Here is a 55,421-nt window from a genome sequence, read left to right as displayed (position 1 = left end):
GTGCGACGGCTTGATCAACAAGTTTATTGCTGCCGTGCAGAATATTGACGGCACGGCGTATGGGTCCCTGCGTTCGCAGGGACGACGCGAGAGCTAACTCGCCGCTTCCAGCCGCTCTTCGGTCAACAGCCGCATCGCGGCGTCGGCGTCCATCGGCTCGCCGAAGGCGAAGCCCTGCGCGTATTCGCAGCCCAATTGATAGAGCTCGACGGCATCGGAGTCGGTCTCGGCGCCTTCGGCGACCACGTCCATGCCGAGGTCGTGGGCCAGCGCGATGATCGATTTCAGGATCACCGGGCGGGTGCCGCGGCTGGTGGTGCGGACGAAGGACTGGTCGATCTTGATGGTGTCGAACGGGAAGCGCTGCAGATAGGCCAGCGAGGAATGACCGGTGCCGTAATCGTCCAGCGAAAGGCCGGTGCCGAGCTCGCGGATGCGGGTCAGCATCTGGGCCGCGTGCTCCGGGTTCTCCATGACAAGCGATTCCGTCAGTTCCAGCTTCAACGTGCCGCGCGCCACCGAGGAGCGTGACAGCACGGTGCGGATGTCGTGGATCAGATCGTGCCGCAACAACTGCCGCGAGGAGACGTTGACGCTGGCAAAGATCGGCTCGCGCGAACGCATCGCGCGCTGCCAGATCGCCAGCTGTTTTGCCGTTTCGTCCAGCACGAACATGCCGAGATCGACGATCAGGCCGATCTCCTCGGCGATCGAGATGAATTCCACCGGCGACATCCGCCCGAGTTTCGGGTGGTCCCAGCGCGCCAGCGCCTCGAAGCCGGCAATCGAACGATCTTCCAGCCGCACGATAGGCTGGTACAGGATGGTGATTTCCTTGCGCTCGATGGCGCGGCGCAATTCGCTTTCCAGCGTCAGCCGGTCGGTTTTGCGCGCGCGCATCGCCGGCTTGTAGACGTCGATGCGGTCGCCGCCGATCCGCTTGGAATGGTACATCGCCAGCTCGGCGTCCTTGATGATCTCTTCGGACAATTGCGTCTGCGGGTCGGAGAGCGCCAGACCAATCGAAGCGGTGAGGAAGATCTCGCGGTCGTTGAAGGCGATCGGGGCGCGGATGGTCTTGCGGATGGTCTCGGCGAAGGCGGTGATGCGCGCCGAATCCTGCTCCGACATCAGGATCAGGCCGAACTGGTCGCCGGAAAGCCGGGCCAGCGTGTCCTGCGGTTTCAGGATGCGGGTCAGCCGCCGCGCCAGCGTCAGCAGGATGGAATCGCCGACCGCGATGCCGACGGAATCATTGACCTGCTTGAAGCGGTCGAGATCGATCACCATCAGCGTCGGCCGCAGGTTCGGCATGGTTTTGGCGAAATTCGCCACGGCGCCGAGCCGGTCGATGAACAATTTGCGGTTCGGCAGACCGGTGAGATTGTCGTGCACGGAATCGTGCAGCATGCGCTCTTCGGCGTTCTTGGCCTCGGTCACGTCGGTGAGCGTTCCGACCACGCGGGAAACCTCACCGTCGGAGCCGACCACCGGGCGCGCTTTCAGCGCGAACCACATGAAGTGGCCGTCCGGCGTGCGCAGTCTGAAATCCTGCACCAGCCGGCCGCGGCGCTGGTCCAGCACGCTGTCCAGTGCCGCGCGGAATCGGTCCTGGTCGAGCGGGTGCAACACTTCCAGCCACTTTGCCGCCGGCCCTTCCAGCGTGCCGCGTTTGAGGCCGAGCAGTTGCTCGGTTTCGGGGCTGGTGAAAACCTTGTCGGCCGAGACGTCCCAGTCCCAGATCAGGTCGCCCGAGCCGGTCAGCGCCAGCGCCCGGCGCTCGACGTCGGAGACCACGCCGGTGGTCGCGCCGCCGCCCGCAAAAGCGTGCTGCATCACGGTAAATCCGATCAGCATCACGATCAGCACGAGGCCGCCGAGCAAGGCAGGGCCGACGATGTCGTTGGTGACGGAACCCGCCACCGTCATGCCGGCCGCGATCACCCAGACCACGAGGAGGAACCAGGTCGGGATCAGCAGCACCGCGCGATCGAATCCGTGGGTCGAGAGATAGACGATCAGCGCAAAGCCCGCGAAGGCGATCAGCACCAGCGACATCCGCGCGATGCCGGAGGCCACGGCCGGATCGAACAGCGCCAGCGCCACCAGCGAGCCGAGAAAGGTCAGCCAGCCCACGGTGATGTGGGAATAGCGCACATGCCAGCGGCTGAGGTTCAGATAGGCGAACAGGAACACCAGCAACGTCGCGGCCAGGATCGCTTCGCCCGCCGCGCGCCAGACGCGCTCGGCGTTGTTCGACATGTCGAGCACCTTGCCCCAGAAGCCGAAATCGACGCCGATATAGACCAGCACCGCCCATGCCAGCGCGGCGGCAGCCGGGAACATGATGCTGCCCTTGACCACGAACAGGATGGTCAGCACCAGCGCCAGCAGGCCGGAAATGCCGATCACGATGCCCTGGTACAGCGTGAACGAATTGACCTTGTCCTTGTAGGCGTCGGGTTCCCACAGATAGAGCTGCGGCAATTTATCGGTGCGCAATTCCGCGACGAAGGTGATGACGGCGCCGGGATCGAGCGTGATGCGGAAGATATCCGCGGTCGCGCTCTCCTGCTTCTCGGGACGGTCGCCGGTCGACGGCGTGATGGTGGCGATGCGCGACAGTCCGAGATCGGGCCACAGCAGCCCCGACGACACGATGCGGTAATGCGGCGCCACGATCAGGCGGTCGAGCTGGTCGTCGGTGTTGTTGGCGAGCGCGAACACCACCCAGTTCTGGCCGCCTTCGCGGGCGCGGACTTCGATGCGGCGGACGATGCCGTCGGTGCCCGGCGCGGTGGAAACCTGGATGCGGTCAGCTTCGCTGCGCTGATGATTGAGGATCGCGGTAAGATCGATCGCAGGCGCGTCACTGCGAACGCTGACCGCGTCGACAGCGCGCGCCGGTGGCGCGGCGGCAACAATCATGAGGCCCAGCGCGAGGGGCGCAAGGCACCTGATCAGACGCAATGTCAGTTCTCCGCAATCAGTCACATGTCCGGGCGAAGCTGGTCGACCGGCGTTGCGCGATAAATGACATGAAAGTGAGGGAAATCAAAGGGTTTCCGGCTGCGCATCGCGCAACAGCGTTAAACCGCCAACACAATTTTGCCAATATGTTCGCTGGTCTCCATGCGCCGGTGGGCGTCGGCGGCCTTTTCCAGCGGGAATGTGCTGTCCATGACCGGTTTGACGCGTCCGTCGCGCAACAGCGGCATCACTCTGGCCTCGATCGCGGCCACCATCGCCGCCTTGTCCGCATTGCTGCGGGGGCGCAGCGTCGAGCCGGTGTGAACGAGCCGCTTCACCATCACCTTGGAGAAGTTAACGGTGGCCTTGGGCGTTCCGCTCAGGAACGCGATCTGGACGATGCGGCCGTCGATCGCGGCGGCATCGTAGTTGCGGTCGATATAGTCGCCGCCGACCATGTCGAGAATGACATTGGCGCCGGCGCCATTGGTCGCCTTCTTGGTGGCTTCGACGAAATCCTCGGTCTTGTAGTTGATGGCGAGGTCGGCCCCGAGCTTGATGCAGGCGTCGGCCTTGTCCTTCGATCCGACGGTGACGATCACCCTGGAGCCCAGCGCTTTTGCCAGCTGGATCGCCATGGTGCCGATGCCGGACGAGCCGCCATGGATCAGCAAGGTCTCGCCGGGCTTCAGGGCGCCGCGCTCGAACACGTTGTGCCAGACCGTCATCAGGGTTTCCGGGATGGCGCCGGCTTCCTGCATCGACAGGGCAGGCGGCACCGCCATCGCCTGGGCATCCTGTGCGATGCAATATTGCGCGTAGCCGCCGCCGGCCACCAGTGACATCACCTTGTCGCCGAGCTTGTGCCTGACGGAGCCGGCGCCGAGCGCAACCACTTCGCCCGCAATTTCCAGGCCGGGCAGGTCGCTGGCGCCGGGCGGCGGCGGATAGGCGCCGGAGCGCTGCGCGACATCGGGGCGGTTGACGCCCGCGGCCAGCACCTTGACCAGGATTTCCCCCGGACCGGGCACCGGCAGCGCGCGGGTCTCGGGCACCAGAACCTCGGGACCGCCGGGCTTGCTGATGCCGACGACGGTCATTTGCGCGGGCAGCTTTTCCATGGTGTTTCCTTGGGCCAGGATGGGAAATTCGAAGAGGCACCTGATTAGCCAGCCGCGCTCCGGCTGGCAACAGCATCCCCCAGGGTTGAGCACGAGGTAGAGCGCATGGCCATCGAGGACGACGACAAGCCGAGAAAGAAAGTCACCCACGAGATCGGTCAGGACCTGTCGCTGTTATCGGTCGAGGAGTTGGCCGAGCGCATCGCGCTGATGAACTCCGAGATCGAGCGGCTGCAGGTGGCGGCGACAAAGAAGCGCGCGTCGAAGGATGCGGCGAACAGTTTTTTCAAGACGTAATTTCAAGACGTAATCAGGCGCGATCTCTCGTCGTCCCGGACAAGCGAGCGTAGCGAACGCCGATCCGGGACCCATACGCCGTGTCCTCTCATTGAGCCATTGCGCCAGAGACCTTCCTTCATCCTCGCCGCCGCGGAGTATGGGTCCCGGATCGGCGTTCGCTGGCGCTCACTTGTCCGGGACGACCCGTTGAGAGAGTTGATCCACTTTCTGCCACTCGGCCAATGGCCGACATGGCAAAGGAACCGTGAACAAAACCGTTCGTTTACGGTCCATTAAGCTTTCTCATCTATGACTCTAATCGTCCTTGTTTGGACACCGAGTGGCTCCTGTCCACTCTGTTTGACGCCTCCCTGTTATCAACTTCAAAGCCGCCAGAAATGGCGGCTCTTTTTTTGGCGTCCGCGGTACCTCACTGGAAACCATAAAAGCGCTTGCGGCTGGACTCTCGCCTGCCGGCGCGTAATGATTTATTCATCATAAGCCGGCGCCCATTCAAGCCGGCGGCGTAAACAGTTGCGTGAGGCGTTAACCATGTCCGACCGTTCGCAAAGCGAAACCGCTCTCGTCCAGTTCAGCGAGAGGCTCACCAACTCGGCGGCGTTTGGTACCCTGTTCCGCGAAGGCATGGATCTGGTCGAGGAGACCGCCGCCTATCTCGACGGCGCCGGCCGCGCCGAGGCGAAGGCGCTCGACCGCTCCGTCAGCCTGACCTACGCCACCGAAAGCATGCGGCTGACCACCCGCCTGATGCAGCTGGCGTCGTGGCTGCTGTTGCACCGCGCGGTCAAGGAAGGCGAGATGACGCTGGGCCAGGCCAACCGCGAAAAGACCAAGGTCAAGCTCTCGGCTGCCGACCCCGGCCCGGACGACATCATCGAAAAGCTGCCGCTGCAATTGCAGGAGCTGATCGCCCGCTCGATGGCGCTGCAGACCAAGGTCCGCCGCCTCGATACCACGATCCATGCGCCGGCGGCCGAACGCGCCTCGATCGGCAATCCCCTGGTGCCGCAGCTCAATCGCCTGAAGGCGGCGTTCGAACGCCAGAGCGGCTGACGCCGGGGATCGACTGACTCCGGGGATCAGGCCAGACCCATTCCCAACGAAAAACGCCCCGGCGCGAGCCGGGGCGTTTTGATGTCTGCATCAGGCCAGTGGCCTGAAAGCCCTCAATCCTTCTTGAGGAAGCCCGAAAACTTCTTCTGGAACCGGGACACGCGACCGCCGCGATCGAGCATCTGCTGGGCGCCGCCGATCCAGGCCGGGTGCGACTTGGAGTCGATATCGAGGTTCAGCTTGTCGCCTTCCTTGCCCCAGGTGGACCTTGTCTGGTACTCGGTGCCATCGGTCATGACGACCGTAATCATATGATATTCCGGGTGAATTTCGGCTTTCATGGCAGATCCTTCGGCGCGCCGGCGCCTGTCTATCGATGGCTGTGGGGACGGATTTGGGCCGCTCTATAACGCAGCAAGGCCCCCAAAACAAGCCAAGTTCGACCCCGCCCCCCGAGGGATCCCGCATTAGTATGTTACCGGATTTGCCAGCGTCGGCGGCTGGGCCTATCTGGGGGCTGGCAAAGCGATTGGTCCTGAAATCATGAGCGCAGTGGAACGGCTTGAAGAGCGGCGTGGCGAGACGCCGCCACGGCACGATCTGGCGCTCGCAGAGGCACCCTCCATCGAGGCCGAACTGACCGAGCTGCCGGCCAAGAGCAGCGCGCGGCTTCGCCCGCTGCTGGCGCTGATGCCCTATGTCGGGCGCTACCGCGGCCGCGCCATTCTGGCCTTCATCTCACTCACCATTGCGGCGATCACGACCCTGCTGGTGCCGATCGCGGTGCGGCGGATGATCGATTTCGGGCTCTCGCCCGAAGGCATCGCCATGATCAATTCCTATTTCAGCGTCATGATCGCGCTGGTCGCGGTGCTGGCCGGAGCCAGTGCGGCGCGCTTCTACCTGGTCATGACCATCGGCGAGCGCATCGTCGCCGATCTCAGGCGCGACGTGTTCGCGCATCTGATCTCGCTGTCGCCGGCCTTCTTCGATTCCGCGCGCTCGGGCGAACTGATCTCGCGGCTGACCGCCGACACCACGCAAATCAAGTCGGCAGTCGGCGCCTCGGTCTCGATCGCGCTGCGCAACCTGATGCTGTTCATCGGCGCCACCGCGATGATGGTGATCACCAGCCCCCGGCTGTCGGGCTTCGTGCTGCTGGCGATCCCGGTGATCGTGATTCCGCTGGTCGCGTTCGGGCGCTGGGTGCGGCGGCTGTCGCGCAACGCCCAGGATACGCTGGCGGAAGCCACATCCTATGCATCGGAACTGATCGGCGCGATCAGGACCGTGCAGGCCTACACCAGCGAGGGGCTGGCCAATGCGCGGTTCGGCGGCGAGGTCGAGCAGGCCTATGCCGCGGCGCGCAGTTCGACCCGGGCGCGGGCGGTGCTCACCGCCGTCATCATCTTCATCGTGTTTTCCAGCGTGGTGGCGATCCTATGGGTCGGATCGAACGACGTGCTGACCGGCTCGATCAGCCCCGGCCGGCTCGGCCAGTTCGTGCTGTATGCGGCGTTCGCCGCCGCCGGCCTCGGCCAGCTCAGCGAAGTCTGGGGCGAGCTGTCGGCGGCGTCAGGCGCCTCGGAGCGGCTGTTTGAAATCCTCCGCGTCAAGTCGCAGGTCGCAGCACCGGCGTCGCCGCGCGCGATGCCGGCGCCGGCGCGGGGCGACGTCGGTTTCGACAATGTCAGCTTCGCCTATCCGACGAGGCCGGATGCGCTGGCCGTCGACGGCGTTTCGCTCACGGTGCGCGCCGGCGAGAAGGTCGCGATCGTCGGCCCGTCGGGCGCCGGCAAGAGCACGCTGTTTCATCTGCTGCTGCGGTTCTACGATCCGGCTTCCGGCGCCATCTCGTTCGACGGCGTGCCGGTCAGGGCGGCCGATCCGAAGGCGCTGCGCGCCCGCATCGCGCTGGTGCCGCAGGATTCCGTGGTGTTCGCCGCCAGCGCGCGTGAAAATATCCGCTTCGGCCGGCCTGACGCGAGCGATGCCGAAGTCGAGCACGCCGCTGACCTGGCCCATGCCGGCGATTTCATTCGCCGGCTGCCCGGTGGCTTCGAGGCGCAGCTCGGCGAACGCGGCGTGACGCTGTCGGGCGGCCAGCGCCAGCGCATCGCGATCGCGCGCGCGATCCTGCGCGATGCGCCGCTGTTGCTGCTCGATGAGGCGACCTCGTCGCTCGATGCCGAGAGCGAGACCCTGGTGCAGACCGCGCTGGAAGAATTGATGCGCCACCGCACCACGCTGGTGATCGCCCATCGCCTCGCCACAGTGCTGTCCTGCGACCGCATCATGGTGATGGACCAGGGCCGCATCGTCGAACAGGGCACGCATGCAGAGCTGGTCGCGGCCGGCGGGCTTTATGCGAGATTGGCGAGGTTGCAGTTCGAGGGGGTGTGAGATTCTCCCTTACCTCTCCCGCTTGCGGGGGAGGTCGACGCGCTCGAAGAGCGCGGCGGGTGGGGGAAGCTCTATCCACTCGCGCCGGTGTATGCTGAGAGGCCCCCACCCCGGCCCTCCCCCGCAAGCGGGAGAGGGGGCGCCGGCCCCTCCACGTCATTGCGAGCGGAGCGAAGCAATCCATCTTTCTTTGCTCTGCAACATGGATTGCTTCGTCGCAAGGGCTCCTCGCAATGACGGGAATACTTACGGCTTCCACGCCATCTTCAGCACCAGCCGTTTCGAGCCCGGATTCACATCCTCTCCCGCATGCACAAATCCGCAGCGCTCGTAGAAGCGGATGGCGCGGGCATTGTCCGCATTGACCTTCAAGGTAACGCCATCGGGTGATCTGCGCTTGGCTTCATCGACCAGCATGGTAGCGAGTGGTGATCCCCAGTGATCGGGCGCGACCACCAGTTGGTCGAGATAGCCCGACGAGTCGATGGTGACGAAGCCGATCAGCTCACCAGAATGGTCGGCGACAATGATATCAGCCCCCGGCACCAGTTCATTGCGCCAGCGTTCCCGCCACCACGCCACCCGCGCGTCGAAATCGATCGAGGGATAGGCGAGCTTCCAGGTCACCAGCCACAGGGCGATGGCGGCGTCCTCATCCTCGGCGCGATACGGGCGAAGCTGAAAGGGGACGCCGCTCATCAGGCAAAGACCGTCATGCCCGGGCTTGTCCCGGGCATCCACGTCTTGCTTCTTGCGCGGCAAAGACGTGGATGGCCGGGCCAAGCCCGGCCATGACGACTTGATAAATCGCGCGACGACATCGCACCTACCGTTCCGTCAGCTTCAGCTCGATGCGGCGGTTGCGCTTGTAGGCCTCTTCGGTCGTGGCGGTGTCGAGCGGCTGGAATTCCGCAAAGCCCGCCGCGACCAGCCGTTGCGCCGGCACGCCGAGCGAGACCAGGTACTGCACCACCGAGATCGCGCGCGCCGACGACAATTCCCAGTTCGACTTGAATACCGGGCTGTTCAGGATCGGCCGCACGTCGGTATGGCCGTCGACCCGCAGCACCCAGGCGATCTCGGCGGGAATCTGTTTGTCCAGTTCGGTCAGCGCGCTCGCCAGCTTGTCCAGCTCGGCGCGGCCTTCAGGCAAGAGCAGCGCCTGGCCGGTGTCGAAGAATACTTCGGACTGGAACACGAAGCGGTCGCCGACGATGCGGATGTCCGGCCGGTTGCCGAGAATGGCGCGCAGGCGGCCGAAGAATTCCGAACGGTAGCGCGACAGTTCCTGCACCCTTTGCGCCAGCGCCACGTTCAGCCGCTGTCCGAGATCGGCGATCCGCCCCTGCGATTCCCTGTCGCGCTTCTCCGAAACCTCGAGCGCTTCCTCCAGCGCCGCCAGCTGGCGGCGCAGCGCGCTGATCTGCTGGTTCAGCACCTCGATCTGCGCCAGCGCCCGCGAGGTCACCTGTTTCTCGGAATCCAGCGCCTTGTTGAGTTCGCTGGCGCGGCCGGCGGCGTCGCTGCCGGCGCCGGCAAGTCCGTCATAGAGGCCCTTGACGCGGTCGCGCTCGGCTTCCGCCGAGGACAGCCCCGCGCGCAGCTGCGACAGCTGGTCGTCGAGATTGAGCTTGCCGAGCTTTTCCAGCGACAGCATTTCGCTGAGCTGCGCCAGCTTGGCGTTGAGCTGCTCCAGCGCCTTGTCCTTGCCCGTGACTTCCTGCGACAGGAAGAACTGCACCACCAGGAACACCGACAGCAGGAACACGATCGAGAGCACCAGCGTCGACAGCGCGTCGACGAAGCCCGGCCAGTAGTTGAATCCGGAATCGTTGCGGCGGGCACGGGCGAGGGCCATCAGAAGTCTCCAATCTCGTATCCCGGACGCGGTGCAGCGTTCTTTACGCTGCTCCGCAGAGCCGGGACCCATAGCAACGCGGAAAGTGTCGGCCCCGGCTCTGCGGCGCACCGCCAGGAGGCGTTGCACCGCGTCCGGGGCACGATACCTTCCCTAGTTCTTCTCGGGCTGGCGCGCGATCCGCTCGAGCAGTTTCTTGATCTCGCGGTTCTGCTCGCCCTGGCCATCGGCCCATTCGCGGATCATCTGCTGCTCGGTCCGCATATGCGTGACCAGGCCCTGGATGGCTTCGGCGAGGTTGGCCATCGCCGCGGTGGTGCCGCGGCTGGCGCCGCCCTCTTCGAGGGTCAGCCGCAACCGTTCGACCGCGGCCTGAAGTTCGCCGCCGGGGCCGCCGGTGCCTTCGCGGGTATATTCGCGCACCGTGGAGGCCAGCCAGTCCTCGAGATCGGTGTAGAAGCGGTTCTGCGCCTGGCTCGATTGCAGGTCGAGGAAGCCGAGGATCAGCGAGCCGGCGAGGCCGAACAGCGACGACGAAAACGAAATGCCCATGCCGCCGAGCGGCGCGGCCAGGCCCTCCTTGAGGGTGTCGAACAGCGAGCCGGCGTCGCCGCCGACCTTCAGCCCCTCGATCACCTTGCCGACCGAACCGACGGTCTCGATCAGGCCCCAGAAGGTGCCGAGCAGCCCGAGGAATACCAGCAGGCCGGTCATGTAGCGGGAAATGTCGCGGGCCTCGTCGAGCCGTGTGGCGATCGAATCCAAGAGATGCCGCATGGTCTGCTGCGAGATCGTCATCCGCCCGGTGCGTTCGCCGCCGAGGATCGCCGCCATCGGCGCCAGCAAGGTGGGATGCCGCTCGACCGCGAGGCCGGGATCGGAGATGCGGAAATTGTTGACCCAGGCGACCTCCGGATAGAGCCGGATCACCTGGCGGAACGACAGGATGATGCCGATCAGGAGCACCGCGCCGATCAGCGCGTTGAGGCCCGGATTGGCGAAAAACGCCGCCATGATCTGCTTGTAGAGCACCACCATCAGCAGGGTGCACAGCACCAGGAATACCAGCATTCGCACCAGGAAGATCCGGGGCGAGGACAGTTTGTTCAGTTCGGTCTCCATCGCGGAGCGGGAAGAGGGGCCTGCAGGCATTTTTCGGTGTCATCCGTTGCGAGGAACCGGTTTCGAGCCCGAATATGGCACAGCGGGGCCGGGAGAAAAGCTCAGATACGCCCCGGATCCGGGGTGGACTGTGGAACCCAGGGTGAAACCGGGGCTTGGTTAGGAGCGTAGTTCATGAATGTGCGGTGTCTAGCGCGGATATCAGGGATTTCGCATGACGGTTGGGTAGCTCGGAGCGCTCGCGCTGTCGCTCGCGACCCTCGGCAATGGCTGATCGCAGCCCTGGTGGCGACCGATCCGCTGCGGCTCGGTCGCCATATTGCAGTGCGACGGACGGGAATCGCCGACGACCTTCGCGATGCCTGCCACGCCACCAGGGAGCGGTCACATGAGCTTCGTTTCCAGAATGATAGGCACGGCCGAACGGGTGCCGCTGCCTGACGTCATCATTCGCGCCGCGATCCAGCGGCTGTGCTCGCGCACCGCAACGCGGCTCGCCGGCGCCGGCGCTTCGAGCGACGCGGCGTTCGCTGGCGCCATGGCAAATCGCGCCATCGCCGATCACACCGAAGCCGATGCCCGGCATCATCAAGTGCCGGCGACGTTCTTCGCGCAGGTGCTCGGCCCGAACCGCAAATACTCGTCATGTTTCTACAAGGAGCCGGCATCGACACTGCAGGAGGCCGAGGAAGAAGCGCTGCGCCAGACCATCGAGCACGCCGATCTCGCCGACGGGCAGGCGATCCTCGAACTCGGCTGCGGCTGGGGTTCGCTGGCGCTGTCGGTGGCGCGGCGGTTTCCAAATGCGGAGATCACCGCGGTGTCGAATTCGCCGTCGCAGCGCCAATATATCGAGCAGGCGGCGGCATCGCGCGGATTGAAGAATGTTCGCGTGGTTACCGCCGACATGAACGTATTCGATCCGGGACAGCCATTCGACCGCATCGTGTCGGTCGAACTGTTCGAGCACATCATGAACTGGCGCGAATTGATGACCAGGGTGCGGTCATGGCTGAAGCCCGACGGGCGCTTGTTCATGCACATCCCCACTCATCGCTCGGGCGCCTATTTGTTCGATCGTGCCGACGGCGAAGACTGGGTCGCGCCGCATTTTTTCTCCGGCGGGATGATGCCGAGCCATCATTTGATCCGGCAATATGCCGACCTGTTCGAGGTCGAGAAGGAATGGCGCTGGAGCGGCACGCATTATCAGCGCACCGCGCTCGACTGGCTTGCCAATTTCGATGGGCACCAAGATGAGATCGAGGGCATCCTGCGCGGCGTGTACGGCAACGATACGCCGCTGTGGATGCGGCGCTGGCGCTGGTTCTTCCTCGCCACATCCGGGCTGTTCGGCTACGCCGAAGGCAGCGAGTGGGGCGTCAGCCATTACCGCATGAAGGCCGCTGGTGGAACTCACGGTTCGAAGCGGGAATCGATTTGATTCACGATCGAGTGAGGACCGGAAAATCCCGTTCTTTCAAGGCTCTAAAGGACTGTGACATTGAGCCGCCGCGAAACGTATTGCATCGCAACAAAACTGATCTAACTTGATGCCAAGAGAGCGGTGTCGTTGAGGCCCGCACCGGACGGAAACGCAATCCGCGCCGAACTCAAACTTGGGGCGACCCCTTTCATGACTGGATTTCGCACGCAATCGGCGGGCATCGCCTTGATGTTGGCGGCGATGGCGCCGCTTCTCAGCGGTTGCAATGAACCTTCTTCCGCGGTCGCGGCAGCCCAGACCTCCGATCCCGACGTCAGCATCGTCTCCATCAGACCGCAGTCACGCGCGCTGGTGCGCGAATTGCCGGGGCGCGTCGCGCCGACCCGGGTTTCCGACGTGCGTCCGCGCGTTTCCGGCATCGTCATCGAGCGCCTGTTCAATCAGGGCAGCGAGGTCCATGCCGGCGATCCGCTCTACCGGATCGATCCGCGGCCGTTCGAGGTCGAAGTACAGTCCAGCGAGGCGGCGCTCTCCAAGGCCGTTGCGGCATTCGACCAGGCGTCGCAGCAGGCGCGGCGAATAGCGACGCTGACGAGTCAGAAAGCCACCTCCGAGGCGGAGAATGAAAAAGCCATCGGCAACCTGCGGCAGGCCGAAGCCGAGGTCGAGGGACGCAAGGCCGAAGTCGCGCGCGCCAAACTCAATCTGAGCTACGCCACCATCCGCGCCCCGATCCACGGGGTGGTCGGCGCCGCACTGGTCAGCGAAGGCGCCCTCGTGGTGCAGAACGAGACCAACCTCGCGACCATTCAGCAGCTCGATCCGATCTATGCCGACTTCACGCAATCGGTCACCGAACTCAATCAGCTGCGGCGCTCGCTCGAGAGCGGCGAACTCGATCGCATCGCGCCCGACATGGCCAGGGTTCGCCTGGTGCTGGATGACGGCACGGTGTACGCCTCGCCCGGAAAATTGCTGTTCTCGGACGCTAGGGTGGATGCCCATACCGGGCAGGTGACGTTGCGCGGCGAATTTCCCAATCCGAAGCGCGAGCTGTTGCCGGGCATGTATGTCCGCGTGCTGATCGAGCAGGGCATCGACACCGATGCGATCGCGTTGCCGCAGCAGGCGATCCAGCGCAACGGCGGCGGCGGCAGCGAAGTGTTCGTGGTCAAGGACGACAACCGCGTCGCGGTGCAGCCGGTGCGTACCGGGTCGATGCAGGACGGCCAGTGGTTCGTGACCGAAGGACTGAAGGCCGGTGACAAGGTCGTGGTCGAGGGCTTCCAGAAGTTCGCCGCCGGCGACAAGGTCAGGCCGCAGGTGTTTACCGAAGGCGACGCCTCGGCCGACACCGAAACGGCAAGGCAGACCAAGCAGGCGCACCGGTAACGGTCGATGCCCAGCTTCTTCATCGACAGGCCGATCTTCGCCTGGGTCGTCGCGCTTTTCATCTGTCTGATCGGCGCCATCTCGATTCCGCTGCTCGCGGTGGCGCAGTATCCGATCATCGCGCCGCCCTCGATCTCGATCTCGACCAGCTATCCCGGCGCCTCGCCGGAAAACCTCTACAACAGCGTGACGCGGCTGATCGAGGAAGAGCTGAACGGCGCCAACGGCATCCTGAACTTCGAATCCACCAGCGATTCGCTGGGGCAGGTCGAGATCATCGCCAACTTCGTGCCGGGCACCGATACCGGAACGGCGTCGGTCGAAGTGCAGAACCGAATCAAGCGGGTCGAGGCACGGCTTCCCCGCGCGGTGATCCAGCAGGGCATCCTGATCGAGGAAGCCTCCAGCGCGGTGCTGCAGATCATCACGCTGAAGTCGACCGACAAGAGCCTCGACGAAGTCGGGCTCGGCGATTTCATGATCCGCAGCGTGCTCGGTGAGATCAGGCGCATTCCCGGCGTCGGCCGCGCCACGCTGTATTCCACCGAGCGGTCCTTGAGAATCTGGATCGATCCGGCGAAACTGGTCGGCTACGGCCTCACGGTCGACGACGTCAACAAGGCGATCACGGCGCAGAATGCCCAGGTCGCATCGGGCAGCATCGGCGCCGAGCCGAGCACGGCGGACCAGAAGATTTCGGCGCTGGTGCTGGTCAAGGGCCAGCTCTCCTCGCCGGACGAATTCGGCGCCATCATTCTGCGGGCCAATGCCGATGGATCGACGGTGCGCTTGCGCGATGTCGCCCGGCTCGAGATCGGCGGCCTGAGCTATCAGTTCAACACCCGGCTCAACGGCGAGCCGACCGCCGGTCTGTCGGTGCTGCTGTCGCCGAGCGGCAACGCGCTGGCCACCGCCAGCGCGGTCGAAGCCAAGATGAAGGAGCTGTCGAAGTTCTTTCCGGCCAATATCGCCTACGAAATTCCCTACAACATCACCCCCGTCGTGAAGGCCTCGATCGAGAAGGTGCTGATGACGCTGGTCGAGGCGGTGGTGCTGGTGTTCATCGTGATGTTCCTGTTCCTGCAGAACATCCGCTACACCATCATTCCGACCATCGTGGTGCCGGTGGCGCTGCTCGGCACCTGCGCGATCCTGCTGGCCGTGGGCTATTCGATCAACATGCTGACCATGTTCGGCATGGTGCTGGCAGTGGGTATTCTGGTCGACGACGCCATCGTCGTGGTCGAGAATGTCGAGCGCATCATGTCGGAGGAGGGACTGCCGCCGAAGGAAGCCACCCGCAAGGCGATGTCGCAGATATCGAGCGCCATCATCGGCATCACGCTGGTGCTGATCGCCGTGTTCCTGCCGATGGCGTTCTTCCCGGGATCGGTCGGCATCATCTACCGCCAGTTCTCGGTCACCATGGTCGCGGCAATAGGCTTTTCGGCGCTGCTGGCGATGTCGCTGACGCCGGCTTTGTGCGCGACGCTGCTGAAGCCGGTCGAGGCCGGCCATGGCCACGCCCGCAAGGGCGTGTTCGGCTGGTTCAATCGCGTGCTCGAAAGCGTCAAGGTCCGCTATGCCGGCACCGTGGGCTGGTCGCTAAAGCGCACCGGACGGTTGATGTTGATCTACGCAGCCCTTCTGATCGGACTGAGCTGGGGTTTCCTGCGCCTGCCCGGCGGCTTTCTTCCCGTCGACGATCAGGGATTTATCACGACTGACGTGCAGACGCCGGCCGACTCCTCGTATGCGCGCACCGAGGCCGCGGTCGAGAAGGTGGAAAAATACCTGGCGCAGCGCGCCGGCGTCGAATCCGTCACGTTCCTGACCGGCTTCAGCTTCCTCGGCCAGGGCATCAACACCGCGCAGGCCTTCATCACGCTGAAGGACTGGTCGGAGCGTGGCGCGAAGGATTCCGCGGCCGCCATCGTCGCCGACATCAACCGCGACCTCTCTTCGATTCGCGACGCCAAGATTTCCGCGCTGCAGCCGCCGCCGATCGACAACCTCGGCAATTCTTCCGGCTTCTCGTTCCGCCTGCAGGACCGCGGCCAGAAGGGCTATCCCGCGCTGGTCGCCGCCGCCGACCGCCTGATATCGGAAGCCAATGCGAGCCGGGTGCTGCAGAAGGTCTTCGTCGAAGGTCTGCCGGCGGGACCGCAGGTCAATCTCGCGATCGACCGCGAGAAGGCCGGCGCCTTCGGCGTTACCTTCGAGGACATCAACAACACGATCTCCACCAATCTCGGATCGAACTACATCAACGACTTTCCGAACCGCGGCCGGATGCAGCGGGTGATCGTGCAGGCGGTCGACACCAGCCGCATGAACGCCGACGACATCCTCAATTACAACGTCAAGAACAGCCGCGGCCAGCTGGTGCCGCTGTCCGCCTTCACCACGGTGGAGTGGTCGAAAGGCCCGACCCAGATCGCCGGATTCAATTACTATCCCGCGGTGCGCATCAGCGGCGAAGCCAGGCCCGGCTTCACCTCGGGCGACGCCATCGCCGAGATGGAGCGGCTCGCGGGCCGGCTGCCGCGCGGCTTCGGTTTCGAGTGGACCGGGCAAAGCCTGCAGGAAAAACTGTCGGGCTCGCAGGCGCCGATCCTGCTCGCTCTGTCCTTGCTGGTGGTGTTCCTCTGTCTCGCCGCACTCTATGAGAGCTGGACCATTCCGCTGGCGGTGCTGCTGACGGTGCCGCTCGGCATCTGCGGCGCGGTGCTGGCGGCGACCATGCGCGGCCTGCCCAACGACGTCTATTTTACGGTGGGCCTGATCACCATCATCGGCCTCGCCGCCAAGGACGCCATCCTCATCATCGAGTTTGCAAAAGATCTGCGCGCCCAGGGCAAGCCGCTGATCGAGGCCACAGTCGAAGCCTGTGCCCTGCGCTTCCGCCCGATCCTGATGACCGGCCTCGCCTTCGTCTGCGGCGTGCTGCCGATGGTGATCGCAAGCGGCGCCGGCGGCGCCAGCCAGCAGGCGCTCGGCACCAGCGTGATGGGCGGCATGATCGCCGTGGTGATCCTGGCGCTGCTGATGGTGCCGGTGTTCTTCGTGGTCGTGCAGCGGGTGCTGGCGGGGGACCGGGAGCCGAAACCGGTGACGCCGGAGCCAGAGGTGACGACGAAGCCTGTGCAATGACTCGTCATTGCCGGGCTTGACCCGGCAATCCATCCATTAAGAACATTTTCGACGATTGATGGATGCGCGGGTCAAGCCAGCGCATGACGAGCAAGAATCGTTCGCCCCTACTTCCCCAACGGCCTCAAAATCTTCACCAACTCCGCATGCACGAACTCGTTGCCGCAGATCAGGTCCCCCGTCTTCAGCGGATCATCGTCGCCCTCGATCCCGCTCACCGTGCCGCCGGCTTCGCGGATGAGGATCTGGCCGGCGGCCATGTCCCAGGGCTGCAGGTTGCGTTCCCAGTAGCCGTCGAGGCGGCCGGCGGCGACGAAGGCCATGTCGAGGGAGGCGGCGCCGAACCGGCGCAGGCCCGCCACCTTGTTCTGGATCGCGGTCATTTCCAGCCGCGACAGCTCGTGGTCGCCGCGGCCGATATGCGGCAGGCCGCAGGCGATCACGCAGTCGTTAAGCTGGCGGCGGCCGGCGACGCGCAGCCGCTGGTCGTTGAGGAAGGCGCCCTTGCCGCGCTCGGCGGTGTAGAGCTCGTCATTGGCGGGATTGTAGATCACGCCGGCGATGATGGTGCCCTCGCGCTGCAGGCCGATCGAGATCGCGAATTGCGGAATGCCGTGCAGGAAGTTGGTGGTGCCGTCGAGCGGGTCGACGATCCAGGTATGGGTCTTGTCGTCGCCGATACGGGCGCCGCCTTCCTCGCCGATGAAGCCGTAACCCGGCCGCGCCTTCAACAGGTCAGTCAGCAGCATTTCCTCGGCGCGCTTGTCGGCCAGCGAGACGAAATTGGCCGGGCCCTTCAGCGACACCTGCAGGTTCTCGATCTCGCCGAGGTCGCGCTTGAGGCTGCGGCCGGCGCGGCGCGCGGCCTTGACCATGACGTTCATAAGGGCTGATTGCAGCATGATACCGGCTTGTGAAATGAGGGGAGACGGCCGAGGCCGTCATCGGCTTCGGATTGGGTGCCCTGCCGGTGTGGTGGCGTCAAGGCGGATCATCTGGTGCCTAGCCATTTGCGGGCGGCATCCTGGGCCTTGCTGCGGTCTTCGGGGCTGAGGGCGGCGAGCGCCTCGTCGAGCGCGGGATCGCCTTTGCCGGCGGTTTTCGCAACAATGTGCCATTTCAAGCCTTCGATCTTGTCCATTGGTACGCCCTGGCCGTACACCAGCACGCGCGCGAGGCGGTTTTGCGCGATCGGGCTGTTCTGCCTGGCCGCCTTGCTCAGCAGCGCCACCGCGGCGGCCTCGTTCTTCGGGGTTCCGGTGCCGTTGAACAGCGCGATGGCGTATTCGACCTCGGCGTCGACGTTGCCGGCCAATGAGGCCGCCTGCAGCAGCCGCACCGCCTTGTCGATGTCCTTGGGCACGCCGGTGCCCTCCTTGTAGAAGGTGGCGAGCGCATATTGCGCTTCCGGATTGCCGGCGTCGGCGGCGACACGGAGCAGCTCCGCGGCGCGTTTGACGTCCTGCGGCAGCGTCTGCCCGTCGAGATAGAGCAGCGCCAGATTATAGGCCGCCTTGGGATTGCCGAGCTTGGCTGCGGACGCCAGCAGCTGGACCGCCTCCTCGCGGTTGACCGGCCCGCCGCGGCCGGCGAGCCGGAACATGGCGAGCGCGAACATGCCCTCGCGGTCGCCGCCGCCGGCGGCGCGCTTGTACCACTCGGCGGCCTTGGCGTAGTCGCGCTTGACGCCCAGCCCGTTGGCATAGAGTTCGCCGAGCATGGTCATCGCCTTGGGATCGCCGTTGAATTGCGCGCGGTTGGTCGCCAGATCGAACGCGGTCTTGTATTGGCCGCGCTGATAGGCGCCGAACACCAGGTCGACGTTGGGATCGTCGAACACGGGGGCGGGCGTCACGGTCGCCGTCGGCACCGGCGTTGCCGTCGGCGTCGCGGGTTTCTTGGCGGCCACCGGCGGCTTCGGTTTCGGCTTTTCCTTCTTCACCGGCGCCGGCATCCCGGGGGGCGGCAGCAGCGGCTTTGGCGCGCCCGGAGGCGGCAGCAGCTGCGTCTGCGCCATGGCGCTGGCCGGGAGCATCAGCAAACCCGCCAGGAAAATCGTCAGGAAAACCGCCGGGAAAATCGTTGATATTGATAGGGCGCGCAGGATCTTCATTTCCGGCGTTATCCCTGTTCGGCTTTGACTTTTCCGGAGGTGGCGGCGTGCGCTTGCCTGATGGTCTGTTCCGCATCCTCGAGTGCCGCCGCGGCACCGCGCGGATCGGCCCAGATGAAATCGCCGACCAGGACGAAATCCGCGCCGGCGGCGGCGAATTCGCGGGCTTCTTCCAGCGACGCCGCATAGCCGACGCAGGGCGGCTCGAACAGCTCGGCCCACCATTCGAGGCGCTCGGCGATCGCCTCGACCGCAGGCCTCTGCCCTTGCGCATCCGGTTCGCCGAACAGCACGTAATCCGCGCCGGCTTCGCCCGCGGCCATCGAATCGTGCCGTGTCGGCAGGCCGCCGACGCCGGCGATACGGTCGGGTTTCAGCGACGGCATGGCCTCCGCCAGCGCCTCGATGCCGGTCACATGCGCGCCATCGGCGCCGGCGCGGGCGACCATCTCGACATGGCCGTCGAGCAGGAGCGCCGCGCCGCCGTCCTGGATCGCGGGCGCCAGCGCCTTGATCCTGGAGATCATGGTGCGCTGGTCGGTCGGTTTAAGGCGCAGCAGCACCGCGGCGACGTCGGCGCCCGCCAGCAGTCCGGGAAGGCTGGCCACCAGCGCCGTAGGATCGTCCACCTCCGGCGTCGCGAGATAGAGACGCGGCACGGGGCGCGGCGGAACGGGTTTGGTGGCCAAATCTATGCCGCCTTCTTTTCGAGATCGGCCTTCCATTCGCCCTTGCTCGCGAGCGAATTCATCCGCGCGCGATGGGTGAAGGCGCTTTGGCCGGCAGCGACGTTCTCCGCCTTGCCCGACCACGCCTTTTGCGGCGCCGCCTGCAGCGCCCGGCCATAGGAGAAGGTGAGCTGCCAGGGAAGATTGCCGATCCGGTTCATCGCGCTCAGATGCGCGGTGGCGTCCTCGTCGGATTGCCCGCCGGACAGGAAGGCGATGCCGGGCACCGCGGCCGGTACGCACGCCTTCAGCAGCCGGATGGTCTTTTCCGCGACCTCCTCGACCGAGGCCTGCTTCGCACACTTCTTGCCGGAAATGACCATGTTGGGTTTCAGGATCATGCCTTCCAGCGCGACGCGCTGGATCCGCAATTCCTGGAACGTCTTGTTGAGCACGCGCTGCGTCACTTCATAGCAGCGGTCGATATCGTGGCCGCCGTCCATCAGCACTTCCGGCTCGACGATCGGGACGATCTGCGCGGCCTGGCAAAGTGCGGCATAGCGCGCCAGCGCATGGGCATTGACGTGGATCGCGGTCATCGACGGGATGCCCGGGCCGCCAGTGCCCTCGCCGATATCGACCACCGCGCGCCATTTGGCGAAGCGGGCGCCGCGCTCGTAATATTTCTTCAGCCGCTCGGCGAGCTTGTCCAGCCCTGATGTGACCAGTTCGCCGGGACAGCCGGGCAGGGCCTGGGTTCCCTCGTCGACCTTGATGCCGGGGATGGCGCCGGATTGTTCGATCAGCCGGACCAGCGGCGTGCCGTCCGCGGCGCCCTGCCAGATGGTTTCGTCATAGAGAATGACGCCGGAGATGTACTGGCGCATCGCATCCGAGGAGCGGAACAGCATTTCGCGATAGTCGCGGCGCGACTGCTCGGTCGACTCGACCTTGATGGCGTCGAAGCGCTTCTTGATGGTGCCGGACGATTCGTCGGCGGCGAGGATTCCCTTGCCCGGCGCCACCATGGCCAGGGCAATTTTGTTCAGATCGGCGAGATTCATCGGTGCGTCCTCCCGAGCATGATGTGTTGCGGACCAAAATAGACGGTTCTCGGGCAAAACCCAAGAAACCGTCCGGAAAATGCACGAGAAAGCGCGCGGCGCGGAGGGAGGGCTTGCCGGCTACCGGTCACGCCACTTTCGGGTCGAGTTCGCCCTTGATGTAGCGCTTCGCCATTTCGGCCGTCGTCAGCACCCGCTTGATCTTGCCGGCCTGACCCGCGGTGTTGAATTCCTGCAGGCGCTGCTTGCAGAGCTTCGCCATCGCTTCCATCGCCGGCTTGAGATATTTGCGCGGATCGAACTCTTCCGGATTGTCCTTCAGCACTTTGCGGATCTGTCCGGTCATCGCCATCCGGTTGTCGGTGTCGATGTTGATCTTGCGGACGCCGTTCTTGATGCCGCGCTGGATCTCGGCGACCGGCACGCCCCAGGTCGGCTTCATCTTGCCGCCATTGGCGTTGATGATGTCCTGCAGGTCCTGCGGCACCGAGGAGGAGCCGTGCATCACCAGATGCGTGTTCGGCAGCTTGCGGTGGATTTCCTCGATCACGTTCATGGCGAGGATGTCGCCGTCCGGCTTGCGGGTGAACTTGTAGGCGCCGTGCGAGGTGCCCATCGCGATCGCCAGCGCGTCGACTTTTGTCTCTTTGACGAATTTCACGGCCTCGTCGGGATTGGTCAGCAACTGGTCGTGGGAGAGCTTGCCCTCGGCGCCGTGGCCGTCCTCCTTGTCGCCCATGCCGGTCTCGAGCGAGCCGAGCACGCCGAGTTCGCCTTCCACCGAAATGCCGCCGAGATGCGCCATGTCGGTCACCGTCCTGGTGACGCCGACATTGTAATCCCAGTCGGCCGCGGTCTTGCCGTCGGCCTTCAGCGAACCGTCCATCATGACCGAGGTAAAGCCGGCCTGGATCGCGGTCATGCAGGTGTCGGGCCCGTTGCCGTGATCGAGATGCACGCAGACCGGGATATGCGGATAGATTTCGGTCACCGCATCCATCATGTGCTTCAGCATGATGTCGTTGGCGTAGGACCGCGCGCCGCGCGAGGCCTGGATGATGACGGGCGCATCGAGGCTGGAGGCGGCCTCCATGATCGCGAGCGCCTGCTCCATGTTGTTGATGTTGAACGCCGGCACGCCGTAGTCGTGTTCCGCCGCGTGATCGAGCAATTGACGCAACGTGATGCGTGCCATGTGTTCCGTTCTCCGAGTTGGGGCTGTTACGCCCGATCAGGTCTCAATCTAGCGTATCTTCAGAACCTCGACCCCGGGCAATGGCTTCCCTTCCATCCATTCAAGGAACGCGCCACCCGCGGTCGAAACATAGGTGAAATCGCCGGCTACCCCGGCCTGGTTCAGCGCCGCCACGGTGTCGCCGCCGCCGGCCACCGAAATCAACTTCTTCGCCTTGGTCCGCTCGGCGGCGTGTTTGGCCGCCACCATGGTGCCACGGTCGAACGGGGTCATTTCAAAGGCGCCGAGCGGGCCGTTCCAGACCAGCGTCGCGGCGTCGTCGATCGCGGCGTGAATCCGCGCGGTCGATTGCGGGCCGACGTCGAGGATCATGCCGTCGGCGGGAATGGCATCGAGGCCGTAGGCATGGGACGGCGCATTGGCGGCGAAATGAGTGGCGACTGTCGCGTCGACCGGCAGGATAATGGCGCAATTGGCGGCTTCCGCCTTGGCGATGATCCGCAGCGCGGTCGCCGCGAGATCTTTTTCCGCCAGCGACTTGCCGACGCCGACGCCCTGCGCGTGCAGGAAGGTATTGGCCATGCCGCCGCCGATCACCAGCGCATCGACCTTCGTCACGAGGTTTTCCAGCAGGTCGATCTTGGATGAAACCTTGGCGCCGCCGACGATCGCTATGACCGGATGGGTCGGCGCGTCCAGCGCCTTGCCCAGCGCGTCGAGCTCGGCCTGCATGGTACGCCCGGCATAGGCCGGCAGTTTGTGGCCGAGGCCCTCGGTGGAGGCGTGGGCGCGGTGTGCGGCCGAGAAGGCGTCGTTGACCCAGATGTCTCCGAGTTTTGCCAGTTCCGCGACGAAGGCGGGATCGTTCTTCTCCTCTTCCTTGTGGAAGCGGGTGTTTTCCAGGCAAAGGATGTCGCCATCCTTCATCGCGGCGATCGCTTTTGCCGCGGGCTCACCGATGCAATCCTCGGCAAAGGCGACCGGTTTCCTGATCACCAGTGCCAGAGCCGCCGCGACCGGCTTCAGCGAGTCCTTGGCGTCGCGCCCCTTGGGCCGGCCGAAATGCGCGAGCAGGACGACCTTGCCGCCCTTGACGGAGATCTCGTCGATGGTGGGCGCGATGCGCTCCAGCCTGGTGGCGTCGGTGACGTGGCCGTCTTCCATGGGAACGTTGAGGTCGACGCGCAGCAGCACGCGCTTGCCCTTCACGTCGACGTCATCGAGGGTGCGGAATCTGTTCATGCGAAGTTTTCCTCCGTCATGGCCGGGCCTGTCCCGGCCATCCACGTCTTGATGCGACAAAGGAAGACGTGGATGCCCGGCACAAGGCCGGGCATGACGATCAATTAATTACAGCAGCTTCCCCATCGCCACGGCGGTGTCCGCCATGCGGTTGGAGAAACCCCATTCGTTGTCGTACCACGACATCACCCGCACCAGCGTGCCGTTCTGCACCTTGGTCTGGTCCATGTGGAAGGTGGACGAATGCGGGTCGTGGTTGAAGTCGATCGAGACGTTCGGCGCGGTGGTGTAGCCGAGGATGCCCTTCATCTCCTGCTCGCTGGCGCGCTTCATCGCCTCGTTGATTTCCTTCACGTCGGTCTTGCGCGACGCCACGATCTTGAGATCGATCACGGAAACATTCGGGGTGGGGACGCGGATCGCGACGCCGTCGAGCTTGCCCACCAGTTCCGGCAGCACCAGGCCGATCGCCTTGGCGGCACCGGTGGAGGTCGGGATCATCGACATCGCCGCGGCCCGGCCGCGATAGAGGTCGCTGTGCATGGTGTCGAGCGTCGGCTGGTCGCCGGTATAGGCATGGATCGTGGTCATGAAGCCGGTTTCGATGCCGACGGTGTCGTTCAGCACCTTTGCGACCGGCGCGAGGCAGTTGGTGGTGCACGAACCGTTGGAGACCACCAGATGATCTTTTGACAGCTTGTCGTGGTTGACGCCGAACACGATGGTGGCGTCCGCGCCGTCCGACGGCGCCGAAACCAGAACGCGCCTGGCGCCGGCGGCCAGATGCGCCGAGGCCTTGGCCTTGGCGCTGAAGATGCCGGTGCATTCCAGCGCGATGTCGACGCCGAGTTCCTTCCAGGGCAGTTTCGACGGATCGCGCTCGGCGGAAACCCTGATCTTGCCGTTGCCGACGCTGATGGTGTCGCCGTCGACGGTGACGATGCCGGGGAAGCGGCCATGAACCGAATCGAAGCGCAGCAAATGGGCGTTGGTCTCGACCGGGCCGAGATCGTTGATGCCGACCACCTCGATATCCTTGCGGCCGGACTCGGCGATGGCGCGCAGTACGTTGCGGCCGATGCGGCCAAACCCGTTGATCGCGACCCGGATTGCCATTTGCTGTCTCTCCTTCAATGACCTCTGTCAGCCCCGCGGATGGCATCGAGCCATCCACGAGGGTTTTACGGCGGACGCCCGGTTCGGCCGGGCGGGAGCGGATTAGATGACCGTTAGGTAGACCCTTTTTGGGGCAATCTCAACCGTCAGCCCAAGCGCTTCAGGGCCGCGTTAACCGCAGCCTCGGCGGTAATGTCGAAGTGCTTGTAGAGCTCCTTGGCGGGGGCGCTGGCGCCGAAACCGTGCATGCCCACAAATATGCCGTCCGACCCGATCACCGCATCCCAGCCCCACCGCACCGCGGCCTCGATCGCGATCTTGACCGGCGCGTTGCCGATCACGGCTTTTTGGCGATCCGCCGGCTGCGCCAGCAGCAGTTCGAGCGAGGGTACCGAGACGACCCGCGACGCGATGCCGCGCTCGGCCAGTTGCTTCTGCGCCGCGACTGCAATCTCGACCTCGGAGCCGGAGGCGAACAGCGACACTTTTGCGTCGCCTTGGGCGGCGACCAGTTCGTAGGCGCCATGGCTGCACGGATTTTCGGCGGGCGCGTTGGTGCGCAATTGCGGCAGGTTCTGGCGGGTCAGCGCCAGCACCGTCGGACCGTCGGTCCGGTTCAGCGCCAGTTCCCAGCATTCGGCCACCTCGACGGCGTCGCAGGGACGGAACACGCGCATGTTGGGAATCGCGCGCAAGGCGGCGAGATGCTCGACCGGCTGATGGGTCGGGCCGTCTTCGCCGAGACCGATCGAATCATGGGTCATCACATAGACCACGCCGGCGCCCATCAGCGCTGCCAGCCGCATCGCCGGACGGGCATAATCGGTGAACACCATGAAGGTGGCGCCATTCGGCGCGAAGCCGCCATGCAGGAAGATGCCGTTCATGGCCGCCGCCATGCCGTGCTCGCGGATGCCATAATGGATGAAGCGGCCCTTCGGCGCCTTGGCCGAGAAGGCGACCGCGGATTTCGCCTTGTTGTTGTTGGATCCGGTGAGATCGGCGGAGCCCGCCAGAAATTCCGGCAGCGCCGGCACGATCGCCTCGATCGCCAGTTCGGACGATTTGCGGGTGGCGATGTTCTGCGGCGTCTCCAGCAACGCCTTCTTGTGCGCCCTCAGCGCTTTCGCCAGGGAGGTCGGCCGTTCATGCCGCAGGCGGCGTTCGAATTCGGCGCGCTTGCGGTTGCCGAGCTCGGCGAATTGCGTCTCCCATTCCTTGCGCGCCGCCACGCCGCGGCTGCCGGCTGCGCGCCAGGCTTTCAGCACGTCGTCAGGCACCGAAAACGGTTCCAGTGCAATGCCGAGTTTCTGCTTGGCGCCCTTCAGCTCTTCGGCGCCGAGCGCCTCGCCGTGGGCCTTGGCGGTGCCGGCCCGGGTCGGCGCGCCGTAGCCGATCGTGGTCTTGCAGGCGATCATTGTCGGCTTGTTGGATTTCTGGGCGCGGGCGATGGCGGCCGCAATCGCCTTGGGATCGTGGCCGTCGATCAACTCGGCGGCCCAGCCGGCGGACTTGAAGCGCTTCACCTGGTCGACCGAGTCCGCGATCGAGGTCGGGCCGTCGATCGAAATGCCGTTGTCGTCGTACAGCACGATCAGCTTGTTGAGCTGCCAGTGCCCGGCCATGGCGATCGCTTCCTGCGAGACGCCCTCCATCAGGTCGCCGTCGGAAGCCAGCACATAGGTGTGGTGGCTGACGACCTTCTTGCCGAATTCGGCGGCGAGCATCTTCTCGGCCAGCGCCATGCCGACCGCTGTCGCGATGCCCTGGCCGAGCGGACCCGTCGTGGTTTCGACGCCGCTGGTCTCGAAGTTTTCCGGATGTCCCGGCGTCTTGGAGCCGAGTACCCGGAAGTTCCTGACCTGGTCGAGCGTCATCTCCTTGTTGCCGGTCAGGTACAGCAGCGCATACATCAGCATCGAGCCGTGTCCGGCGGACAGCACGAACCGGTCGCGGTCCGGCCATTTCGGGTCGGCGGCGTCGAATTTCAGGAACTGCGTGAACAGCACGGTGGCGACGTCGGCGGCGCCCATCGGCAGGCCGGGATGGCCGGATTTGGCCTTCTCGACGGCGTCCATGGCAAGGCCACGAATCGCATTTGCCATACGGGAATGATCGACCTGCGTCATGATGAAAATCCGCCTGAAATGAGATGTTTGGTGGCGATCCGCATCGCGTGTGGATGCCGCGGTTACTGGCCAGAAGGCAAGGGTAAGTCAGGGGCTGGATAGCATCTCGGTCCCGCGAGTCCAAGGCAGGCAGGCGCGCTTGCGGTGCGAAAAGCCGCTTAGCGGTGCATAGCTTCCAAGCGGCGTTGCGCTGGCCTCGCTTGCCACGTAAATTTCGCCGCCTAAACGCTTGCCGGAACGCGGATTTTGCGCCCCGGCCGGCTTCACGGAAGGTCCGCGCTGTCACTCATGAGCGATCGTCCCGCCAACGGCCCCGGCAACGCCGAGCCAGTGTTCGCCGATATCGACGCCGCGACGCGGCGGCTGATGTCGGCGCTCGATTCCCTGGAAAGCGCGGTGGAGCGCCGGCGCGAAGCCGACCGCGACGAGAACGAACTGGCGGCCCGGATCCAGGCGCTCGGCGCCGACCGGTCGCGGCTCGCCGACGAACTCGACGGATCGCTGGTGAAGTCGCGCCGGCTGGAGCGCGCCAATCGCGAGATCGCCGAAAGGCTGGATGCGGCGATCGGCACCATCCGCTCCGTACTCGATCCCGGAGAGAGCTGATGAACCACATCAACGTCACCATCAACGGCCGGCAGGTCCGGATGGCCTGCGAGGAGGGCCAGGAGGCGCGGCTCCTGAAACTCGCCGAAAGCCTGGAAACGCGGATCCAGAGCCTGCGCGGCAAGTTCGGCGAGATCGGCGACGCGCGCCTCACCGTGATGGCGGCGCTGACGGTGTGCGACGAATTGCTCGATGCCGGCCAGCGCATCCGCAATCTCGAAGAGGAACTCGACGCGCTGCGCGATGTCCGCGTGACATCGGCGGATCGCGCCAGGGCGACGCAGATCGCGGTGGTCAACGCACTGAACTCCGCCGCCGACCGGATCGAGAAGACCACCCACGTGCTCAACCGCACCATCGGCGGCGGCGTGTTGATCGGGTAGGGCGGCGTCACGACGGCCTCATCCGTCATTGCGAGCGCGGTACCGGTCTCAGGGTCGATCCTGCTGGATGAAAACAAACACCGCTGTCATCGCCCGGCATAGCCGTCCGAAGGACGGCGTCGCTTCCGCTCGCCTATGACCGGGCGACCCGGTATTCCAGAGACGCCCGCTATAGAACCGAGAAGCCGCGGCGTACTGGATCGCCCGGTCAAGCCGGGCGACGACAGTCGTTTTGTGGCGGGCGTTTTACCAACAGCCGCTTTCTTCCCGGGAGTTGACCAAAGCCCCCGTTACCGCTGGCGGTTTGGCCGCATCGTAGCTACATTGGCTGGGCGAAGCTGTGTCGCGCGTCAGAAGCCATATATCCCCGGGGCCTTATCGATCCTTCCGGGAACTGTCCCTGGCCGGGTCCGTGGATCCGGTCATATGGTGCCCACCTACTTTCGTAGGGAACTCCGGGATCGAGTGCTTCAACGGCCATTACGGCTTCGCACTTTTCTTGCTTTTTTGCCGCCGGGTTATTTCCTCAAGATGCGTCCATAACGCTGGATGTCAGCTTTGCCGACCGAGCGATCGAAGGCCGATCTGCGCACCGCCGCTCTCGCGAAGCGCGACGCATTGAGCGACAAGAAGCGCGCCGCGGCGGCCAGGGCTGTCGCCAGGCGCGGCCTGCCGATCGAGATCACGCCAGGCACCATCGTCTCCGGTTACTCGCCGATCCGCAGCGAGATCGATCCGGTTCCCCTGATGCGGATGCTGGCGGCGCAAGGCGCGCGGCTGGCGCTGCCGGCGGTGATGGCGCGCGGCAAGTCGCTGGCCTTTCGCGCCTGGTCGCCCGACGATCGGCTGATGCTGGGGCCGCTCGGCATTCTCGAGCCGTCGCCGGCCGCCGCCGAACTCATTCCCGATATCATGCTGGTGCCGCTGGCCGCGTTCGACCGGCTCGGGCATCGCATCGGCTATGGCGCCGGGCATTACGACTACACGCTGGCGCATCTGCGCAAGACGAAGGCGATCATGGCCATCGGCCTCGCCTTCGCGGCGCAGGAAATCGAAGCGGTGCCGGCGTTGTCGCACGACGTGCCGCTGGATTATGTGCTAACGGAAGCCGGGACATTCGATTTCCGGAGTTGATAGCTTGCGCATTCTTTTCGTCGGGGACGTGGTCGGCCGGTCCGGCCGCACCGCTATCGCAGAACATCTACCGGGCATGGTCCGCGACTGGGCGCTCGATCTCGTCGTCGTCAATGGCGAGAACGCCGCCGGTGGCTTCGGCATCACCGAAGCGATCTACCAGGAATTCATCGACGCCGGCGCCGACGCGGTCACGCTCGGCAACCATTCCTGGGATCAGCGCGAGGCGCTGGTGTTCATCGAGCGCGCGCCGCGCCTGATCCGCCCGGCGAACTATCCGAAGGGCACGCCGGGCCGCGGCGCCGCACTGGTGGATACCAAGAACGGCAAGCGCGCGCTGGTCATCAACGCGCTGGGCCGCGTCTTCATGACGCCGTTCGACGATCCGTTCGCCGTCCTCAACCGCGAACTCGAAGCCTGTCCGCTGGGCGAGGCCGCCGATGCCATCGTGGTCGATTTCCACTGCGAGGCGTCGAGCGAAAAGCAGGGCATCGGCTTCTTCTGCGACGGCCGCGCCAGTCTCGTGGTCGGAACCCACACCCATGTGCCGACGTCGGACCATCAGATCCTCACCGGCGGCACCGCCTACATGACCGATGCCGGCATGACCGGCGATTACGATTCGATCATCGGCATGCAGAAGGAAGAACCGCTGCGGCGTTTCACGTCAGGAATTCCCTCGGGCCGGTTCGAGCCGGCCAATGGCGTCGCCACGCTCAGCGGCGTCGCGGTCGAGACCGACGATGCGACCGGCCTCGCGCTCAAGGTCGCGCCGGTGCGGATCGGCGGCCGGCTGGAGCCGACGCTGCCGGGATTTTGGGTGGCGGCCTGAACCAACGAAGAAGGCTTGGCTCTCGCGATCTCGCGCTAAGGAGGATGATTTGCGGGTTGCCCTGATCTGGATACTGACGGCATTTCTAGGCGGCACTGCGAACGCGCAGACGCTGACCCAGCGGCCGGCCGCGCAGAATCCGGTGACGTCGGCCGAGATGACCGAGCGGCTGGAGAAATCAGCGGTTCGAACCGCGAAGTCCGCCCCGCAAGGTGCGGCGCGGGGAGCGTCGGTGGATTTCACCTGGCCCGCCGATGCCGAGGAGTACCGCAAGCTAGCCAAGCACGTTCTGGTTCTGGTCAGTGTGGTGACGCAGGACGCGGCCGAACTGCCGCTGCGGCGTGTCTATGTCGATAGCAATGGCAAGCAGACCCAGCTGACAAGGCTTTCCAGCCAGCGCAGCGGCGTGGCCAGGGAATCGCTGATTTTTTCGGTGCTCGGGCCCTATCGCGAGGACGGCTTCTACCTCGCGCCCGCCGGAGCGATGATGGCGGACGGCCATCTGCAGGCCGACTTCGCGGTGCGCCGGATCGGCTTCAATCTCTACAGACTGCCGGGCACGCCGCCGGATTTCATCAAGTCAGACAGCGATCCGATGCCGGCAAAGGATGCCAGGCCGGAAACCCCGGCGCTGAAGGCGATGCTGCAGCGGGAATACAAGGGGTTCGAACTGCCCGAAAGCCTGCGCTGAGCGAATTACAGCTTGTACGCCGTCCGAAACCCGCCCCAGTGGCGGCCGTTGACGCGGATCGGCACGTCGATCTCGCGCATCATGATGGTGTTGCCGTTGCCCATGTCGCGGGCGTAGCTCTGGATCAGATAGGCGCGCTGGTTGCGGCCGGCGGCAAGGCCGGCGGGATCGTTGAAGATGCGGCGGTTGCGGCAGTTCGCCGTGTTCCAGGCGACGTCGCCGGGACGCTGCGGATGCGAGTAGATCTTGTTGTGCACCGGCAAATAGCCGTTGCGGTCGATCATCGCGGCGAACGCCATGCGGGCGTCCTTGATCAGGAAAGCCTCCTGGAATGGCGGCAGCGCGCGATCGGCCCAGTCCAGCACCCTCGTGCGGTACTGTACCGGATTGGTGCCGGCGATTTCGACGTAGTTCTCATCGAACATGTCGTCCATGGAGATGGCGCGGCTCCTGACGGCGTCGTCGAAAATCCTCGTCAGCGCGCGGCCGGCTTCCATGGCGCGGGTCACGGATTCGGTGTTTTCGTCCTGGATCGACCACAGCTTGTCTTCGATCTTTTCCTTCAGCGCGGCGTCCGTGGCCTCGAACCGCGCCCGGGCGCCTGCCTTCGAATATTCCCTGACACGGATCCTGCACGCGCCGATATCCTGCAGCGTGGCATTGAGAGTTTGATTCAGCGGCAGTTTTTCGGCGTCCGGTCCGCCGATCAGGATGCCTTCGATCGAGATCTCATAGGCTGCAGCCGTGACCTGGCCGCGCGCCGTCTGGATCTCCATGGCGAGGTTGCACGGCAGCGCCTGGTCCTTGTGCTGGTCCTTGCGTTCGTCCTGGCGCAGCAGCACCGCGCAGCGAGACTTCAGTTTCTGTGCGAACATGGTGACGGCCTTGCCGGCGCTGGCGACGCTTTCGCCGTGGGCCTCGGCCTGCTTGGTCACGGTGTCGATTTCGGCGGCGCTCTCGCCGACCGAGACGATGAAGCTCGATGCGGTGGCGGCGTTGTCGGATATCTCGCTGGTGGTTTCGGTCTGCTCCGCCACGGCGCCATTTACGATCTCGAACACCGGGCGGATCGCCTCGATCGCCTGCGAGATGCGGTGCACCGCGTCGACCGAACCCGCGGCATCCTTCTGCAGCGCGTCGATCTTTTTCGAAATTTCCTCTGTCGCGTTCTGGGTCTGCACCGCCAGCGCCTTGACCTCGGTGGCGACGACGGCAAAACCGCGTCCGGCGGAACCGGCCCGCGCCGCCTCGATGGTGGAGTTGAGCGCCAGCAGCGTGGTTTGCCGGGCGATCTGCGCGATCAGATTGACGACATTGCCGATCGCGGCCGAGGACTCCCTCAGGCGGTCGACATTGAGGCTGGCTTCGCGGGCGGCGGCGCTGGCCTCGTCGGCGAGCTTGCTGGCGTCGCGCACCTGCGATCCGATGCCTTGCGCCGAATGGGTGAACTTGTCGGCGGCCAGCGAGAAGGTGCTCGCGGTGGACTGCGCGGCGCTGGTGCGCCCGGTCAGGGCATCGGTGCGCTGGCGGATGGTGGAAAGCGTCGCCGCGGTGGCTTCGGCGCCGCCGGCGACCGAATTGGCCGCGCGCTCGAGCTGCCGGATCATCGCGCCCAGTTCGAGTTCGAGCAGTTCGAGGATTTCCCTGGCCGAATCGTTCTCGGGAGCCTGGGGGGTATCGGCCGCGATTTGAGGAGCGGTAGATGCTGCCGCGGCGGCAGGCGCGGCAGGTTCCGGCAGCCGTTTTCGAAACAAACCGAATGCCATGGGCGTCTCTCGGGGAAATGACGGTGACGATGTGACCGGCATCCTCGCATTTGGGCGTGAAATCATGATTAACGATTGCCTGTTCCTCGGGCAGCAACCACTACTGGTATACCGGAAACCCCGGTAAATCTTTGATTTCGGCGGTTTACCGGCCTATAACGCCGCGCCTTCCTCCCATTTCCTCCCGGACGAATCCGAAAAGAGACCGCATGGCCGGACATTCCCAGTTCAAGAACATCATGCACCGCAAGGGCCGGCAGGATGCCCAGAAATCCAAGCTGTTCAGCAAGCTGGCGCGGGAAATCACCGTCGCCGCCAAGATGGGCGCGCCCGATCCCGGCATGAACGCCCGGCTGCGCGCCGCGATCATCTCCGCCCGCCAGGAGAACATGTCGAAAGACTCGATCGAGCGCGCGGTGAAGAAGGCGACCGGAACCGAGGGCGAGAATTACGACGAGATCCGCTACGAGGGTTACGGGCCGGGCGGCGTCGCCGTGATCGTCGAGGCGCTGACCGATAATCGCAACCGCGCCGCCTCCGACATCCGTTCCTTCTTCACCAAATCAGGCGGCAATCTCGGCGAAACCGGCTCGGTCGCCTTCATGTTCGACCACACCGGCATCATCGAATACGACGCCAAGGTCGCCTCCGACGACGCCATGCTGGAAGCCGCGATCGACGCCGGCGCCGACGACGTCGCCTCCAGCGAGAACGGCCACGAAATCTACGCCTCCAAGGAAACCTTTCGCGACGTGGCAAAAGCGCTGGAAGCGAAATTCGGCGAAGCCCGCAAGGCGGCGCTGACCTGGAAACCGCAGAACACCGTGCCGGTCGACGACGAGACCGGCGAGAAGCTGCTGAAGCTGATCGACCTGCTCAACGAGCATGACGACGTGCAGAACGTCTACGCGAATTTCGAGGTGTCCGACGCGCTGGTCGCCAAGATGGGCGGGTAGGGATCTTCGTGTCCCGGACGCGGTGCAGCGTTCTTCACGCTGCTCCGCAGAGCCGGGACCCATAGGATAAATTCCGCCTGCATGGGCCCCGGCTCTGCAGCGCATCACTTCGTGCTGCGCCGCGTCCGGGGCACGAAGCCATTTGCTTTCGCGGGGATGACATTCCGTTTGTGTTTCGTTCTCGATCCACTGGCGGTATCACTACCCCATGACATCACCCCCGATTCGCCATCCCGTCCGTATCCTCGGCATCGATCCGGGCCTGCGCCGCACCGGCTGGGGCGTGATCGAGATCGAGGGCAACCGGCTGACTTTCGTCGGCTGCGGCTCGGTGGAGCCGCCGGACAGCCTGCCGCTGGCAAGCCGGTTGCTGGCGATCCATGAGGGTCTCGCCGCCGTGCTCGGCGACTTCCAGCCGGCGGAAGCCGCGGTCGAGCAGACCTTCGTCAACAAGGACGGCGTCGCCACACTGAAACTCGGGCAGGCGCGCGGGGTCGCGATGCTGGCGCCGGCGATGTTCGGGATATCGGTGGCGGAGTATGCCCCCAACCAGGTCAAGAAGACCGTGGTCGGCGCCGGCCATGCCGACAAGAACCAGATCCTGATGATGCTGAAGATCCTGCTGCCCAGGGCGGAACCGAAATCGGCCGATGCCGCCGATGCGCTGGCGATCGCCATTACGCACGCGCATCACCGCGGCAGCGCCGCGCTGCGGCTGAAAGTGGTCGGCGCATGATCGGTGACTTACATCGGCCGTCATGGCCGGGCTTGTCCCGGCCATCCACGCCTTGGCAGCCGGCAAGAAAAGACGTGGGTGCCCGGGACAAGCCCGGGCATGACGAAAGAGAAGCATTTGCCTTGTTCGGATCGCGATCATGATCGGCAAATTGAAGGGCCTGATCGATTCCTACGGCGAGGATTACGTCATCCTCGACGTCGGCGGCGTCGGCTACCAGGTGCATTGCGCGTCGCGGACGTTGCAGGCACTGCCGTCACCTGGTGAGGCGGCGGTGCTGTCGATCGAGACTTACGTGCGCGAAGACCAGATAAAACTGTTCGGCTTTCGCAGCGACACCGAGCGCGAATGGTTTCGCCTGCTGCAGACGGTGCAGGGCGTCGGCGCCAAGGTGGCGCTGGCGGTGCTCTCGACCCTGCCGCCGTCCGACCTCGCCAATGCCATCGCGCTGCGCGACAAGGCCGCGGTGGCGCGCACGCCGGGCGTCGGTCCGAAAGTCGCCGAGCGCATCGTCACCGAATTGAAGGACAAGGCGCCGGCCTTCGCCAATGTCGATCCGGCGCTGGTCCACCTGTCCGGCGCCATCGACAACGACCGCGCGCCGCGCCCGGTCACCGACGCGATCTCGGCGCTGGTCAACCTCGGCTACGGCCAACCGCAGGCGGCCGCCGCCATTGCCGGCGCCTCGCGCCTGGCGGGCGAGGGGGCAGAGACCGCGCAGCTCATCAAGCTGGGGCTGAAGGAACTGGCGAAGTGAGCGCCTCGCTGCGCCGGCTCGGACGGTTGATCGGCATCATCCTGATATTTTCCGTGGTCGGACCGCTGGCGATTGCGACGCTGACGTCATTGATCGTGGTCGCCTTCGGCGCGGCCCTGCTGCAGCTGCTGCTGGCTTTCGTCGATCTCGGCGCGCTGCATCAGGTGTTCTCGATCGCGGTGTGGCTGCTGGCATTTTTCGCGGTCGTGGCATCGATCCCGCCATCGGTCGTGACGGGCCTGATTTTCGCGTTGGCCGCGGTCTATGCCGGGATCGGCGCGATCTGGATGGCATGGCTTGCGGCTGCGGTTGCCATCGCCGGGGTGGTGACCGGCGGTGTATTCTTCATCCCCCCGGAATCATCCGCAGTGATACTCCCCAGTGTCGGCTCGGCGCGTCAGGCGCTGCCATTGTTCGTGATGCTGGCGGCCCTTGCCGTTGTTCCCACCAGCCTGTGCTGGTGGCTCGCGAAACCGCTGCATCGTGCTACTGTCGCCGCATGACCACGCCCTCCCGCATCGTGACCCCAGAGCGCCGCAGCGACGATGTCGGCGACACCGCGCTGCGCCCGCAGCTGTTGAGTGAATTCGTCGGCCAGGCCCAGGCGCGCGCCAACCTGTCGATCTTCATCGAGGCCGCGCGCAAGCGCGGCGAGGCGCTGGATCATGTGCTGTTCGTCGGCCCTCCCGGCCTCGGCAAGACCACGCTGGCGCAGATTGTGGCGCGCGAACTCGGCGTCGGTTTTCGCGCGACGTCCGGACCCGTGATCGCCAAGGCCGGCGATCTCGCCGCACTCCTGACCAATCTCGAAGAGCGCGACGTGCTGTTCATCGACGAGATCCATCGCCTCAGCCCCGCGGTCGAGGAGGTGCTGTATCCTGCGATGGAGGACTTTCAACTCGACCTCATCATCGGCGAGGGACCGGCGGCGCGTTCGGTCAAGATCGAACTTGCAAAATTCACGCTGGTGGGCGCCACCACGCGCGCGGGCCTCCTGACCAATCCGCTGCGCGACCGCTTCGGCATTCCGGTGCGGCTGAATTTCTACACCGTGGAAGAGCTGGAAAAGATCGTCACCCGCGGCGCCCGCGTGCTCAACATCGGCATGACCCAAGACGGCTCCAACGAGATCGCGCGCCGCGCCCGCGGCACCCCGCGGATCGCCGGACGGCTGCTGCGCCGGGTGCGCGACTTTGCGTCGGCGGCCGACGCCACCTCGATCGATCGCAAGATCGCCGATCACGCGCTGAGCGCGCTCGAAGTCGACGCCGCCGGCCTCGATGCCATGGACCGGCGCTATCTCACCACCATCGCGATGAATTACGGCGGCGGCCCGGTCGGCGTCGAAACCATGGCGGCGGCGCTGTCGGAGCCGCGCGACGCCATCGAGGACATCATCGAGCCGTTCCTGATCCAGTGCGGTTACCTGCAGCGCACCCCGCGCGGCCGGCTGTTGACCTCGCACGCGTTCAAGCATCTCGGCCTCGCCGAGCCCATGCGCGATCCGGCGCAGTTCGGATTGTTCGGCGGCGCGAGCGACGAAGACTGATCTTGTGCGGTTGCTCTTCCCCCTCTCCCGCTTGCGGGGGAGGGCCGGGGTGGGGGTCTCTCCGCAGCACCGGTGCAAGTTGAGAGAATTCCCCCACCCGCCGCGCTGCGCGCGTCGACCTCCCCCGCAAGCGGGAGAGGTAAGTAAGTGCCTTGCACCAGTAGCGCCACCCTGCTGACAATCTGCACAAACCCACCCGAATTCGGCTGTAATACGCCATCAGCATGGGGGTGCATCACGGAAAACTCTCATGATTTCACGTCGTCATTTCCTTCGTCTGGCCGGCGGTCTCGGCGCCACCGGAATCTCCACGGTTGCCTACGGCTTCGGCGAGCCCGCGCTGCGGCTCGGGGTCACGCGCTACCAGATTCAGCCGCCGCAATGGCCGGCTGGTTTCAGGCTGAAGATCGCCGTGATCGCCGACCTGCACGCCTGCGACCCCTGGATGTCGCTGCAGCGGATCGAATCGATCGTCGATCGTACCAATTCCCTCGAGCCTGACATCACCGTGCTGCTCGGCGACTACGTCGCAGGGCATCGCAAGGTGACGCGCTTCATTCCCTGCAGCGAATGGGCGCCGGTGCTCGCCGGGTTGCGTGCGCCGCTCGGCGTCCATGCGGTGCTCGGCAATCACGATTATTGGGAAGACAAGGCGGTGCAGCGCGACGGGCAGGGCACCACGATCGCAAGGCGCGCGCTCGAAGCATCCGGCATCCCGGTCTACGAAAACGATGTGGTACGGCTGTCCAAGGCCGGCCGGCCATTCTGGCTCGCGGGCCTCGGCGATCAACTGGCCTATATGCCGGCGCGCCGCTTCCGTCCGGTCCGGCGCATCGGTGTCGACGATCTCGGCGCCACGCTGGCGAAAGTGACCGACGATGCGCCCGTCATTCTGCTGGCGCATGAGCCGGATGTCGCCGCACGGGTGCCGGCACGGGTCGCCCTGCAACTCTCCGGTCATACCCATGGCGGTCAGGTGCGGCTGCTCGGCTGGTCGCCGGTGGCAGTGTCCGGAAGGAAGCTGGCCTATGGCCACATCCGCATGAACTGCGACGTCGTCGTCTCCGGCGGCCTCGGCTGCAGCATCATGCCGTTCCGCATCGGCGTGCCGCCGGAAATCGTGCTGGTGACGCTGGGCGGGGCGGGGGCGGTCGTTTCATGACGTGCGCAACGCGCTCCTCCGTAAATTTAGGGCATGGAAACCGGCATCAAATGATGATACATTTGATGCATCGGGAGGCGATCACATGAGAACCACAATCGCGATCGACGATGAGTTGTTCGCCAAGGCGCAGGAATATGCCGGCGTCACTGAGAAGTCGGCCGTGATCAGGGAAGCCTTGAAAGCGTTCGTCGAGCGCGAGGCCGCGCGCCGACTTGCCCGCATGGGAGGAACGCAACCGGACGCGAAAGCCCCGCCGCGAAGACGCTTCAAGTAATGGTACTGGCCGATACTTCGATCTGGATAGATCATTTTCGGCGTGGCGATTTTCAGCTGTTCGAGTTGCTCGAGCTTGGTGAAATCGTCATGCATCCGTTCATTATTGGTGAATTGGTGCTGGGGCACGTGCCGAAAATCGCCGAAATGATTGATGATTTGAGCGGTCTTCCAAGAGCTGTCGTGGCGAGCGCCGATGAAGTCCTGGGCTTCATCACCGACCGAAAGCTGCCCGGCTCTGGCATCGGATATGTCGATGCTCACCTTCTCGCTGCGGCTGCGCTTACCCCTGAAACAAGCGTCTGGACGCGCGACAAGCGTTTGCTGGCTGCGGCTCAATCGCTGTCGCTTGCCGCTGAATTCCCGGAGTAGCACCGATGTTCTCCCTCGACGGCGCGATCCGTGATGGCCGCCATCACATGCAGATCCGGGTTTATTACGAAGACACCGATTTCTCCGGCATCGTCTATCACGCGAGTTATCTGCGCTTCATGGAGCGCGGCCGGACCAATCACCTGCGGCTGATGGGCGCCGAACAGCACGCGCTGTATGCCCAAGCGCAGGCGGAGACGCCGGGCTTTGCCTTCGTGGTGCGCTCGATGCACATCGATTACCTCAGGCCGGCGCGGATGGATGACGTGCTCGACATCGTGACCTGGCCCGTCGCGGTGAAGGGCGCATCGATCACGCTGGCGCAGGAGGTGCGGTGCGGCGAGGCGGTGCTGGTGAAGGCCGAGGTGCGCGTCGCCTTCATCAGCGAGGGGCGGGCCAGGCCGATCCCGAAATCGCTGCGCACCCTGATGAAGGCCGATCTGATCGAGGGTTGAAGGCTCGGCTTGACTCGCTGTACCGATCGGTACAATCTCTGGCAACGTTCAAAAGCTGGAGATGCCCCGATGTCGCGCCCGCCATTGCCGCCGTTTACGCGGGAGACCGCCGCCCAGAAGGCCCGCATGGCCGAGGATGCCTGGAATTCGCGCGACCCTGAGCGCGTGGCGCTGGCCTATACCGAGGACAGCGTGTGGCGCAATCGCGCCGAGTTCTTGCAGGGCCGTGCGGCGATCGTCGGGTTTCTCACGCGCAAATGGGCGAAGGAACAGGAATATCGCCTGATCAAGGATCTCTGGGCGTTCGATCAAAACCGTATCGCGGTGCGCTTCCAGTACGAATGGCACGACGCTGCCGGGCAGTGGCATCGTTCCTACGGCAACGAGCAATGGGAGTTCGACGAGCACGGCCTGATGCGCCGGCGCGAGGCCAGCATCAACGACCATCCGATTGCGGAAAGCGACCGGCGCTTTCGCTGGGCAGCACCGGGACCGCGCCCGGCCGACGTCGCGGGATTGGGCGAGAGTCCGTTCTGACGCGGCCCATCGCAAAACCCGTCGTCGACCGCGCCGATCTGTTGCCGCGGCTGGCGGAGGTGTTTCGCTCGCACGGCTATGAAGGCGCCACGCTGGCGCTGATCAGTCAGGCCACCGGCCTCGGCAAGGGCAGCCTCTATCACTTCTTTCCGGGCGGCAAAGCCCAGATGGCCGCCGAAGTGCTGGCCGGGATCGACAGCTGGTTCGAGGTCAATATTTTCACGCCGCTCCGCACTTCCGACGATCCCGCCCGCGCCGTTGCCACCATGGTCGGGGCGGTCGACAGCTATTTTCAATCCGGTCATCGCATGTGCCTGGTCGGCGTCATCGCGCTCGGGGCGTCGCGTGATACGTTCGCGGGTCAGGTGCAGGATTATTTCAGGCGCTGGAACGATGCGCTGGCGCTGGTGCTGCGGCGTTCCGGCCTGAGCGCAAGCGTGGCGCGGCGGCGATCGGCGGATGCGCTGGTCACCATTCAGGGCGCGCTGGTGCTGGCGCGGGCGCTGGACGATTCCAGGGTGTTCGGACAGGCGATGGCGGACATGACGACGCGGCTGCTGGCGAAGCCGGATTGACGCAAGTAAATCATGCACCGTCGTCCCCGCGCACGCGGGGACCCATACGCTGCGGCCCATCGATTCAAGCAAGGTATTTAACGACTACCTTAACTCACGACCGCCGCGGCGTATGGGTCCCTGCGTTCGCAGGGACGACAGTTGAGTTTGTGTCTTACGCCGCCGCCTTGTGCCGGTCGAGTTCGGCCTGGTACAGCGTGAATTCCTCGGCGACCGCCCTGGCGATGCTGGGCCGCGCGCGCAGCTTTTCGTAATACGTTTTCACATTGGGCCATTTCGCCAGCTCGATCGGCGGCGTCGCCATGGTCCAGTTGATGATGGTGACGAGGTAGGCGTCGGCGACGCTGAAATGATCGAGCAGGAATTCGCGGCCCGCAAGATAGCCGTCGAGATAGTCGAGTCGCGACAGGCCCTTGCCCAGCGTGTAGGTCTTCACTTCCGGCGGCGCCTTCTTGTCGAGCATCGGCACGAACAATCCCTTGTGCAGTTCGGTGCCGATGAAGCAGAGCCATTGATGCAGCAGGCTGCGGTCGATGCCGGGCCCGGAGGCGATGCCGGCCTGCGGAAAGCGATCGGCGACATATTGCAGGATCGCCGCGTTCTCGGTCAGGATCACCCCGTCGTCGGTGCGCAGCGTCGGCACCAGCCCGAGCGGGTTGACCGCCCTGAAATCGGAGCCGTCGTTCTGGATGATCTTGGTCTTCGGATCGACTTCGAGATAGTTGGCCGCGGCGCCGGCTTCGTACAGCGCGATGCGGGTCGCCAGCGAGCAGGCGAGCGGCGAGAAATACAGGTCCATGGATGCCTCCCTGGCGTTCGGTTCGGGCTCTCGAACCGGGTTGATTTTTATACTGTTCCGCATAATATAAATCGGGTCAAGGATTATTTGCGAGATGGTACAAAAAACAAGGCGACCGGCCGCGTCGGCCAAATCCGCTTCGGCCAAATCCCTTTTGGAGGCGTCAGGGGCGGCCGTACCGAAGCGTCGCGGCCGGCCGCGCGCCTATCAGCCCGAGATCGCGCTCGGCAAGGCGCTCGACCTGTTCCGCAAGGACGGTTTCGCCGCCACGTCGCTCGACGATCTCAGCGCCGCCACCGGCATGAACCGGCCCAGCCTGTATGGCGCGTTCGGTGACAAGCGCGAGCTCTACATCAAGAGCTACCAGCGCTACCGTGCCGACGCCCGCGCCGCGATGATCGACATCTTCAAGGACGAGCTGCCGATCCGCAAACGGCTGGAGCGCATCTTCGCGGTGGCGCTCGACATCTATCTTTCCGGCGACGCCGGGCCGCGCGGCTGCTTCACGGTAATGACGGCGGCGTCGGAAGCGGTGGCCGATCCCGAGATCCGCGCCATGGTGCTGGAAGGCTTTGCCGAACTCGACAAGGCGTTCGCGGCCTGCTTCAGCCGCGCCAAGGAGAAGGGCGAACTGGCATCGACGGCCGATCCGCAGGTCCTCGCGCAGCTTGCGTCGGCCACCATCCACACCATCGCGATCCGCGCCCGGGCGCGGATGCCGCGCAAGCAGCTCGAAGCGATCGTGAACGGCGCGATCGATGTGCTGGTCGGGGCGGCATCGACATAGGATGCGGGCGAATACGAGGAGCGGCCGGCGTTTGCAGGGCTCTCCCGCATCGAGACGACGATACAGGCGGCGTTCCCTAAAGCGTGACTTGTTGAACCTGTCGCCCGGTCGGATCGCGGCGTATATAGTGCCTGATATCGGCGCGCATTGCGGACGGTTCGTGAGAGAAGGCAAACATGACGTATTCACTGACGCGGAAGCTGGCAGCGCCCGCATTTCTCCTGTTCTGCGCCGCGGCGTCGAACGCATCGGCGGCTCCCGTCACCATCACGGGACCCACGGCGCTGGCGCTGGCCGCGGTGGCGGCTCAGCATTCGCCGCATCTGCCGGCTTACGACAGGAAGACCATGGCGCGGTTGTTCGGGGGCGGCAGTGTTTTCCTGATTGCCACCAAGGCCAAATTTTCCGTCGCCGTTGACGCCGTGGTGTGCCGGACCAGCAACGTCGATATCGCGGCGCGCTCCTGCGAGCTGACCTTCAAGGTCAGCAAGAAGACGATCAGGGGACGCGAGGCCAACGAGCTCTATGCCACCGCCGCGACCGCCGGCGTCGTCGCCGAAGGCGCGGCCGGATCGAACATCGAAAGCTTCTCGAAGCTCAATTGCAGCATCGATGCGAAGGAAATCCGCCAGAAGGCCGGCGGAGGCGCGCAGTGCTCGTTCGAGACGGGGAAGTAGATCGGGGTTTTCCGAATTCATGGATGCGCTCCACTTACCCTCCCCTGGTGGGGGAGGGTCGGCTCGCATGAGCGCAGCGAAATGCGAGACGGGGTGGGGTGATCTCTCAACTCGCGCACCTGTTCGAAACGAGAGACTGTCACCCCACCCCGGCGCTACGCGCCGACCCTCCCCCTCCAGGGGAGGGTAAGAAACGACCGTCATCTCTCCTTCGTCGCGCGCTCCAGGAATTTCACCAGTGCGGCGCGGTCGGCTTCCGAGCCGATGCGCTGCTCGGGCATCTTGGTGCCGGGCGTGTAGGCCATGGGGCCGACTTCGAACAATCTGGAAACCGTCTCCGGCGTCCAGACGATGTCGAGGCGCTTGAGGGCATCGGAGAAATGATAGCCCGGCGCGGTGGCGATGCGGCGGCCGAAAATGCCTGATAGTGTCGGTCCCGCCCGGTTGGCCTGATCGGGCCTGAGGGTGTGGCAGGCGACGCAGGCGCGATAGATTTCCGCGCCGCGATCGCCGGCATAGGCGGCCAGCGGATCCGCTGCCGCTTCCACCAGCAGCGAATCGACGGGCTCGCCGGTCACCGCATTCCAGCGGCGGATGATGTTGTCGGCGCCGCCGGTCAGCAGCGTGCGGCTGTCCGGCATGAATGCGACCGACCACACCGGCAGTCCCGGGCCGACCAGCGTGCGCGCCAGTTCGCGGCTCCTGCGATCGATCACGGCCACGGAGCCGCCGATACCGGCGGCGGCCAACCATGCTCCGTCAGGCGAAATCGCGAGCGAGATCACCGGCCGTGGCCCGGCGGCGGCCTCGCCGGAGCGTGTGCCATTGCGGTCGAGAAAATAAACCTTGCCGTCGGCGCCGCCGGCCGCGATCTCGCCGTCGCCGCCGATCGCAACCGCGTTGAGCGGACTCGGTATCGTGACCACGGTCGCGGCGGACGGACCCGACAGCGGCCAGATCCGCACGGTCAGATCGTAGCTGACGCTGACCAGCGTACGGCCGTCGGGCGAGAACGCCACGCCGTTGACGTTCTGGCTGTGGCCTTCGAGCGCGCGCACCGGGCCGCCCGCGAGTGGCCACAGCCGCACGGTTCGATCCCATGACGCCGAGGCCAGCGTCGCGCCGTCGGGGGAAACCGCGAGCGCCGCGATCGGCGCCTCATGGCCTTCCAGCACCGCATCGGGCTCGGCCTTGCCGGCAGTCCAGATCGCGATGCGCCCGTCGGCGCCCGCGGTCGCCGCGCGTCCATCCCGCAGCAGCACCACCGCGTTGACGGCGTCGGCATGGAAACGCAGCACCTGCTCGGCGGCATTGCGTGCCAGCGACCAGCGGATCGCGGTCGAATCAAAACTGCCGGTCAGTGCGATTTGCCCGTCCGGCGAAATCGCCAGCGCCCGCACCGGTCCGCCATGGCCGCGCAACTGCGCCGACGCAGGACTCACCGCCAGCGGCAGAATGGTCAGCAAGGCGACGCAGGTCAGAAATGCGAAACAGGTTTTCGGGTTTGACATTGGCGGCGATCGTTTCGTCGGTTCGTGCCGTCGTCAAGGGGCCGCTCTCCAGGTTCCCGTCAGCGTATGCCCGGGCTGCGCGCGTCAGCGTATGCCCGGGCTGCGCGCGTCAGCGCATGCCCGGCTTGTCACGATCGAGGCCCTTGGCGCCGAGATCGTCGAGATAGTTCTGGAACCGGCGCTCGGCGTTGACGCCGAGATCGCGCAGAAACGCCCATGAGTAGATGCCGGTGGCGTGCATGTCGTCGAACCCGAGGCGAACAGCGTAATTGCCGACGGGATCGACGGAGAGGATGGTCACGTTGCGCTTGCCGCCAACGGTCTTGCGTTCCGCTTCGGAATGACCCTGCACTTCGGCCGACGGGCTGGTGACGCGGAGCAATTCGGCGGTGAGGTCGAACGCCTTGCCGTCGTCGAAGCTGACATGCAGCAATCGGCGATCCCTGGTGAGCCGGATTTCGACCGGCCAGGCAGCGGAAACGGCCGGTGAACCCGACGACGCGATCAGCCCGGCACCATCAGGTTGTTGCCGGGGTCGCCGACCCTGGCGCCGCTGGTGGAGAAAGCGGAAGAAACCGGCTGCTGGATGCCGCGGAGAAACACCGCCGTGCCGCCGGCGACGACCGCCGCGAACACCAAGGCCGCAAGAAAGACTTTCATGACGCTACCCCAAAAGAATGAATTAGGCCGGCCGAGTTATTCGGCCGGCATGGCTCGCGGGGTGGTTCCCGATGGCGCCTGTCCCTTGGCCTGCTCTTCCTCGACCCAGAGCGAGTGATGCTCCTTGGCCCAGTTGAGATCGACCTCGCCGGTTCCCATCGCGTCGAACGCGCCCTCCATCCCGATCGACCCGATATAGATGTGCGCCATCATGGCGGCGATGAAGAGCATCGCGATCACGGCGTGGATCACGGTCCAGAACTGCAGCGTCGTCACATTGGCCGGAAGGTAGGGGAACAGCAGGAACCAGCCGGACACCGACATCAGCGCGCCGCCGATGATCACGATCCAGAAGATGCCCTTCTGCCCGGCGTTGAAGCGCCTGGCCGGCGGATGCTTGCCCTTGAACAGGACGCCGCCGCCCTGCTTGAACCACTCCAGATCGACCTTGCCCGGGATGTTATCCTTGATCCAGATCAGGAACATGATCACGAGGCCGAGCATGAACGGGAATGCCAGATAATTGTGGGCCCATTTGGCGTAGCCCGACATGGTCGCGAAACCTTCGGCGCCGAACAGCGGCAAAATCAGGCTGCGGCCGAAACTGATGTTCAGGCCCGACAGTGCCAGAATGATGAAGCAGCTTGCCGTCAGCCAGTGGGTGAAGCGCTCGAACGAGGCGAAACGCAGGATCGTGGTTCCCGCGAAACCGCGATGGATGCGAATCTTGCCGCGCACCATCAGGAAAATCAAAAGCGCCGCGAACATTCCGACGATCGCGATGCCGCCGATGATCGGCAGCTTGCTGCGGTGGAAGTCGCGCCAGTCGCGGCCGGCCGGCTGGATCAGGCTGGCGGACATCGCGTCCGGAATGCTGACCCGGCCGCTGATCTTGTCGCCCTCCTTCAGCGCGTTCAGGAGCTTGTCTTCCTGCACCGCTTCGGCCGTGGGCTTGAAGGAAAGCTGCGCCGCGGCCGGTTGGGCGACGACGAACAGCAGCGCCAATGCGGCGCATAGGACCTTGAGAGTTGAAAGTGAGCCTGGCATTTGCACAACGCCCTTTCGATATCTTGAGATCGGTGTTTGGTTACGCGAGCGCCGCCGCAACCAGGGCGGCGCTCAAATTACATCAGCCGGTCGGCGAATCGCTGTAGGCGGTTTTCCAGCCCCACATGCCCGACCCGTAACCGCGCTTCATCACGCGCTCCTTGTAGATCTCGGCAATGATCGCGCCGTCGCCGGCCAGCAGCGATTTGGTCGAGCACATCTCGGCGCAAATCGGCAGCTTGCCCTCGGCCAGACGGTTCTGGCCGTATTTGGCGTATTCGGCCGGCGAATTGTCCGCCTCCGGTCCGCCGGCGCAATAGGTGCACTTGTCCATCTTGCCGCGCGAGCCGAAGTTTCCGACCTTGGGATATTGCGGCGCGCCGAACGGGCAGGCGTAGAAGCAGTACCCGCAGCCGATGCAGAGGTCCTTGGAGTGCAGCACCACGCCGTCGGCGGTGGTGTAGAAGCACGACACCGGACAGACCGCGGCGCAGGGCGCATCGGTGCAATGCATGCAGGCCATCGACACCGAGCGTTCGCCGGGCTTGCCGTCATTGATGGTGACGACGCGGCGGCGATTGATGCCCCACGGCACTTCATGTTCGTTCTTGCAGGCGGTCACGCAGGCGTTGCACTCGATGCAACGGTCGGCATCACAAAGGAATTTGACGCGAGCCATGATCTATTCTCCCCTCACGCCGATTGAATCTGGCACAGGGTCACCTTGCCTTCGTGCATGGCGGTGACCGGATCGTAACCGTAGCTCGTGATCGTGTTGACGCTTTCGCCGAGCACGATCGGATCTGCGCCCTTCGGATAGTTGCCGCGCTGGTCGACGCCCTGGAACCAGCCGGAGAAGTGGAACGGCATGAAGGCGACGCCCTTGCCGACCCGGTCGGTGACCAGCGCCTTGACCCGCGCCTTGGAGCCGTTTTCCGGACCTGTTACCCAGACCCAGCCGCCGTCCTTGATACCGCGCGCGGCGGCGTCCGCCGTGTTGACCTCGACGAACATGTCCTGCTGCAACTCGGCCAGCCATTTGTTCGACCGGGTTTCCTCGCCGCCGCCTTCGTATTCGACGAGACGTCCCGAGGTCAGGATGATCGGGAATTGTTTTGCCAATCCCTTGTCGACCGCGGCTTTCTGAATCGAGAAGCCGAGATTGGCCATGCGGAACTGGCGGCCGTCGGGCCGGGTCGGATATTTGGCGACCAGTTCGGGGCGCGCAGTGTAGATCGGCTCGCGATGCACCGGCACGGGATCGGGCAGGTTCCACGCCACCGCGCGGGCCTTGCCGTTGCCATAGGCCATCACGCCATGCTCCAGCGTGACGCGGATGATGCCGCCCGACAGGTCGACCGCCCAGCCGACGCCGTCGGGATTGTTGCCGCCGATCTTGTTGATGGTGGCGAGTTCGGCCTCGGTGAGATCCTTGTCCCAGCCGAGTTTCTTGAGCACGCCATAGGTGAATTCGGGATAGCCGTCGGTCAGTTCCGAACCCTTGCTGTAGGAACCTTCCGCCAGCAGATTGACCTTCTTCACCGAACCGTCCGGCTGCTTCTCTTCGTAGACGACGCCGAAGCGCGCGCGGAAGGTGCCGCCGCCATCCTTGGCGTGCAGGTTGGTGTTGTAGAGCGTGTGGGTTCCCGGATGCTTGATTGCCGGCGTGCCCCAGCACGGCCACGGCAGGCCGTAATAGTCGCCGCCGACCTCGGGCACGTCGGCCTTGGCGCGCAGGGTCACCAGGTCGAACTTGTCCTGGTTCTTCATGTGGGCCTTCAGCCGCTCCGGCGACTGGCCGGAATAGCCGGTCGAGAAACCGCCGCGGTTGATTTCTCGCAGCAGATCTTCGGCCGACGGATGGTTGTTTTCCACCTTGATGTTCTTGAACATCGCATCGGCAAAACCGAGCTTTTTCGAAATCCGGTAGATGATCTCGTAATCGTCCTTGGATTCGAAGATCGGCTTGACGACCTGCTCGCCCCACTGCAGCGAACGGTTGGACGCCGTGCGCGAGCCCGAGGTCTCGAACTGGGTGCAGGCCGGCAGCAGATAGGTGCCGTTCTTGCGGTTCGAGATCGCCGCGAAGGTGGTCGGATGCGGATCGGCGACCACCAGCAATTCGAGCTTCTCGATACCCTTCACCATTTCGGTCATGCGCGGCACGGTATTGCCGCCATGGCCCATGACGAACATGCCCTTCAGGCTGTCGCGCTGATCGACATCGTCGGGATTGGCGAGCGTCGCATCGAACCAGCGGGTCGACGGGATGCCCGGCGCTTCCATGTTCTGCTTGCGGGTGCGGGCCGGGCGGCCGGATTTCGCCGGCACTTCGTCGAAGCGCGCCTGCAGATAGTCGTATTCGACTTCCCAGACCCGGGCCCAGTGCTTCCAGGCGCCTTCGACCAGGCCGTAATAGAGCGGCAGCGTCACGATATCGAGACCGAGATCGGTGGCGCCCTGCACGTTGCAGTGGCCGCGGAAGATGTTGGCGCCGCCGCCGAAGGTGCCGACATTGCCGGTCGCCAGCAGCAGATCGCAATAGGCGCGGACGTTGGCGGTGCCGACGGTGTGCTGGGTGCCGCCCATGCACCAGATGAAGGTCGAGGGCCGCTGCTTGGCGAAGGTCTCGGCGACCTTCTTCAGCTGTTCGCCGGGAATGCCGGTCACCTTCTCGACTTCTTCCGGGGTCCACTTGGCGACTTCGGCGCGGATCTGGTCCATGCCGTAGACGCGCTGGGCGATGAACTGCTTGTCTTCCCAGCCATTGTTGAAGATGTGGTGCAGCATGCCCCAGATCACCGCGATGTCGGTGCCGGAACGGAAGCGCACATAGTCGGTGGCGTGGGCCGCGGTGCGGGTGAAGCGCGGGTCGAGCACGAATACGTTGGCGCGGTTGATCTCCTTGCCGGTGAGGATGTGCTGCAGCGACACCGGATGCGCTTCGGCGGCATTCGAACCCATGAAGACGATGGTCTTCGAGTTCCGGATGTCGTTGTAGGAGTTGGTCATCGCGCCGTAGCCCCAGGTATTGGCGACGCCGGCGACGGTGGTGGAGTGGCAGATGCGGGCCTGGTGATCGATCGAGTTGGTGCCCCAGAACGCCGCGAACTTGCGGAACAGGTAGGCGCCCTCATTGGAGAATTTCGCCGAGCCGAGCAGATAGACGGAATCGGCGCCGGACTTGGCGCGGATCTCCATCATCTTGTCGCCGATCTCGTTGATGGCTGTGTCCCAGGAGATTTTCTGCCACTCGCCATTGACCAGCTTCATCGGCCATTTCAGGCGGCGGTCGCCATGCACCAGCTCGCGCACCGCGGCACCCTTGGCGCAATGCGAGCCGCGATTGATCGGTGAGTCCCAGGCCGGCTCCTGGCCGACCCAGACGCCGTTCTGCACTTCGGCAATCACGGTGCAGCCGACCGAGCAATGGGTGCAGATATTCTTCTTGAGTTCGGTGGCTGCGCCGATGACCTGCGGACCGGCCTGCGCCTTGCGCACCGAGCCGAGCGGCATCAAGCCAAGGGCGGCGCCTGCCCCGGCGGCGAGGCCGGACCGGCGCAGGAAGGTGCGGCGGTCGAGCACACCAGAGGCGAGGCCGGCGGCGACACCCTGCAAACGCGCCTTGCCTGCGGATCCATCTCTTCGCTTCATCAACATGTGCGTGATCCCATCAGTAGCGGTTGACGCGATAGTAATTCTTGACGTGATCGGATTCCTTGTAGCGGGCCTTGACCCGCTCGGACTGCGACTCGTCGGCGATGGCCTCGCTGCCCGTCAGCGGCGCCACCGCTGCGGCCGCGACCGCCGATCCGCCCATCATGAAGAAGCGGCGACGATCCACGCCATCAGCCGTCCTCGAACCGTCTTTGCCCGATGGCGCCTTGCTGTCGGATGGCTTGCGCATTGCAATCTCCCCTTTCGCTTGCCTTCTGCTGTCAGGACAGCGTGAAGGCCTCGGATTCCAGTTCCATGTAGATGCGGCCGACCCGGCCGACGGCACGGTAGAATTTGGTCGACTGCGACATCTCGAGATCGGCGAACATCCGCGCCGCCCACGGCTTGAGATGGCGCTCGAAGAATCGCTGTTGTTCGCCGAAGTCGGCCTCGAAGTCGCCGCGCGCCAGGCCGGACATCACCTCGAGCAGGATCGCGACGTGATCTTCCGGCTCCCGCGACGGGCCGGCGCGCTCGATCCCGAGCCGATCGAAATCCTCGCGCACCCGCGCCAGCGGGCGTTCGTGCAGAAAACCGGTCAGGTAATAGGAGGCATAGGGCAGCAGTTCGCCGCGGCCGAGGCCGATGAACAGATCGAAGAATTCCTTGCTGACGGTGCGATCATCCGTTGCCGCCGCGGCCACCGAGAGTTCGATATGCGCGATGCCGAGGTCGGAGGCGTCGCCCTTCAGCGTGGCGACGCGCTTGAGCGTCTCCGCGTCGGGCGCCTTGCCGAGCAGCAGCGACAACAGGCCGTATTCCGCGGCGCGCAGCTGATCGATCTCGTCGATTTCGGGTTTCGATGTCACCTGATCCTCGGATGGCCCGTAGAGATCGGGGCGAAGAATGGTTCGTTGCACCCGCGTCAGCGCTTCGACCGCGAGGACCCGTTCGGCGGGAATCCGCGACCACGCTGAAACCGAAGGCTGCGCAATGCCGATTCCCCGCGCGAGGGATGCGACGCCGCCTGCTGCCTTGATTGCTTGTTCCAGTCCGGCGTCACGCATGCTGGACCGCCTCATCCCCCGTGTGCCTCTTAATCGGGCATACAATTTAGAACTGGAATTATTCCAGTGTGAAATCTGTAACATAGGCAGAGCCTATGTCTGCAGAAAACTTTTGTCTAAACAGTCGGTTTTGCCGAGCCATGGCGTCGCACCGGTTGTTGCGGTGCAACAGGAGTTTGTTCTGGCGGATGCGTTTGGACGCTCGCATTTTGGGCTGACGAAATACCTGCGTCGTCGCTCAGCCTCAGCGCTTCGACAGGCAATGCCGGTTCGGGACCAGGCACGGCGACATTTTCCGGCTTCGGTTCGGGATCGCCGGGCTCTTTTTCTGATTCTGACTTGACGGCTGACGTGACAGGTTCGTCCGCCGGCGCAGCGTCGCCCATGATCTGCAACACCATCCGCGCGACATCCAAGCCGGCGCCGATCTCGCTGGTGCCCGGCACGCCGCCCGGAACGTTCCAGTCATAGGCGTATTCGAGCGCGGGATTGACGTAATTGCGGATGGCAGGATCCAGCGCCCAGGATTTTCGCAGCGCCGCATTGCGCAGATGTTCGGGCACACCCTTCTGCAGGAAGCCGGTAATATCGGTCGCGCCCGTCATCTCCTCCAGCTTCGGCAGGCTGGAAAGGTCGAACTCCGGCGCGGCCTCGGCTTCGGCCACCGGCGCAGGCGGGATTTCAGCCTCGGGCTCATCCGGCCGGGGTTCCGGCTGCTTTGCCTCCTGCTTGCGCTGCGACCATCGCGCCAGGAAGCCCTTGTCCTCGTCGTTCTGGTCCGGACCGCTCATGAGCGCCCTGTCCCCTGATCCGAAGGTTCATCCGGCATGCCGCCGCGATCGCTGCTCTTGCGATCCCGCTTGCGCTTGTGGAACGCGCGCTCGACGTGGAACTGGTCGACAAAGGCCGCGATCCACGCCGCGATCTCCGGCGGCATCGGCACGGTGCCGATCACGTCGCAGCCGCTCTCGAAGATCGCCTCGCCCTCGGTCGGGTCGGCAGTGACCTTGGTCAGTTCGAGTTCCGGGCCGCCGTCCTGGCGCCGCAGCGCGATCCAGATCCGCGGCTCGCCGTCGGCGAGGTTGTCGCGATAATTGGCGGTATCCGAACTGAACAGGTCGATGCTGGCCGCACCCGCATAGTAGATCGTCGCATCGGCGTCGCTGGACAGCACGGTCCACGGCGCCGTGTCGGGCACTTCGTCGAGGATCATCGCCGGCGACCACATATGGTCGATCCAGGGATTGTCGATGGCGCGGCGGCGCAGCACCACGCCGACCTGGCGGGAAGTCTCGGTCAACGCCATGCCAGACCCTCCGTTCTCGCACCCGTCATGCCACGTTCGCGGTCGTCGCCAGCGGCAATCCCGCGATCAGATTCTGCGGCTTCAGCCGCACCACCCTGTCGGCACCGCTGGCCAGAATGAGATAGACCGGCCTGGTGCCGACGCGCTCGTCCACCAGCCTCGTATCCCCGATGGTCAGGCGCATCAGCGCGATGATGCGCTCGGCGGCATTGCTTTCCAGTTCAGCGCCGTTCCACAGAGCGTTGCCGATCTTCGTACCCTCGCTGTCGAGGCCGATGAACCAGCGCCAGTCGCGATCCTCGATCGAGGCCACGGTCTCGACCTCGACGGCGACACCGAGCAGATGGGCGATCCAGCGTTCGATCACTCGGGCTAGTCCGGCGCGCGCCTTCGGATTGCCGCCGATGTTCATCACCATCGCGTGGGCATCGGAACGCGACCAGTAGGTCCAGGCGTTGTCGTCGTCCATCACGTCCATCTCGCCGAACGCCTTTGGTGGCGCCAGCATCGCGGTCAGCGGCGACGAATGGATGTCGGCTTGCGCGAGCTGCTGCGCCTCGATCACCTCCGCGTCGGCCAACAGCAGCGTGCCGTCGTGCACGGTGGCGAGCTGGCTGCGAAAGAACAATTCGGCGGCGCGCAGCATGTAGGGATCGTCGCAGCCCTCCAGCGCGTTGCGCAGGATCAGGTGGCACAGCTGCGACAGGAAGATCGGCGGCAGATCGCCGGCGCCCTTGCGGGCCAGCGCCACATACACCGCCTCCAGCGACGGCGCCGCCACCAGCCGGTCGCGGAAATTCACCATGAAGGTCCAGTTTTCCCGCGCGTCGGCGTCAGCCAGCGCCGCGATATCCGCCGCGGCAACCGGGCGTAGCGGATCGGCCAGCAGGCGCGCATGCAGCCGCAGTTCGGCCGGGCAGGCGTCGGCCGGCGGCATCAATTCGGGCCGCGCCAGATAGGCCATGATCAATTCGGGCGTCGCCAATAGCCCGCCATGATCGCCACGGCGGGTGAGGTGATGGCCGGAGGCGACCCAGAACTCTCTCATGTACGATCCCTGGTCATGCGGTCAGCCTTGAGTAATCCCATGAGATCGACCTGTTCGGCGGGCTCTTCGTCACCCTCGACCTCGTGAAAGGTAAAGGCGCTGGCATGGGCGTGCAAGGAATCGGCGCCGCCGGCGGTCTCGCGCGGCCGCAGCGTGCGAAAGCGCTCGCGGATTTCGCCGTCCTCGACGCTGCGCTTCACCGCGAGCAGGGTCTGCGGGGCGTGATCGCACAGCGAGGCCGCAAACGCGACCTCTTCCTCGGCGGCCCCCCGCGCGGCGGCAAGATCCGGCGCGCCGAATTTTTCGAGCAATTTTGCTGCGAGGCGCTCGACCACCGTCTCGCGTTCCGCTTCGCTCGCCTCGGTCACGATGGCGAGCGTCGACCAGCCGAGACTTTCGACGCCGAGAAAACCCGAACGCAGCGCCACGCGCGCCTTGGGGCCGAGCGCGGCCGGGTCCTGGTTCCAGAACACGAACGCTCCGGAGACCGCCCATTCGCCCGGTTCCGCCGCCCGCTCGAACACGAAGGTGTCGGACGGATCGAGCCGGATGGTTCGCGGCAGTTTCAGCATCTCAACCTCATCCGAGCTTCGGGCCGCGCGCCTGGCGATCATACCAGTCCGCTCGCGCCAGCGCCGCCACGAGGCTGGTCCGTTCCGGCGGCTCCTTGCCGGCGGCGGTTCGCACCAGCAGATCGCCGTTGACGTCGATGCCGCGGCGTTCGCCCGCCTTGCCGACGGCAAGCCGCGCCAGATAGTCGCGCGCGACGGCTTCGAACCCGCGTTCCCGCCATTGGTCGAAGCCGGTCATCAGATGACGCGCGAAACTTTCGATGATCGCGTTGGTGTCGATCATCTCGAAACCCTCGCTCAGCAGCGCAACGCCGGACGCGGCCGGCACCTCCTCGACATGGGCCATGTCGGCGGCGCGCAGGATGACGCCGAACACCAGCCACGCCGGAATTTCATTCTCGGCGCAATCCGTGGGCCAGCCTAGCCGGGCGCCGCCCAACAGTCCGCCGTCGAACCTGACGGCGTCGGGCCAGTCGAAGCTGACTTCCCGCTCCGGAGGGCAATGCGACGATATCGCGTCGCCCAGCGCATTCATGCCGGCAAAGAATGCCCGGCGCGCCGATACCAGCGCTTCGTCGGGTTCGAGCACCACGGCGAATTCGACCAGGTCGTAGCGCCGCACCCAGACCAGTGTTCCCGCGCCTGAACTCGCCGCGATCTCGCAGCCATGGGCGAACGCGTCGCCAAGCTCGCGCAACGCGAACAAAGTATAGCCCGGGGGCAGATCGAGTGTCTGTTCCACGTCCGCGAGGCGCGACGTCATCGAAAGGCTCATCCCTAATCGCTTTGCAATTCGCCGGTGTATGCTATCCCCCTCGGGCTCGTAACGCGAGCGGGTCCGGCCCTTGCGGATTTCGGATCCAGCAGGTACCGCGGAACCAGAGAACGAAGCAACCGTGCGCTCTGCGCGCCGGTTCAGGACATTGAATATGAGTGCGGTGCCGTCTCATCTCCTGATCTGCAGTTGCGAGAAGACCATGCCGCTCGACGCGGCGGCAATCGGCCGCGGCTGCGGCGGCACCATCACGCAGGCCAACCAGCTCTGCGGCCTCGATCTCGATCGCTTCAAGGCGGCGCTTTCCGACGGCGCGCCTGTTACGGTGGCCTGCACGCAGGAAGCCCCGCTGTTTCGCGAAGTCGCGGAGAATTCGCCGCAGGCCGAGCTCACCTTCGTCAACATCCGCGAGACCGGCGGCTGGTCGAAGGACGCGGCCGCCGCAGGTCCAAAAGCCGCGGCGCTGATCGCGGCGGCGCAGGAAGATATGCCGCCGATCTCGCTGGTGACGCTGGAGAGCAGCGGCGTCGCGCTGGTCTATGGCCGCGACGAGGTCGCGATCGAGGCAGCCCAACGTCTCGCCGACCGTCTCGACATCACCGTGCTGCTGAGCAGGCCGGGCGACGTGATCCCGCGCCGCAGCAACGAGTTCCCGGTGCTCAAGGGTACCATCCGCAACGCCAGCGGCCATCTCGGCGCCTTCGAGCTTGCGATCGACGATTATGCGCTGCCAACGCCGTCGTCGCGCGCAAAACTGGTGTTCGGGTCTTCGCGCAATGGCGCCACCTCGACCTGCGACCTGATCCTCGATCTCTCCGGCGGCGCGCCGCTGTTTCCCGCGCATGAATTGCGCCCGGGCTATCTGCGCGCCGATCCGCGCGACCGCGCCGCGGTCGAACGCGCCATCGCGGAAGCAGGCGGCATGGTCGGCACTTTCGACAAGCCGCGCTTCGTTCAGTTCGAAGCCGCACTCTGCGCCCATTCGCGCTCCGGCATCACCGGATGCACCCGCTGTCTCGATCTCTGTCCGACCGGTGCGATCGCGCCCAACGGCAATGCGGTCGCGATCGACGCCAATGTCTGCGCCGGCTGCGGCGCCTGCGCCTCGGTATGCCCGACCGGCGCGGCGTCCTATTCGCTGCCCGGCGCGGACGCGCTGATGCGGCGGTTGCGCACATTGCTGCAGACCTTTCACAAGGCTGGAGGCAGCAACGCCGTGGTGCTGTTCCACGACGGCGAGCATGGCGACGATATCATCGACGCGCTGGCGCGGTTCGGCACAGGCTTGCCGGCGAATGTGCTGCCGGTGCGCGTCAATGAAGTGACGCAGCTCGGGCCGGAGAATATCGCTGCGGTGTTTGCCTATGGCGGCAGTGGCGTCGCGATGCTGACGCGCGCCAAACCGAAGCACGACATCTCAGGGCTGCGCCGTGCGGTCGAGATGTCGGACACCATCGTCTCGGCGCTCGGTTTTGGCGCTGGCCTCGTCCGTATCCTCGAGACCGACGATCCCGACCAGCTGCGCAGCCTGCTCGACGCCGCGCCGGCCGGCATCGCCACGCAGAAGCCGGCGGGCTTCGTGCCGCGCGGCGCCAAACGTGGCGTGCTGGAGACGACCTTTCGGGAGCTGCATCTCGCCGCACCCGCGCCGGTCGATATCGTGCCGCTGCAGCCGGGCGCGCCGTTCGGCGGCGTGAAGCTCGACGTCGAGGGTTGCACGCTCTGCCATGCCTGCGTCACCGCCTGTCCGACCCATGCGCTGTCGGACAATCCCGACCGCGCCATGCTGCGTTTCACCGAAAGCCTCTGCGTGCAATGCGGGCTGTGCCAGTCCACCTGTCCGGAAGACGTCATCACGCTGGAGCCGCGGCTCGACTTCAAGGCGTGGAACGCGCCGCTCACCGTGCTGAAGGAAGAAGAGCCGTTCCACTGCATCGCCTGCAACAAGCCGTTCGGCACCAAGAGCTCGATCGACAAGGTGCTGGCCAAACTCGGCGAGAGGCACTGGATGTTCCAGGGCACCAACGCCAAACGTCTCGACGTCATCAAGATGTGCGCGGATTGCCGTGTCGAAGCCGTGGTCAACGAGAGCTTTGACCCGCACGCCGCGCCGCAACCGCGCCCGCCCGTGATGACCACGGAGGATTATCTGCGCGCGCGGGACGCCAGCAAGGGCGATCCGCTGGATTCGTAATGACTCGTCATGCCCGGCCTAAAGTGCGAAGCACGTCTTCGCACAGATGTGCCGGGCATCCACGTCTTTGCGGCACAGCAGGAAGAAGACGTGGATGGCCGGGACAAGCCCGGCCATGACGAGAACAAGAGAACGAAGCGTAAGGAACAGATTTGTCAGCCGCTCAGCCCACCATGCAAGCCCGCGCG

General features: G+C 65.0%; 54 protein-coding genes and 1 other RNA gene. 26 read left to right on the top strand and 29 right to left on the bottom strand.

Annotated features, from left to right (window positions below; all coding sequences use genetic code 11):
- Positions 1 to 93 precede the first annotated feature (93 nt).
- Positions 94 to 2,970 (bottom strand): EAL domain-containing protein, encoded by a 2,877-nt coding sequence (locus Q7U29_RS03295; RefSeq protein ID WP_304738369.1) that lies wholly within the window; start codon positions 2,968 to 2,970, stop codon positions 94 to 96.
- Between the two features lie 119 nt (positions 2,971 to 3,089).
- Positions 3,090 to 4,091, bottom strand: coding sequence for an NAD(P)H-quinone oxidoreductase (locus tag Q7U29_RS03290; protein ID WP_304738366.1), 1,002 nt, complete (start codon positions 4,089 to 4,091; stop codon positions 3,090 to 3,092).
- Positions 4,092 to 4,196: 105 nt separating this feature from the next.
- Here Q7U29_RS03290 and Q7U29_RS03285 point away from each other — a divergent pair, with 105 nt between their 5' ends.
- Positions 4,197 to 4,388, top strand: a complete 192-nt coding sequence (locus tag Q7U29_RS03285; protein WP_304738363.1) for a DUF1192 domain-containing protein — start codon at positions 4,197 to 4,199, stop codon at positions 4,386 to 4,388.
- Between the two features lie 534 nt (positions 4,389 to 4,922).
- Positions 4,923 to 5,444 (top strand): DUF1465 family protein, encoded by a 522-nt coding sequence (locus Q7U29_RS03280; RefSeq protein ID WP_304738361.1) that lies wholly within the window; start codon positions 4,923 to 4,925, stop codon positions 5,442 to 5,444.
- A 113-nt stretch (positions 5,445 to 5,557) separates the two neighbouring features.
- Here the strand turns inward: Q7U29_RS03280 and rpmE are convergent, their stop codons facing one another.
- Positions 5,558 to 5,785, bottom strand: a complete 228-nt coding sequence (rpmE, locus tag Q7U29_RS03275) for a 50S ribosomal protein L31 (protein WP_304738358.1) — start codon at positions 5,783 to 5,785, stop codon at positions 5,558 to 5,560.
- A 202-nt stretch (positions 5,786 to 5,987) separates the two neighbouring features.
- On the opposite strand from rpmE, the gene Q7U29_RS03270 reads away from it, so the two are divergent.
- Positions 5,988 to 7,847, top strand: a complete 1,860-nt coding sequence (locus Q7U29_RS03270) for an ABC transporter ATP-binding protein/permease (protein ID WP_304738355.1) — start codon at positions 5,988 to 5,990, stop codon at positions 7,845 to 7,847.
- A 246-nt stretch (positions 7,848 to 8,093) separates the two neighbouring features.
- Here Q7U29_RS03270 and Q7U29_RS03265 read toward each other — a convergent pair whose 3' ends face one another.
- From Q7U29_RS03265 to Q7U29_RS03255, 3 genes are all read right to left on the bottom strand, one after another.
- Positions 8,094 to 8,546 carry a GNAT family N-acetyltransferase gene (locus Q7U29_RS03265; protein ID WP_304738350.1) on the bottom strand — a complete coding sequence of 151 codons (453 nt, stop codon included), beginning with the start codon at positions 8,544 to 8,546 and terminating at the stop codon, positions 8,094 to 8,096.
- 127 nt (positions 8,547 to 8,673) lie between these two features.
- Entirely contained in the window at positions 8,674 to 9,705 is a 1,032-nt protein-coding gene (locus tag Q7U29_RS03260) for a peptidoglycan -binding protein (RefSeq protein ID WP_304738347.1), read from the bottom strand.
- A gap of 153 nt (positions 9,706 to 9,858) precedes the next feature.
- Positions 9,859 to 10,857: a flagellar motor protein MotA gene (locus Q7U29_RS03255; RefSeq protein ID WP_304738345.1), complete on the bottom strand. Its 999-nt coding sequence runs from the start codon at positions 10,855 to 10,857 to the stop codon at positions 9,859 to 9,861.
- Between the two features lie 358 nt (positions 10,858 to 11,215).
- Between Q7U29_RS03255 and Q7U29_RS03250 the strand changes: the two genes are divergently transcribed.
- The 3 genes from Q7U29_RS03250 to Q7U29_RS03240 all read left to right on the top strand — a co-directional run bounded on the left by Q7U29_RS03250 (position 11,216) and on the right by Q7U29_RS03240 (position 16,819).
- Positions 11,216 to 12,271, top strand: coding sequence for a cyclopropane-fatty-acyl-phospholipid synthase family protein (locus Q7U29_RS03250; protein ID WP_304738343.1), 1,056 nt, complete (start codon positions 11,216 to 11,218; stop codon positions 12,269 to 12,271).
- 192 nt (positions 12,272 to 12,463) lie between these two features.
- Positions 12,464 to 13,666: an efflux RND transporter periplasmic adaptor subunit gene (locus tag Q7U29_RS03245; protein ID WP_304738341.1), complete on the top strand. Its 1,203-nt coding sequence runs from the start codon at positions 12,464 to 12,466 to the stop codon at positions 13,664 to 13,666.
- Positions 13,667 to 13,672: 6 nt separating this feature from the next.
- Positions 13,673 to 16,819, top strand: coding sequence for an efflux RND transporter permease subunit (locus tag Q7U29_RS03240; protein ID WP_304738338.1), 3,147 nt, complete (start codon positions 13,673 to 13,675; stop codon positions 16,817 to 16,819).
- A gap of 107 nt (positions 16,820 to 16,926) precedes the next feature.
- On the opposite strand, the gene Q7U29_RS03235 is transcribed toward Q7U29_RS03240, so the two are convergent.
- From Q7U29_RS03235 to tkt, 8 genes are all read right to left on the bottom strand, one after another.
- Positions 16,927 to 17,721: an inositol monophosphatase family protein gene (locus Q7U29_RS03235; protein ID WP_304738335.1), complete on the bottom strand. Its 795-nt coding sequence runs from the start codon at positions 17,719 to 17,721 to the stop codon at positions 16,927 to 16,929.
- Between the two features lie 89 nt (positions 17,722 to 17,810).
- A complete protein-coding gene (locus tag Q7U29_RS03230; protein ID WP_370691686.1) occupies positions 17,811 to 18,932 on the bottom strand; it encodes a tetratricopeptide repeat protein in 1,122 nt (373 codons plus the stop codon).
- Positions 18,933 to 18,940: 8 nt separating this feature from the next.
- Entirely contained in the window at positions 18,941 to 19,621 is a 681-nt protein-coding gene (locus Q7U29_RS03225) for a thiamine phosphate synthase (protein ID WP_304738330.1), read from the bottom strand.
- A 2-nt stretch (positions 19,622 to 19,623) separates the two neighbouring features.
- Complete coding sequence (locus Q7U29_RS03220; protein ID WP_304738327.1) at positions 19,624 to 20,664, bottom strand: class I fructose-bisphosphate aldolase; 1,041 nt, start codon at positions 20,662 to 20,664, stop codon at positions 19,624 to 19,626.
- A gap of 127 nt (positions 20,665 to 20,791) precedes the next feature.
- Positions 20,792 to 21,859, bottom strand: a complete 1,068-nt coding sequence (fba, locus tag Q7U29_RS03215) for a class II fructose-bisphosphate aldolase (protein WP_304738324.1) — start codon at positions 21,857 to 21,859, stop codon at positions 20,792 to 20,794.
- 48 nt (positions 21,860 to 21,907) lie between these two features.
- Positions 21,908 to 23,101: a phosphoglycerate kinase gene (gene pgk, locus Q7U29_RS03210; protein ID WP_304738322.1), complete on the bottom strand. Its 1,194-nt coding sequence runs from the start codon at positions 23,099 to 23,101 to the stop codon at positions 21,908 to 21,910.
- 108 nt (positions 23,102 to 23,209) lie between these two features.
- On the bottom strand, positions 23,210 to 24,217 hold the full coding sequence (gene gap / locus Q7U29_RS03205) for a type I glyceraldehyde-3-phosphate dehydrogenase (protein ID WP_304738320.1): 1,008 nt from the start codon (positions 24,215 to 24,217) through the stop codon (positions 23,210 to 23,212).
- Between the two features lie 146 nt (positions 24,218 to 24,363).
- On the bottom strand, positions 24,364 to 26,346 hold the full coding sequence (gene tkt, locus Q7U29_RS03200) for a transketolase (protein ID WP_304738317.1): 1,983 nt from the start codon (positions 26,344 to 26,346) through the stop codon (positions 24,364 to 24,366).
- 288 nt (positions 26,347 to 26,634) lie between these two features.
- On the opposite strand from tkt, the gene Q7U29_RS03195 reads away from it, so the two are divergent.
- The 6 genes from Q7U29_RS03195 to Q7U29_RS03170 all read left to right on the top strand — a co-directional run bounded on the left by Q7U29_RS03195 (position 26,635) and on the right by Q7U29_RS03170 (position 29,992).
- The gene (locus tag Q7U29_RS03195; RefSeq protein ID WP_304738314.1) at positions 26,635 to 26,952 is read left to right on the top strand and encodes a DUF4164 domain-containing protein; all 318 of its coding nucleotides are present in this window, start codon (positions 26,635 to 26,637) and stop codon (positions 26,950 to 26,952) included.
- Positions 26,952 to 27,335: a cell division protein ZapA gene (locus Q7U29_RS03190; protein WP_304738311.1), complete on the top strand. Its 384-nt coding sequence runs from the start codon at positions 26,952 to 26,954 to the stop codon at positions 27,333 to 27,335. The genes Q7U29_RS03195 and Q7U29_RS03190 overlap by 1 nt, the downstream gene beginning before the upstream one ends.
- A 332-nt stretch (positions 27,336 to 27,667) precedes the next feature.
- Positions 27,668 to 27,828, top strand: a non-coding RNA gene (gene ssrS, locus Q7U29_RS03185) — 6S RNA.
- Positions 27,829 to 27,893: 65 nt separating this feature from the next.
- Entirely contained in the window at positions 27,894 to 28,469 is a 576-nt protein-coding gene (locus Q7U29_RS03180) for a 5-formyltetrahydrofolate cyclo-ligase (RefSeq protein ID WP_370691685.1), read from the top strand.
- Positions 28,470 to 28,473: 4 nt separating this feature from the next.
- Positions 28,474 to 29,301: a TIGR00282 family metallophosphoesterase gene (locus Q7U29_RS03175; RefSeq protein ID WP_304738306.1), complete on the top strand. Its 828-nt coding sequence runs from the start codon at positions 28,474 to 28,476 to the stop codon at positions 29,299 to 29,301.
- A gap of 49 nt (positions 29,302 to 29,350) precedes the next feature.
- Positions 29,351 to 29,992, top strand: coding sequence for a hypothetical protein (locus Q7U29_RS03170; RefSeq protein WP_304738303.1), 642 nt, complete (start codon positions 29,351 to 29,353; stop codon positions 29,990 to 29,992).
- A 5-nt stretch (positions 29,993 to 29,997) separates the two neighbouring features.
- Here Q7U29_RS03170 and Q7U29_RS03165 read toward each other — a convergent pair whose 3' ends face one another.
- Positions 29,998 to 31,758 carry a methyl-accepting chemotaxis protein gene (locus tag Q7U29_RS03165; protein WP_304738300.1) on the bottom strand — a complete coding sequence of 587 codons (1,761 nt, stop codon included), beginning with the start codon at positions 31,756 to 31,758 and terminating at the stop codon, positions 29,998 to 30,000.
- A gap of 209 nt (positions 31,759 to 31,967) precedes the next feature.
- Between Q7U29_RS03165 and Q7U29_RS03160 the strand changes: the two genes are divergently transcribed.
- From Q7U29_RS03160 to Q7U29_RS03110, 11 genes are all read left to right on the top strand, one after another.
- Entirely contained in the window at positions 31,968 to 32,714 is a 747-nt protein-coding gene (locus tag Q7U29_RS03160) for a YebC/PmpR family DNA-binding transcriptional regulator (protein ID WP_304738298.1), read from the top strand.
- Positions 32,715 to 32,922: 208 nt separating this feature from the next.
- The gene (ruvC, locus tag Q7U29_RS03155; RefSeq protein WP_304738296.1) at positions 32,923 to 33,450 is read left to right on the top strand and encodes a crossover junction endodeoxyribonuclease RuvC; all 528 of its coding nucleotides are present in this window, start codon (positions 32,923 to 32,925) and stop codon (positions 33,448 to 33,450) included.
- Positions 33,451 to 33,589: 139 nt separating this feature from the next.
- Complete coding sequence (ruvA, locus tag Q7U29_RS03150; protein ID WP_304738294.1) at positions 33,590 to 34,207, top strand: Holliday junction branch migration protein RuvA; 618 nt, start codon at positions 33,590 to 33,592, stop codon at positions 34,205 to 34,207.
- Complete coding sequence (locus tag Q7U29_RS03145; protein ID WP_304738292.1) at positions 34,204 to 34,710, top strand: hypothetical protein; 507 nt, start codon at positions 34,204 to 34,206, stop codon at positions 34,708 to 34,710. Before ruvA ends, Q7U29_RS03145 begins: the two co-directional genes overlap by 4 nt.
- The gene (ruvB, locus tag Q7U29_RS03140) at positions 34,707 to 35,756 is read left to right on the top strand and encodes a Holliday junction branch migration DNA helicase RuvB (protein ID WP_304738289.1); all 1,050 of its coding nucleotides are present in this window, start codon (positions 34,707 to 34,709) and stop codon (positions 35,754 to 35,756) included. Before Q7U29_RS03145 ends, ruvB begins: the two co-directional genes overlap by 4 nt.
- Before the next feature lie 250 nt (positions 35,757 to 36,006).
- A complete protein-coding gene (locus tag Q7U29_RS03135; RefSeq protein ID WP_304738285.1) occupies positions 36,007 to 36,918 on the top strand; it encodes a metallophosphoesterase in 912 nt (303 codons plus the stop codon).
- An 85-nt stretch (positions 36,919 to 37,003) separates the two neighbouring features.
- A complete protein-coding gene (locus tag Q7U29_RS03130) occupies positions 37,004 to 37,195 on the top strand; it encodes a type II toxin-antitoxin system VapB family antitoxin (protein ID WP_304738282.1) in 192 nt (63 codons plus the stop codon).
- Positions 37,195 to 37,566: a type II toxin-antitoxin system VapC family toxin gene (locus Q7U29_RS03125; protein ID WP_304738279.1), complete on the top strand. Its 372-nt coding sequence runs from the start codon at positions 37,195 to 37,197 to the stop codon at positions 37,564 to 37,566. Before Q7U29_RS03130 ends, Q7U29_RS03125 begins: the two co-directional genes overlap by 1 nt.
- A gap of 5 nt (positions 37,567 to 37,571) precedes the next feature.
- Complete coding sequence (gene ybgC, locus Q7U29_RS03120) at positions 37,572 to 38,021, top strand: tol-pal system-associated acyl-CoA thioesterase (protein ID WP_304738276.1); 450 nt, start codon at positions 37,572 to 37,574, stop codon at positions 38,019 to 38,021.
- A 69-nt stretch (positions 38,022 to 38,090) separates the two neighbouring features.
- The gene (locus Q7U29_RS03115; RefSeq protein WP_304738273.1) at positions 38,091 to 38,558 is read left to right on the top strand and encodes a nuclear transport factor 2 family protein; all 468 of its coding nucleotides are present in this window, start codon (positions 38,091 to 38,093) and stop codon (positions 38,556 to 38,558) included.
- Positions 38,559 to 38,566: 8 nt separating this feature from the next.
- Positions 38,567 to 39,133 (top strand): TetR/AcrR family transcriptional regulator, encoded by a 567-nt coding sequence (locus Q7U29_RS03110; RefSeq protein ID WP_304738399.1) that lies wholly within the window; start codon positions 38,567 to 38,569, stop codon positions 39,131 to 39,133.
- Positions 39,134 to 39,287: 154 nt separating this feature from the next.
- Here the strand turns inward: Q7U29_RS03110 and Q7U29_RS03105 are convergent, their stop codons facing one another.
- Complete coding sequence (locus Q7U29_RS03105; protein ID WP_304738270.1) at positions 39,288 to 39,932, bottom strand: glutathione binding-like protein; 645 nt, start codon at positions 39,930 to 39,932, stop codon at positions 39,288 to 39,290.
- Positions 39,933 to 40,026: 94 nt separating this feature from the next.
- Here Q7U29_RS03105 and Q7U29_RS03100 point away from each other — a divergent pair, with 94 nt between their 5' ends.
- Both Q7U29_RS03100 and Q7U29_RS03095 read left to right on the top strand, forming a co-directional pair.
- Complete coding sequence (locus tag Q7U29_RS03100) at positions 40,027 to 40,719, top strand: TetR/AcrR family transcriptional regulator (RefSeq protein ID WP_304738267.1); 693 nt, start codon at positions 40,027 to 40,029, stop codon at positions 40,717 to 40,719.
- Between the two features lie 176 nt (positions 40,720 to 40,895).
- A complete protein-coding gene (locus Q7U29_RS03095) occupies positions 40,896 to 41,396 on the top strand; it encodes a hypothetical protein (RefSeq protein ID WP_304738264.1) in 501 nt (166 codons plus the stop codon).
- 200 nt (positions 41,397 to 41,596) lie between these two features.
- Here the strand turns inward: Q7U29_RS03095 and Q7U29_RS03090 are convergent, their stop codons facing one another.
- The 13 genes from Q7U29_RS03090 to Q7U29_RS03030 all read right to left on the bottom strand — a co-directional run bounded on the left by Q7U29_RS03090 (position 41,597) and on the right by Q7U29_RS03030 (position 53,027).
- A complete protein-coding gene (locus Q7U29_RS03090; protein ID WP_304738262.1) occupies positions 41,597 to 42,907 on the bottom strand; it encodes a c-type cytochrome in 1,311 nt (436 codons plus the stop codon).
- 109 nt (positions 42,908 to 43,016) lie between these two features.
- A complete protein-coding gene (locus Q7U29_RS03085; RefSeq protein ID WP_304738397.1) occupies positions 43,017 to 43,412 on the bottom strand; it encodes a DUF971 domain-containing protein in 396 nt (131 codons plus the stop codon).
- Positions 43,412 to 43,567, bottom strand: a complete 156-nt coding sequence (locus tag Q7U29_RS03080) for a hypothetical protein (RefSeq protein WP_304738260.1) — start codon at positions 43,565 to 43,567, stop codon at positions 43,412 to 43,414. Before Q7U29_RS03080 ends, Q7U29_RS03085 begins: the two co-directional genes overlap by 1 nt.
- A 36-nt stretch (positions 43,568 to 43,603) precedes the next feature.
- Entirely contained in the window at positions 43,604 to 44,614 is a 1,011-nt protein-coding gene (locus tag Q7U29_RS03075) for a formate dehydrogenase subunit gamma (protein ID WP_304738257.1), read from the bottom strand.
- Between the two features lie 82 nt (positions 44,615 to 44,696).
- Entirely contained in the window at positions 44,697 to 45,293 is a 597-nt protein-coding gene (gene fdh3B, locus Q7U29_RS03070; RefSeq protein ID WP_304738255.1) for a formate dehydrogenase FDH3 subunit beta, read from the bottom strand.
- Positions 45,294 to 45,307: 14 nt separating this feature from the next.
- Positions 45,308 to 48,274, bottom strand: coding sequence for a formate dehydrogenase subunit alpha (locus Q7U29_RS03065; protein WP_304738252.1), 2,967 nt, complete (start codon positions 48,272 to 48,274; stop codon positions 45,308 to 45,310).
- Positions 48,275 to 48,287: 13 nt separating this feature from the next.
- The gene (locus tag Q7U29_RS03060) at positions 48,288 to 48,521 is read right to left on the bottom strand and encodes a hypothetical protein (RefSeq protein WP_304738249.1); all 234 of its coding nucleotides are present in this window, start codon (positions 48,519 to 48,521) and stop codon (positions 48,288 to 48,290) included.
- Positions 48,522 to 48,552: 31 nt separating this feature from the next.
- Positions 48,553 to 49,338, bottom strand: coding sequence for a molecular chaperone TorD family protein (locus tag Q7U29_RS03055; protein WP_304738246.1), 786 nt, complete (start codon positions 49,336 to 49,338; stop codon positions 48,553 to 48,555).
- Between the two features lie 116 nt (positions 49,339 to 49,454).
- The gene (locus tag Q7U29_RS03050; RefSeq protein ID WP_304738242.1) at positions 49,455 to 50,129 is read right to left on the bottom strand and encodes a DUF3306 domain-containing protein; all 675 of its coding nucleotides are present in this window, start codon (positions 50,127 to 50,129) and stop codon (positions 49,455 to 49,457) included.
- The gene (locus Q7U29_RS03045; protein ID WP_304738240.1) at positions 50,126 to 50,644 is read right to left on the bottom strand and encodes a DUF3305 domain-containing protein; all 519 of its coding nucleotides are present in this window, start codon (positions 50,642 to 50,644) and stop codon (positions 50,126 to 50,128) included. The genes Q7U29_RS03050 and Q7U29_RS03045 overlap by 4 nt, the downstream gene beginning before the upstream one ends.
- 25 nt (positions 50,645 to 50,669) lie before the next feature.
- Complete coding sequence (locus Q7U29_RS03040; RefSeq protein ID WP_304738239.1) at positions 50,670 to 51,692, bottom strand: DUF6352 family protein; 1,023 nt, start codon at positions 51,690 to 51,692, stop codon at positions 50,670 to 50,672.
- Positions 51,689 to 52,264, bottom strand: a complete 576-nt coding sequence (locus tag Q7U29_RS03035; RefSeq protein ID WP_304738238.1) for a DUF6505 family protein — start codon at positions 52,262 to 52,264, stop codon at positions 51,689 to 51,691. The genes Q7U29_RS03040 and Q7U29_RS03035 overlap by 4 nt, the downstream gene beginning before the upstream one ends.
- Positions 52,265 to 52,271: 7 nt before the next feature.
- Positions 52,272 to 53,027 (bottom strand): biotin/lipoate--protein ligase family protein, encoded by a 756-nt coding sequence (locus Q7U29_RS03030; protein ID WP_304738237.1) that lies wholly within the window; start codon positions 53,025 to 53,027, stop codon positions 52,272 to 52,274.
- Positions 53,028 to 53,193: 166 nt separating this feature from the next.
- On the opposite strand from Q7U29_RS03030, the gene Q7U29_RS03025 reads away from it, so the two are divergent.
- Positions 53,194 to 55,233 carry a 4Fe-4S binding protein gene (locus Q7U29_RS03025; RefSeq protein WP_304738236.1) on the top strand — a complete coding sequence of 680 codons (2,040 nt, stop codon included), beginning with the start codon at positions 53,194 to 53,196 and terminating at the stop codon, positions 55,231 to 55,233.
- Positions 55,234 to 55,421: the final 188 nt, after the last annotated feature.

The sequence above is a fragment of the Bradyrhizobium sp. genome (genome assembly GCF_030654605.1).
Lineage (GTDB): Bacteria > Pseudomonadota > Alphaproteobacteria > Rhizobiales > Xanthobacteraceae > Bradyrhizobium.
The sequence above is the reverse complement of the archived record's forward strand: the minus strand, read 5'-3'. Positions and strand labels throughout refer to the sequence as shown.

What these genes read in the sequence shown, in the direction of transcription:
- Q7U29_RS03290 (WP_304738366.1), bottom strand. Translation starts at nt 4,091, where the DNA reads ATGGAAAAGCTGCCCGCGCAAATGACCGTCGTCGGCATCAGCAAGCCC.
- Q7U29_RS03285 (WP_304738363.1), top strand. Translation starts at nt 4,197, where the DNA reads ATGGCCATCGAGGACGACGACAAGCCGAGAAAGAAAGTCACCCACGAG.
- Q7U29_RS03280 (WP_304738361.1), top strand. Translation starts at nt 4,923, where the DNA reads ATGTCCGACCGTTCGCAAAGCGAAACCGCTCTCGTCCAGTTCAGCGAG.
- rpmE (WP_304738358.1), bottom strand. Translation starts at nt 5,785, where the DNA reads ATGAAAGCCGAAATTCACCCGGAATATCATATGATTACGGTCGTCATG.
- Q7U29_RS03270 (WP_304738355.1), top strand. Translation starts at nt 5,988, where the DNA reads ATGAGCGCAGTGGAACGGCTTGAAGAGCGGCGTGGCGAGACGCCGCCA.
- Q7U29_RS03265 (WP_304738350.1), bottom strand. Translation starts at nt 8,546, where the DNA reads ATGAGCGGCGTCCCCTTTCAGCTTCGCCCGTATCGCGCCGAGGATGAG.
- Q7U29_RS03260 (WP_304738347.1), bottom strand. Translation starts at nt 9,705, where the DNA reads ATGGCCCTCGCCCGTGCCCGCCGCAACGATTCCGGATTCAACTACTGG.
- Q7U29_RS03255 (WP_304738345.1), bottom strand. Translation starts at nt 10,857, where the DNA reads ATGCCTGCAGGCCCCTCTTCCCGCTCCGCGATGGAGACCGAACTGAAC.
- Q7U29_RS03250 (WP_304738343.1), top strand. Translation starts at nt 11,216, where the DNA reads ATGAGCTTCGTTTCCAGAATGATAGGCACGGCCGAACGGGTGCCGCTG.
- Q7U29_RS03245 (WP_304738341.1), top strand. Translation starts at nt 12,464, where the DNA reads ATGACTGGATTTCGCACGCAATCGGCGGGCATCGCCTTGATGTTGGCG.
- Q7U29_RS03240 (WP_304738338.1), top strand. Translation starts at nt 13,673, where the DNA reads ATGCCCAGCTTCTTCATCGACAGGCCGATCTTCGCCTGGGTCGTCGCG.
- Q7U29_RS03235 (WP_304738335.1), bottom strand. Translation starts at nt 17,721, where the DNA reads ATGCTGCAATCAGCCCTTATGAACGTCATGGTCAAGGCCGCGCGCCGC.
- Q7U29_RS03230 (WP_370691686.1), bottom strand. Translation starts at nt 18,932, where the DNA reads ATGAAGATCCTGCGCGCCCTATCAATATCAACGATTTTCCCGGCGGTT.
- Q7U29_RS03220 (WP_304738327.1), bottom strand. Translation starts at nt 20,664, where the DNA reads ATGAATCTCGCCGATCTGAACAAAATTGCCCTGGCCATGGTGGCGCCG.
- fba (WP_304738324.1), bottom strand. Translation starts at nt 21,859, where the DNA reads ATGGCACGCATCACGTTGCGTCAATTGCTCGATCACGCGGCGGAACAC.
- pgk (WP_304738322.1), bottom strand. Translation starts at nt 23,101, where the DNA reads ATGAACAGATTCCGCACCCTCGATGACGTCGACGTGAAGGGCAAGCGC.
- gap (WP_304738320.1), bottom strand. Translation starts at nt 24,217, where the DNA reads ATGGCAATCCGGGTCGCGATCAACGGGTTTGGCCGCATCGGCCGCAAC.
- tkt (WP_304738317.1), bottom strand. Translation starts at nt 26,346, where the DNA reads ATGACGCAGGTCGATCATTCCCGTATGGCAAATGCGATTCGTGGCCTT.
- Q7U29_RS03195 (WP_304738314.1), top strand. Translation starts at nt 26,635, where the DNA reads ATGAGCGATCGTCCCGCCAACGGCCCCGGCAACGCCGAGCCAGTGTTC.
- Q7U29_RS03190 (WP_304738311.1), top strand. Translation starts at nt 26,952, where the DNA reads ATGAACCACATCAACGTCACCATCAACGGCCGGCAGGTCCGGATGGCC.
- Q7U29_RS03165 (WP_304738300.1), bottom strand. Translation starts at nt 31,758, where the DNA reads ATGGCATTCGGTTTGTTTCGAAAACGGCTGCCGGAACCTGCCGCGCCT.
- Q7U29_RS03160 (WP_304738298.1), top strand. Translation starts at nt 31,968, where the DNA reads ATGGCCGGACATTCCCAGTTCAAGAACATCATGCACCGCAAGGGCCGG.
- ruvC (WP_304738296.1), top strand. Translation starts at nt 32,923, where the DNA reads ATGACATCACCCCCGATTCGCCATCCCGTCCGTATCCTCGGCATCGAT.
- ruvA (WP_304738294.1), top strand. Translation starts at nt 33,590, where the DNA reads ATGATCGGCAAATTGAAGGGCCTGATCGATTCCTACGGCGAGGATTAC.
- ruvB (WP_304738289.1), top strand. Translation starts at nt 34,707, where the DNA reads ATGACCACGCCCTCCCGCATCGTGACCCCAGAGCGCCGCAGCGACGAT.
- Q7U29_RS03135 (WP_304738285.1), top strand. Translation starts at nt 36,007, where the DNA reads ATGATTTCACGTCGTCATTTCCTTCGTCTGGCCGGCGGTCTCGGCGCC.
- Q7U29_RS03130 (WP_304738282.1), top strand. Translation starts at nt 37,004, where the DNA reads ATGAGAACCACAATCGCGATCGACGATGAGTTGTTCGCCAAGGCGCAG.
- Q7U29_RS03125 (WP_304738279.1), top strand. Translation starts at nt 37,195, where the DNA reads ATGGTACTGGCCGATACTTCGATCTGGATAGATCATTTTCGGCGTGGC.
- ybgC (WP_304738276.1), top strand. Translation starts at nt 37,572, where the DNA reads ATGTTCTCCCTCGACGGCGCGATCCGTGATGGCCGCCATCACATGCAG.
- Q7U29_RS03115 (WP_304738273.1), top strand. Translation starts at nt 38,091, where the DNA reads ATGTCGCGCCCGCCATTGCCGCCGTTTACGCGGGAGACCGCCGCCCAG.
- Q7U29_RS03105 (WP_304738270.1), bottom strand. Translation starts at nt 39,932, where the DNA reads ATGGACCTGTATTTCTCGCCGCTCGCCTGCTCGCTGGCGACCCGCATC.
- Q7U29_RS03100 (WP_304738267.1), top strand. Translation starts at nt 40,027, where the DNA reads ATGGTACAAAAAACAAGGCGACCGGCCGCGTCGGCCAAATCCGCTTCG.
- Q7U29_RS03095 (WP_304738264.1), top strand. Translation starts at nt 40,896, where the DNA reads ATGACGTATTCACTGACGCGGAAGCTGGCAGCGCCCGCATTTCTCCTG.
- Q7U29_RS03090 (WP_304738262.1), bottom strand. Translation starts at nt 42,907, where the DNA reads ATGTCAAACCCGAAAACCTGTTTCGCATTTCTGACCTGCGTCGCCTTG.
- Q7U29_RS03080 (WP_304738260.1), bottom strand. Translation starts at nt 43,567, where the DNA reads ATGAAAGTCTTTCTTGCGGCCTTGGTGTTCGCGGCGGTCGTCGCCGGC.
- Q7U29_RS03075 (WP_304738257.1), bottom strand. Translation starts at nt 44,614, where the DNA reads ATGCCAGGCTCACTTTCAACTCTCAAGGTCCTATGCGCCGCATTGGCG.
- fdh3B (WP_304738255.1), bottom strand. Translation starts at nt 45,293, where the DNA reads ATGGCTCGCGTCAAATTCCTTTGTGATGCCGACCGTTGCATCGAGTGC.
- Q7U29_RS03065 (WP_304738252.1), bottom strand. Translation starts at nt 48,274, where the DNA reads ATGTTGATGAAGCGAAGAGATGGATCCGCAGGCAAGGCGCGTTTGCAG.
- Q7U29_RS03060 (WP_304738249.1), bottom strand. Translation starts at nt 48,521, where the DNA reads ATGCGCAAGCCATCCGACAGCAAGGCGCCATCGGGCAAAGACGGTTCG.
- Q7U29_RS03055 (WP_304738246.1), bottom strand. Translation starts at nt 49,338, where the DNA reads ATGCGTGACGCCGGACTGGAACAAGCAATCAAGGCAGCAGGCGGCGTC.
- Q7U29_RS03050 (WP_304738242.1), bottom strand. Translation starts at nt 50,129, where the DNA reads ATGAGCGGTCCGGACCAGAACGACGAGGACAAGGGCTTCCTGGCGCGA.
- Q7U29_RS03045 (WP_304738240.1), bottom strand. Translation starts at nt 50,644, where the DNA reads ATGGCGTTGACCGAGACTTCCCGCCAGGTCGGCGTGGTGCTGCGCCGC.
- Q7U29_RS03040 (WP_304738239.1), bottom strand. Translation starts at nt 51,692, where the DNA reads ATGAGAGAGTTCTGGGTCGCCTCCGGCCATCACCTCACCCGCCGTGGC.
- Q7U29_RS03035 (WP_304738238.1), bottom strand. Translation starts at nt 52,264, where the DNA reads ATGCTGAAACTGCCGCGAACCATCCGGCTCGATCCGTCCGACACCTTC.
- Q7U29_RS03030 (WP_304738237.1), bottom strand. Translation starts at nt 53,027, where the DNA reads ATGACGTCGCGCCTCGCGGACGTGGAACAGACACTCGATCTGCCCCCG.
- Q7U29_RS03025 (WP_304738236.1), top strand. Translation starts at nt 53,194, where the DNA reads ATGAGTGCGGTGCCGTCTCATCTCCTGATCTGCAGTTGCGAGAAGACC.